Source organism: Ruegeria sp. YTSA108, from assembly GCF_059610185.1.
Genome location: NZ_JBXWND010000005.1, coordinates 56,819 through 111,495, shown reverse-complemented (window position 1 = coordinate 111,495; position 54,677 = coordinate 56,819). Strand labels below are relative to the sequence as shown.

65 protein-coding genes (2 of these 65 running past the window's edge) are annotated in these 54,677 nt (G+C 56.1%); 58 read left to right on the top strand and 7 right to left on the bottom strand.

What is annotated here, in order from left to right:
* On the bottom strand, positions 1–615 hold the start of the coding sequence (gene hemN / locus AC2FHW_RS09290) for an oxygen-independent coproporphyrinogen III oxidase (RefSeq protein ID WP_271949799.1). 741 nt of this gene lie to the left of the window's left edge; 615 of the gene's 1,356 nt are visible here — the first part of the coding sequence; the start codon lies at positions 613–615; its stop codon lies beyond the left edge, outside the window.
* Positions 616–676: 61 nt separating this feature from the next.
* Here hemN and fnrL point away from each other — a divergent pair, with 61 nt between their 5' ends.
* Both fnrL and AC2FHW_RS09280 read left to right on the top strand, forming a co-directional pair.
* On the top strand, positions 677–1,420 hold the full coding sequence (fnrL, locus tag AC2FHW_RS09285; RefSeq protein WP_271949801.1) for a transcriptional regulator FnrL: 744 nt from the start codon (positions 677–679) through the stop codon (positions 1,418–1,420).
* A gap of 72 nt (positions 1,421–1,492) precedes the next feature.
* Positions 1,493–1,747, top strand: a complete 255-nt coding sequence (locus AC2FHW_RS09280; protein ID WP_271949803.1) for a GlsB/YeaQ/YmgE family stress response membrane protein — start codon at positions 1,493–1,495, stop codon at positions 1,745–1,747.
* 28 nt (positions 1,748–1,775) lie between these two features.
* Here AC2FHW_RS09280 and AC2FHW_RS09275 read toward each other — a convergent pair whose 3' ends face one another.
* Entirely contained in the window at positions 1,776–2,615 is an 840-nt protein-coding gene (locus tag AC2FHW_RS09275; RefSeq protein WP_271949806.1) for a universal stress protein, read from the bottom strand.
* A gap of 195 nt (positions 2,616–2,810) precedes the next feature.
* On the opposite strand from AC2FHW_RS09275, the gene ccoN reads away from it, so the two are divergent.
* From ccoN to ccoP, 4 genes are read left to right on the top strand one after another with little or no spacing between them, the layout of a single operon-like run.
* Complete coding sequence (gene ccoN, locus AC2FHW_RS09270; RefSeq protein WP_142636945.1) at positions 2,811–4,418, top strand: cytochrome-c oxidase, cbb3-type subunit I; 1,608 nt, start codon at positions 2,811–2,813, stop codon at positions 4,416–4,418.
* A 14-nt stretch (positions 4,419–4,432) separates the two neighbouring features.
* Complete coding sequence (gene ccoO / locus AC2FHW_RS09265; protein ID WP_142636943.1) at positions 4,433–5,161, top strand: cytochrome-c oxidase, cbb3-type subunit II; 729 nt, start codon at positions 4,433–4,435, stop codon at positions 5,159–5,161.
* A gap of 11 nt (positions 5,162–5,172) precedes the next feature.
* A complete protein-coding gene (locus AC2FHW_RS09260; RefSeq protein WP_142636941.1) occupies positions 5,173–5,385 on the top strand; it encodes a cbb3-type cytochrome oxidase subunit 3 in 213 nt (70 codons plus the stop codon).
* Entirely contained in the window at positions 5,382–6,245 is an 864-nt protein-coding gene (gene ccoP / locus AC2FHW_RS09255) for a cytochrome-c oxidase, cbb3-type subunit III (protein WP_142636939.1), read from the top strand. Before AC2FHW_RS09260 ends, ccoP begins: the two co-directional genes overlap by 4 nt.
* Before the next feature lie 103 nt (positions 6,246–6,348).
* On the opposite strand, the gene AC2FHW_RS09250 is transcribed toward ccoP, so the two are convergent.
* Positions 6,349–6,531 (bottom strand): hypothetical protein, encoded by a 183-nt coding sequence (locus tag AC2FHW_RS09250; protein ID WP_142636937.1) that lies wholly within the window; start codon positions 6,529–6,531, stop codon positions 6,349–6,351.
* Between the two features lie 100 nt (positions 6,532–6,631).
* Here AC2FHW_RS09250 and AC2FHW_RS09245 point away from each other — a divergent pair, with 100 nt between their 5' ends.
* The 11 genes from AC2FHW_RS09245 (at position 6,632) to rplA (ending at position 17,041) form a co-directional block, all read left to right on the top strand.
* Positions 6,632–7,507 (top strand): LysR family transcriptional regulator, encoded by an 876-nt coding sequence (locus AC2FHW_RS09245; RefSeq protein WP_271949812.1) that lies wholly within the window; start codon positions 6,632–6,634, stop codon positions 7,505–7,507.
* Between the two features lie 100 nt (positions 7,508–7,607).
* Positions 7,608–9,035: a cytochrome c oxidase accessory protein CcoG gene (gene ccoG / locus AC2FHW_RS09240; RefSeq protein WP_271949814.1), complete on the top strand. Its 1,428-nt coding sequence runs from the start codon at positions 7,608–7,610 to the stop codon at positions 9,033–9,035.
* A 2-nt stretch (positions 9,036–9,037) separates the two neighbouring features.
* The gene (locus tag AC2FHW_RS09235; protein ID WP_271949816.1) at positions 9,038–9,496 is read left to right on the top strand and encodes a FixH family protein; all 459 of its coding nucleotides are present in this window, start codon (positions 9,038–9,040) and stop codon (positions 9,494–9,496) included.
* 3 nt (positions 9,497–9,499) lie between these two features.
* Complete coding sequence (locus tag AC2FHW_RS09230; protein ID WP_496702625.1) at positions 9,500–11,677, top strand: heavy metal translocating P-type ATPase; 2,178 nt, start codon at positions 9,500–9,502, stop codon at positions 11,675–11,677.
* A gap of 5 nt (positions 11,678–11,682) precedes the next feature.
* A complete protein-coding gene (ccoS, locus tag AC2FHW_RS09225; protein ID WP_142636927.1) occupies positions 11,683–11,841 on the top strand; it encodes a cbb3-type cytochrome oxidase assembly protein CcoS in 159 nt (52 codons plus the stop codon).
* Positions 11,842–11,911: 70 nt separating this feature from the next.
* A complete protein-coding gene (secE, locus tag AC2FHW_RS09220) occupies positions 11,912–12,109 on the top strand; it encodes a preprotein translocase subunit SecE (RefSeq protein ID WP_142636925.1) in 198 nt (65 codons plus the stop codon).
* A 201-nt stretch (positions 12,110–12,310) separates the two neighbouring features.
* Positions 12,311–12,844: a transcription termination/antitermination protein NusG gene (gene nusG, locus AC2FHW_RS09215; RefSeq protein ID WP_142637254.1), complete on the top strand. Its 534-nt coding sequence runs from the start codon at positions 12,311–12,313 to the stop codon at positions 12,842–12,844.
* 207 nt (positions 12,845–13,051) lie between these two features.
* Complete coding sequence (locus AC2FHW_RS09210) at positions 13,052–13,837, top strand: phosphodiesterase (protein WP_496821818.1); 786 nt, start codon at positions 13,052–13,054, stop codon at positions 13,835–13,837.
* Between the two features lie 3 nt (positions 13,838–13,840).
* Positions 13,841–14,704 (top strand): EamA family transporter, encoded by an 864-nt coding sequence (locus AC2FHW_RS09205; RefSeq protein WP_496677807.1) that lies wholly within the window; start codon positions 13,841–13,843, stop codon positions 14,702–14,704.
* Positions 14,705–15,891: 1,187 nt separating this feature from the next.
* Positions 15,892–16,341 (top strand): 50S ribosomal protein L11, encoded by a 450-nt coding sequence (gene rplK, locus AC2FHW_RS09200; RefSeq protein ID WP_085823307.1) that lies wholly within the window; start codon positions 15,892–15,894, stop codon positions 16,339–16,341.
* A gap of 1 nt (position 16,342) precedes the next feature.
* Positions 16,343–17,041 (top strand): 50S ribosomal protein L1, encoded by a 699-nt coding sequence (gene rplA, locus AC2FHW_RS09195; protein WP_142636917.1) that lies wholly within the window; start codon positions 16,343–16,345, stop codon positions 17,039–17,041.
* 70 nt (positions 17,042–17,111) lie between these two features.
* On the opposite strand, the gene AC2FHW_RS09190 is transcribed toward rplA, so the two are convergent.
* The gene (locus tag AC2FHW_RS09190; protein ID WP_271949828.1) at positions 17,112–18,071 is read right to left on the bottom strand and encodes a phosphotransferase; all 960 of its coding nucleotides are present in this window, start codon (positions 18,069–18,071) and stop codon (positions 17,112–17,114) included.
* A gap of 401 nt (positions 18,072–18,472) precedes the next feature.
* Between AC2FHW_RS09190 and rplJ the strand changes: the two genes are divergently transcribed.
* From rplJ to AC2FHW_RS09165, 5 genes are all read left to right on the top strand, one after another.
* Entirely contained in the window at positions 18,473–18,991 is a 519-nt protein-coding gene (gene rplJ, locus AC2FHW_RS09185) for a 50S ribosomal protein L10 (protein WP_142636913.1), read from the top strand.
* 79 nt (positions 18,992–19,070) lie between these two features.
* Complete coding sequence (gene rplL, locus AC2FHW_RS09180) at positions 19,071–19,445, top strand: 50S ribosomal protein L7/L12 (protein ID WP_142636911.1); 375 nt, start codon at positions 19,071–19,073, stop codon at positions 19,443–19,445.
* Positions 19,446–19,695: 250 nt separating this feature from the next.
* A complete protein-coding gene (gene rpoB / locus AC2FHW_RS09175) occupies positions 19,696–23,829 on the top strand; it encodes a DNA-directed RNA polymerase subunit beta (RefSeq protein WP_271949830.1) in 4,134 nt (1,377 codons plus the stop codon).
* Between the two features lie 49 nt (positions 23,830–23,878).
* Positions 23,879–28,120 (top strand): DNA-directed RNA polymerase subunit beta', encoded by a 4,242-nt coding sequence (gene rpoC, locus AC2FHW_RS09170; protein WP_142636908.1) that lies wholly within the window; start codon positions 23,879–23,881, stop codon positions 28,118–28,120.
* Positions 28,121–28,294: 174 nt separating this feature from the next.
* Positions 28,295–29,182 carry a DMT family transporter gene (locus tag AC2FHW_RS09165; protein ID WP_496728991.1) on the top strand — a complete coding sequence of 296 codons (888 nt, stop codon included), beginning with the start codon at positions 28,295–28,297 and terminating at the stop codon, positions 29,180–29,182.
* On the opposite strand, the gene AC2FHW_RS09160 is transcribed toward AC2FHW_RS09165, so the two are convergent.
* A complete protein-coding gene (locus tag AC2FHW_RS09160) occupies positions 29,167–29,973 on the bottom strand; it encodes a putative rhamnosyl transferase (protein ID WP_271949836.1) in 807 nt (268 codons plus the stop codon). The genes AC2FHW_RS09165 and AC2FHW_RS09160 overlap by 16 nt on opposite strands.
* 386 nt (positions 29,974–30,359) lie before the next feature.
* Here AC2FHW_RS09160 and rpsL point away from each other — a divergent pair, with 386 nt between their 5' ends.
* The 4 genes from rpsL to tuf are packed head-to-tail and all read left to right on the top strand — an operon-like array spanning position 30,360 to position 34,589.
* Positions 30,360–30,731 (top strand): 30S ribosomal protein S12, encoded by a 372-nt coding sequence (rpsL, locus tag AC2FHW_RS09155; protein WP_005621086.1) that lies wholly within the window; start codon positions 30,360–30,362, stop codon positions 30,729–30,731.
* 15 nt (positions 30,732–30,746) lie between these two features.
* On the top strand, positions 30,747–31,217 hold the full coding sequence (gene rpsG / locus AC2FHW_RS09150; protein WP_008756926.1) for a 30S ribosomal protein S7: 471 nt from the start codon (positions 30,747–30,749) through the stop codon (positions 31,215–31,217).
* Positions 31,218–31,235: 18 nt separating this feature from the next.
* Positions 31,236–33,353 (top strand): elongation factor G, encoded by a 2,118-nt coding sequence (fusA, locus tag AC2FHW_RS09145; protein WP_142636902.1) that lies wholly within the window; start codon positions 31,236–31,238, stop codon positions 33,351–33,353.
* Between the two features lie 60 nt (positions 33,354–33,413).
* Positions 33,414–34,589, top strand: coding sequence for an elongation factor Tu (tuf, locus tag AC2FHW_RS09140; RefSeq protein ID WP_142640426.1), 1,176 nt, complete (start codon positions 33,414–33,416; stop codon positions 34,587–34,589).
* Positions 34,590–34,841: 252 nt separating this feature from the next.
* Here tuf and AC2FHW_RS09135 read toward each other — a convergent pair whose 3' ends face one another.
* Positions 34,842–35,183, bottom strand: a complete 342-nt coding sequence (locus AC2FHW_RS09135) for a RidA family protein (protein ID WP_142639802.1) — start codon at positions 35,181–35,183, stop codon at positions 34,842–34,844.
* A gap of 256 nt (positions 35,184–35,439) precedes the next feature.
* Here AC2FHW_RS09135 and AC2FHW_RS09130 point away from each other — a divergent pair, with 256 nt between their 5' ends.
* The 28 genes from AC2FHW_RS09130 (at position 35,440) to rpmD (ending at position 50,885) form a co-directional block, all read left to right on the top strand.
* The gene (locus tag AC2FHW_RS09130) at positions 35,440–36,192 is read left to right on the top strand and encodes an FkbM family methyltransferase (RefSeq protein ID WP_271951961.1); all 753 of its coding nucleotides are present in this window, start codon (positions 35,440–35,442) and stop codon (positions 36,190–36,192) included.
* 280 nt (positions 36,193–36,472) lie between these two features.
* A complete protein-coding gene (locus AC2FHW_RS09125) occupies positions 36,473–36,667 on the top strand; it encodes a hypothetical protein (RefSeq protein WP_282022291.1) in 195 nt (64 codons plus the stop codon).
* Positions 36,668–36,943: 276 nt separating this feature from the next.
* Positions 36,944–37,258 (top strand): 30S ribosomal protein S10, encoded by a 315-nt coding sequence (gene rpsJ / locus AC2FHW_RS09120; protein ID WP_008756422.1) that lies wholly within the window; start codon positions 36,944–36,946, stop codon positions 37,256–37,258.
* Between the two features lie 18 nt (positions 37,259–37,276).
* The gene (gene rplC, locus AC2FHW_RS09115; protein WP_271951966.1) at positions 37,277–38,002 is read left to right on the top strand and encodes a 50S ribosomal protein L3; all 726 of its coding nucleotides are present in this window, start codon (positions 37,277–37,279) and stop codon (positions 38,000–38,002) included.
* Positions 37,999–38,616, top strand: coding sequence for a 50S ribosomal protein L4 (rplD, locus tag AC2FHW_RS09110; RefSeq protein WP_050605826.1), 618 nt, complete (start codon positions 37,999–38,001; stop codon positions 38,614–38,616). The genes rplC and rplD overlap by 4 nt, the downstream gene beginning before the upstream one ends.
* Positions 38,613–38,909: a 50S ribosomal protein L23 gene (locus AC2FHW_RS09105; RefSeq protein WP_142639794.1), complete on the top strand. Its 297-nt coding sequence runs from the start codon at positions 38,613–38,615 to the stop codon at positions 38,907–38,909. The genes rplD and AC2FHW_RS09105 overlap by 4 nt, the downstream gene beginning before the upstream one ends.
* 170 nt (positions 38,910–39,079) lie before the next feature.
* Positions 39,080–40,114: a fatty acid desaturase gene (locus AC2FHW_RS09100; RefSeq protein ID WP_496691897.1), complete on the top strand. Its 1,035-nt coding sequence runs from the start codon at positions 39,080–39,082 to the stop codon at positions 40,112–40,114.
* Between the two features lie 80 nt (positions 40,115–40,194).
* A complete protein-coding gene (locus tag AC2FHW_RS09095) occupies positions 40,195–40,371 on the top strand; it encodes a hypothetical protein (protein WP_176797675.1) in 177 nt (58 codons plus the stop codon).
* Between the two features lie 264 nt (positions 40,372–40,635).
* Positions 40,636–41,646: a formylglycine-generating enzyme family protein gene (locus AC2FHW_RS09090; RefSeq protein ID WP_496709000.1), complete on the top strand. Its 1,011-nt coding sequence runs from the start codon at positions 40,636–40,638 to the stop codon at positions 41,644–41,646.
* 308 nt (positions 41,647–41,954) lie between these two features.
* A complete protein-coding gene (gene rplB / locus AC2FHW_RS09085) occupies positions 41,955–42,797 on the top strand; it encodes a 50S ribosomal protein L2 (protein WP_271951974.1) in 843 nt (280 codons plus the stop codon).
* 3 nt (positions 42,798–42,800) lie between these two features.
* Complete coding sequence (gene rpsS / locus AC2FHW_RS09080) at positions 42,801–43,079, top strand: 30S ribosomal protein S19 (protein WP_005980699.1); 279 nt, start codon at positions 42,801–42,803, stop codon at positions 43,077–43,079.
* A 3-nt stretch (positions 43,080–43,082) separates the two neighbouring features.
* Positions 43,083–43,463, top strand: coding sequence for a 50S ribosomal protein L22 (gene rplV / locus AC2FHW_RS09075; protein WP_039538267.1), 381 nt, complete (start codon positions 43,083–43,085; stop codon positions 43,461–43,463).
* On the top strand, positions 43,463–44,173 hold the full coding sequence (gene rpsC / locus AC2FHW_RS09070) for a 30S ribosomal protein S3 (protein ID WP_037311761.1): 711 nt from the start codon (positions 43,463–43,465) through the stop codon (positions 44,171–44,173). The genes rplV and rpsC overlap by 1 nt, the downstream gene beginning before the upstream one ends.
* A 12-nt stretch (positions 44,174–44,185) precedes the next feature.
* Positions 44,186–44,599, top strand: coding sequence for a 50S ribosomal protein L16 (gene rplP / locus AC2FHW_RS09065; RefSeq protein WP_085823145.1), 414 nt, complete (start codon positions 44,186–44,188; stop codon positions 44,597–44,599).
* 143 nt (positions 44,600–44,742) lie between these two features.
* Positions 44,743–45,363 (top strand): 2OG-Fe(II) oxygenase family protein, encoded by a 621-nt coding sequence (locus tag AC2FHW_RS09060; protein ID WP_496690421.1) that lies wholly within the window; start codon positions 44,743–44,745, stop codon positions 45,361–45,363.
* Between the two features lie 203 nt (positions 45,364–45,566).
* A complete protein-coding gene (locus AC2FHW_RS09055) occupies positions 45,567–45,773 on the top strand; it encodes a cold-shock protein (RefSeq protein WP_010437077.1) in 207 nt (68 codons plus the stop codon).
* Between the two features lie 200 nt (positions 45,774–45,973).
* Complete coding sequence (locus tag AC2FHW_RS09050; protein WP_496821815.1) at positions 45,974–46,399, top strand: ester cyclase; 426 nt, start codon at positions 45,974–45,976, stop codon at positions 46,397–46,399.
* Positions 46,400–46,596: 197 nt separating this feature from the next.
* A complete protein-coding gene (gene rpmC / locus AC2FHW_RS09045; RefSeq protein ID WP_074736205.1) occupies positions 46,597–46,803 on the top strand; it encodes a 50S ribosomal protein L29 in 207 nt (68 codons plus the stop codon).
* 4 nt (positions 46,804–46,807) lie between these two features.
* Complete coding sequence (gene rpsQ / locus AC2FHW_RS09040; protein WP_037311742.1) at positions 46,808–47,038, top strand: 30S ribosomal protein S17; 231 nt, start codon at positions 46,808–46,810, stop codon at positions 47,036–47,038.
* A 76-nt stretch (positions 47,039–47,114) separates the two neighbouring features.
* Positions 47,115–47,483 (top strand): 50S ribosomal protein L14, encoded by a 369-nt coding sequence (gene rplN, locus AC2FHW_RS09035; RefSeq protein WP_005621870.1) that lies wholly within the window; start codon positions 47,115–47,117, stop codon positions 47,481–47,483.
* Between the two features lie 2 nt (positions 47,484–47,485).
* The gene (gene rplX, locus AC2FHW_RS09030) at positions 47,486–47,797 is read left to right on the top strand and encodes a 50S ribosomal protein L24 (RefSeq protein WP_142639787.1); all 312 of its coding nucleotides are present in this window, start codon (positions 47,486–47,488) and stop codon (positions 47,795–47,797) included.
* Entirely contained in the window at positions 47,790–48,350 is a 561-nt protein-coding gene (gene rplE, locus AC2FHW_RS09025; RefSeq protein WP_142639786.1) for a 50S ribosomal protein L5, read from the top strand. The genes rplX and rplE overlap by 8 nt, the downstream gene beginning before the upstream one ends.
* Positions 48,351–48,369: 19 nt before the next feature.
* Complete coding sequence (gene rpsN / locus AC2FHW_RS09020) at positions 48,370–48,675, top strand: 30S ribosomal protein S14 (RefSeq protein WP_142639784.1); 306 nt, start codon at positions 48,370–48,372, stop codon at positions 48,673–48,675.
* A gap of 13 nt (positions 48,676–48,688) precedes the next feature.
* Entirely contained in the window at positions 48,689–49,081 is a 393-nt protein-coding gene (gene rpsH, locus AC2FHW_RS09015; protein WP_142639782.1) for a 30S ribosomal protein S8, read from the top strand.
* Positions 49,082–49,093: 12 nt separating this feature from the next.
* Entirely contained in the window at positions 49,094–49,627 is a 534-nt protein-coding gene (gene rplF, locus AC2FHW_RS09010; RefSeq protein ID WP_271951980.1) for a 50S ribosomal protein L6, read from the top strand.
* 11 nt (positions 49,628–49,638) lie between these two features.
* Positions 49,639–49,998 carry a 50S ribosomal protein L18 gene (rplR, locus tag AC2FHW_RS09005; RefSeq protein WP_142639780.1) on the top strand — a complete coding sequence of 120 codons (360 nt, stop codon included), beginning with the start codon at positions 49,639–49,641 and terminating at the stop codon, positions 49,996–49,998.
* Positions 49,999–50,114: 116 nt separating this feature from the next.
* Positions 50,115–50,684 (top strand): 30S ribosomal protein S5, encoded by a 570-nt coding sequence (gene rpsE, locus AC2FHW_RS09000; protein ID WP_142639778.1) that lies wholly within the window; start codon positions 50,115–50,117, stop codon positions 50,682–50,684.
* Between the two features lie 12 nt (positions 50,685–50,696).
* On the top strand, positions 50,697–50,885 hold the full coding sequence (rpmD, locus tag AC2FHW_RS08995; protein ID WP_008757946.1) for a 50S ribosomal protein L30: 189 nt from the start codon (positions 50,697–50,699) through the stop codon (positions 50,883–50,885).
* A gap of 121 nt (positions 50,886–51,006) precedes the next feature.
* Here rpmD and AC2FHW_RS08990 read toward each other — a convergent pair whose 3' ends face one another.
* Complete coding sequence (locus tag AC2FHW_RS08990; protein WP_271951983.1) at positions 51,007–52,020, bottom strand: radical SAM/SPASM domain-containing protein; 1,014 nt, start codon at positions 52,018–52,020, stop codon at positions 51,007–51,009.
* A 512-nt stretch (positions 52,021–52,532) separates the two neighbouring features.
* Here AC2FHW_RS08990 and AC2FHW_RS08985 point away from each other — a divergent pair.
* From AC2FHW_RS08985 to secY, 4 genes are all read left to right on the top strand, one after another.
* On the top strand, positions 52,533–52,745 hold the full coding sequence (locus tag AC2FHW_RS08985; RefSeq protein WP_496821813.1) for a DUF1127 domain-containing protein: 213 nt from the start codon (positions 52,533–52,535) through the stop codon (positions 52,743–52,745).
* A 177-nt stretch (positions 52,746–52,922) separates the two neighbouring features.
* Positions 52,923–53,750, top strand: coding sequence for a hypothetical protein (locus AC2FHW_RS08980; RefSeq protein ID WP_496814440.1), 828 nt, complete (start codon positions 52,923–52,925; stop codon positions 53,748–53,750).
* A gap of 153 nt (positions 53,751–53,903) precedes the next feature.
* Positions 53,904–54,377, top strand: a complete 474-nt coding sequence (gene rplO, locus AC2FHW_RS08975; RefSeq protein WP_496678990.1) for a 50S ribosomal protein L15 — start codon at positions 53,904–53,906, stop codon at positions 54,375–54,377.
* A gap of 109 nt (positions 54,378–54,486) precedes the next feature.
* A protein-coding gene (gene secY, locus AC2FHW_RS08970) for a preprotein translocase subunit SecY (protein WP_271951986.1) crosses the window boundary here: on the top strand, positions 54,487–54,677 show its 5' portion. The gene runs 1,174 nt beyond the window's last position; only the first 191 of its 1,365 coding nucleotides appear in the window; its start codon is at positions 54,487–54,489; its stop codon lies beyond the right edge, outside the window.

The window sequence follows — 54,677 nt, the reverse complement described above, 5'->3', positions numbered from 1 at the left end:
CAGACTGGTAATGCCGCGGGCACGGATCATGTCCACAGCTGCGCGCGTGGTGTCATAGCTTTGGACGCGACCGATAGTTTTCTGAATCTCATCGTCGAAATCCTGCACGCCGATCGAGGCGCGGTTCATGCCCGCTTCGGCCAGCGCGTCCAGTCGGGCTTGGTCAATCTCGTTCGGGTCGATTTCGACCGAGAATTCAGCACCCGGGCCCAGCGGGATAACATCCAGAATGCGTGTGGCCAGATCTCGCATCAGATCGGGATTCAACAGCGTTGGTGTGCCGCCGCCCCAGTGCAGACGCGAGAGGGTGACGCCTTGAGGCAGGCGCGCGGCCAGCAGATCAAGCTCGGCCTTGAGGACATCGACATAGGCGATGACCGGGTTGTCAGTTTGCGTCCCCTGTGTTCGGCAGGCACAAAACCAACACAGCCTGCGGCAGAAGGGCACGTGTATGTACAACGAGACGGAGCTGCCGGGTTTAATGCCGGTAATCCAGTCTTCGTAAAGGTTTACCCCCACATCATTGTTGAAGTGAGGGGCTGTTGGATAGCTTGTGTAGCGCGGTACTTTCGCGTCAAATAGTCCAAGCTTTGCAAGTTGTGGTTTAACTATCATGGCGATACCGTTAGAGGACGGCACGCCTAGCAACCTTGATAGAGATCAAGTGGGAACGCGCATGACACAGATTTTCAAAATCGATCATACAAACTGTGAAGATTGTCCAATCCGCCACAGAGCAGTCTGTGCGCATTGCGATGTTCATGAGCTGGAGCTTCTTGAAGGTATTAAATATTATCGCAGCTTCGAGGCTGGGCAGACAATCATCTGGTCCGGTGATCAGATGAATTTCGTGGGCTCGGTCGTGTCGGGGATCGCTTCTTTGACTCAGACCATGGAAGATGGGCGCACGCAGATGGTTGGCCTTTTGCTGCCCAGCGATTTCGTCGGTCGTCCCGGTCGAGATTCAGCGCCTTACGACATCGTGGCAACGACTGACATTGTCATGTGCTGTTTCCGTAAGAAGCCGTTCGAAGAACTGATGGGTGCTACTCCGCATATCGCGCATCGTTTGCTTCAGATGACATTGGATGAGCTGGACGCTGCCCGTGAATGGATGCTGGTGCTGGGGCGCAAGACTGCGCGCGAAAAAATCGCAAGCCTGTTGTCCATCATCGCGCGCCGGGATGCGTCGATTGGGCAGAACGGGAGTTCCAGCCCAATCGTTTTTGATCTTCCGCTGACGCGCGAGGCGATGGCAGACTACCTTGGCCTTACACTGGAAACCGTCAGCCGTCAGATATCCGCCCTGAAGAAAGACGAGATCATCTTGCTAGAAGGCAAGCGCCGTGTATCTGTTCCGGATATGGGCCGGTTGATGGAAGAGGCAGGCGACGATTCCGATGGCGGATATCTGGTGTGATTCACATACGGCGTGACCCGTTGTCTTAACCGTGGTTTAGTGGGACCAGTGAAACTGCGTCAGGAGTAAGTCATGGGATTCAGCAGCCTTTTGGCCATGCTGCTTATTGGTGCCATCGCGGGATGGTTGTCCGGAAAGATCATGGAAGGTCGGGGATTCGGCCTGATTGGCAACATCATCGTCGGCGTAGTTGGCGCATTTCTGGCGGGGGTGATTTTCCCGGCCCTTGGCTTTGCCGTTGGCGGCGGTCTGGTCTCGTCCATTATTTTCGCCACCATCGGGGCGATCATTCTGCTTTTCCTGATCGGCCTTGTGAAACGCGGGTAAAAGCCGCCCGCTGGGCGGCTCTGCCGTTTCAATGTGCCATGAACACCGGAACAGTCGATTGTTCCAGCATATTGCGTGTCGCGCCGCCCAGGATGGCTTCTCGGAATCGGGAATGCCCATAGGCGCCCATGACGATCATATCTGTTTCGGTATCCGTCGCATGGCGGTTCAGGATGTCCGATACACGCGACATTGTTTTGCTGAGCACGTCGATTTCGCACTTAACTCCGTGGCGTGACAGCATCTGGGACAACAACCCACCGGGGTCCGAGCGATCCGGCCCATGCGTTGGTGGGTCGATCACCACGATCCGCACCTGATCGGCCTCGATCAGGAAGGGTAGGGCGCAGCGAATGGCGCGCATGGCCTCGACGCTTTCGTTCCAGCCGACCAAGACAGTACCGGGCTTGTCAAAAGGCGTCGTGTTTTCGGGTATGACCAGAACCGGAGCGTGACCTTCGAACATGGCTGCCTCGACGATAGGCTCTGCTTCGACGCTGCGGTCTTTTCCGTAAGGTTGCGGCAGAATAACAAGGTCCGAGAACCGCGCCCGATGGGCAACGTGGCGACCAATATCGGCAATCTGGGCCACGCCGCTTTCTGCAGACCAGCGTACGCCGGAACTGTTCAGATAGGTCTCTGCATAGTGCAGGGTGTCCTCCGCCTCTGCTTTGGCGCGGGACAGGGTCTCCTGCAGAATCAGCGCGTTGGCGCCAGCATAGTAATAACCGGTCTGACTGCGATCGACCCCCAGGCACAGGGCTTCGGCATGCGCATCCTGGGCTGTGGCCAGGGCTGCCATCTGTGCCAGCGCCGGGGCCGATTGTTCCGTTTCCGTTAGAACTGTGAGAAGGGATTTATACGCCATCTTGACCTCTTGCCTCCAGGGCCGTTCCGTCCGCGACATTCCGGCCAAATCATTTCTGTAGCCTTGTCACAATATTCGCTATTCTGTCTTGATACAGATCAAAGCAGTTTGGGCTGTCCTCGGACAAAACAACGACCAGTCAAATGGGTTCCGCGACAAAAAAGAATCGCGCGGAGCATGGCAAAGGGACGCAATATGTCAAATTACATCAAGCTGATCGTGCTTGGTCTGATCGTGCTGTTTGCAGCGATCGGGACCAATTATGCACGCGATTTGGCGTATCAGGTGCATGCAATTCTGGTGATGTTGATCGCCGCGGGATTGTTCATCTGGACGCTTAGAAACACGGATGAGCCAGATATCCTCATAGATCGTTCAGGCGAATACATGGACGATGTGGTCCGTTACGGCGTAATCGCGACGGCCTTTTGGGGCGTGGTTGGTTTTCTTGCCGGGACATTCATCGCCTTTCAGCTGGCCTATCCGGTGCTGAACTTTGAATGGGCACAAGGATATCTGAATTTTGGCCGATTGCGTCCGCTGCATACATCGGCGGTTATCTTTGCCTTTGGCGGCAACGCACTAATCGCTACGTCCTTCTACGTCGTCCAGCGGACCAGCGCCGCGCGCCTGTGGGGCGGCAATCTGGCATGGTTCGTTTTCTGGGGCTATCAGCTGTTCATTGTGCTGGCTGCGACCGGGTATGTGCTGGGCGGAACCCAGTCCAAGGAATACGCCGAGCCGGAGTGGTATGTCGATCTGTGGCTGACCATCGTCTGGGTGGCCTATCTTGCCGTGTTCCTGGGAACAATCGTCAGGCGGAAAGAGCCGCACATTTATGTGGCGAACTGGTTCTACCTGGCCTTTATCGTTACCGTCGCCATGCTGCATCTGGTCAACAACATGACTATCCCTGTCAGCATCTGGGGTTCGAAATCTGTCATCGTCTGGTCAGGCGTTCAGGACGCAATGATCCAGTGGTGGTACGGCCACAACGCTGTGGGCTTTTTCCTGACAGCCGGTTTCCTGGGTATGATGTACTACTTCATCCCGAAACAGGCCGAGCGACCGGTGTTCAGTTACAAGCTGTCGATCATCCACTTCTGGGCGCTGATCTTCCTGTATATCTGGGCTGGTCCGCACCATTTGCACTATACCGCGCTGCCTGACTGGGCCTCGACACTGGGCATGGTGTTCTCGATCGTGCTGTGGATGCCGTCCTGGGGTGGCATGATCAACGGCCTGATGACCCTATCGGGTGCGTGGGACAAGCTGCGTACGGACCCGGTGATCCGGATGATGGTGATCTCGGTCGGCTTCTATGGCATGTCCACTTTCGAGGGCCCGATGATGTCGATCCGAGCGGTTAACTCTTTGAGCCACTATACCGACTGGACCATTGGTCACGTGCATTCGGGTGCGCTGGGTTGGAACGGCATGATCACCTTTGGTGCGCTGTACTTCCTGGTGCCCGTCTTGTGGAAGCGTGAGCGTCTGTATTCGCTGCAGATGGTCAGCTGGCACTTCTGGCTCGCCACTATCGGCATCGTGCTCTACGCCGCGTCGATGTGGGTGACAGGTATCATGGAAGGCCTGATGTGGCGCGAAGTGGATGCCAACGGTTTCCTTGTGAACTCGTTCGCCGACACCGTGGCTGCCAAGTTCCCGATGTATGTGGTGCGAGCTCTGGGTGGGGTCATGTTCCTCGCTGGGGCGCTGATCATGTGCTACAACCTGTGGATGACTGTGCGGAAAGCGCCGGCCAAAGAGGCCAGCCTGACCGTCGCGGTCCCGGCTGAATAAGGAGGGCCGGAGCAATGGCAATTCTCGACAAACATAAGATCCTCGAGACCAACGCGACCCTCCTGCTGATCTTCAGCTTCCTGGTCGTGACCATCGGTGGCATCGTGCAGATCACCCCGCTGTTCTATCTTGAGAACACCATCGAAAAGGTGGAGGGCATGCGCCCTTACACCCCCTTGGAAATGGCGGGCCGTGACATCTATATCCGCGAAGGTTGCTATGTCTGCCACAGTCAGATGATCCGCCCGATGCGGGATGAGGTCGAGCGCTATGGCCACTACTCGCTGGCGGCTGAATCAATGTATGATCATCCGTTCCAGTGGGGGTCCAAACGCACCGGCCCTGATCTGGCCCGTGTCGGTGGTCGTTATTCTGACCAGTGGCATGTGGATCACCTGCGCAACCCGCAGTCGGTGGTGCCTGAATCTGTAATGCCGAAATACGGCTTCCTCGAGCATCGCAAGATTGACGGTAAGTATATCGGTGATGTCATGAAGGCGAATGCGCTGGTAGGCACGCCCTATACCGAAGAGATGCTGGAGAACGCCGTGGCGGATTTCCGGGCGCAGGCCGATCCCGACAGTGACTATGACGGCCTGCTGGAACGCTATGGTGACAAGGTCAGCGTGCGGAACTTCGATGGTCAGCCCGAGCTGACTGAAGCGGATGCGATGGTCGCTTATCTGCAGATGCTGGGAACGCTGGTCGATTTCTCGACCTTCACCCCAGACGCGAACCGGTAAAGGAGGGTGTGATGGAAGAATATACACTCTTACGGCAATTCGCGGATAGCTGGATGTTGCTGCTGCTCTTTGTTTTCTTTGTTGGGATCATAATCTGGGTTTTTCGCCCGGGTTCCAGCAAGGAATACAAGGACACCGCGAATATCCCGTTTCGGCATGATGATGCACCAGCGCCCCTGCGGGGCGACGACAATCCCGCCACATCCAAGGAGGCGCGGCAATGAGCAAGACACCTGAAAAACAGCCGGGTGATCCGAGTACAACCGGCCACAGCTGGGATGGTATCGAAGAATTCGAAAACCCGATGCCGCGCTGGTGGTTGTGGACATTCTACGCCACCATCTTCTGGGCGGTGATCTATACGATCATGTATCCCGCATGGCCCTTGGTTCAATCCGCCACTGCTGGCGTTTTGGGCTGGTCCTCTCGCGCTCTGGTACAAGAAGAGATGATTGCGTTTGAAGAGGCGAATGCCCCTTGGAACGCCAAGCTTGTGGAAACATCGCTTGAAGATATCTCGGCAGATCCCGAACTGCAGCAATACGCGGCGAATGCCGGGGGCGCGGTGTTCCGTACCTGGTGTGCGCAATGCCACGGCTCAGGCGCGCAGGGTGCACCAGGATTCCCGAACCTGCTGGATGACGCCTGGCTGTGGGGCGGTTCGCTTGAGGATATCGAGACCACAATCGCCTATGGCATTCGCAACGAGGAAAGCGACGATGCGCGCTATTCCGAAATGCCTGCATTTGGCGAAATCCTGGAACATGACGAGATCACCCAAGTGGTTCAATACGTGATGTCCCTGACCAATGCGCAGACTGATGACGTAGCTGCGCAGGCAGGCAAGGTCGTCTTCGAAGATAACTGTTCGTCCTGTCATGGCGAGGATGGCACTGGTGACGTCTTTCAGGGCGCACCCAACCTGACCGATGCGATCTGGCTCTATGGTGGCGACGCAGAGGCATTGACTGAGACCGTGACCAATAGCCGTTTCGGTGTAATGCCTGCTTGGGAAAACCGCCTTACCGACGCGCAGATCCGCGCTGTGACGGCCTATGTCCACCAGTTGGGTGGCGGTCAGTAAGGCCAAAAGAATACCTTCGGACGGTTCGCCGCCCGAAGGTTAAGGCACCGGCTGTTCTCTCTGTTCGCGCGTTTCCTGAACAGCCGGTGCTACTATTTTCAGACTACAGGCCCCCATTGGTGCAGTCCAGATGCGCCTTTTCGCGCGGGCCAGACTTTTCAATCCACCAGTGATGGTCCGGCAGCCAACTGCCGCGCGCAAGGTCACGGCTATCTGTGCCAGTGCCTTTGCCGTTAGCCTCTGTTTTGGTGGCTACCATGAAACTTCGTGCCAGTATCGCAAGCATCTGATCCCTCCTGGATTGTGTTGCCGCTGTTATCAGGATTGATCTTTAGCCTGATAAATGCGACTCAATTACCATTCCAATATGTAAGTAGGACTTACAGATGAACTGGATGGATATGCCGCCGCTTGCGGCTTTGCGCGCCTTTTCTGCCTTTGCTGAGACTGGAAATGTTGTTCAGGCAGGGGCGTCGCTGAATGTCAGTCACGCAGCGATCAGCCAACAACTGCGTGCGCTTGAAAAACACCTGGATCTGGCCCTTCTGGACCGATCCGGTAAATCCATGACCCTGACGGCCGAGGGCAAGGTTCTGGCGCGTGCCCTGCATTTGGGATTTGGGGCCATAGGTGCGGCGGTCACTGACCTGAAGCGTGCAACCGAGGATCGCCCGGTCCACGTATCGCTGACGGCCTCTTTCGCAGCTTCATGGCTTATGCCGCGCTTGCCCGCATTTCAGGCCGAGCATCCAGGCATTCACCTTGCGCTGGATCCCTCGCCCCGGTTGGTCGATCTGCGCCCGGGCGGCGTGGATCTGGCGATCAGATATGGGGCAGGGGACTGGCCCGATGTGACGGCCGAACTGCTGTTGCAAAGTCCGATCGTGATTGTCGCCGCGCCATCCCTGTTGACTGGGCGGGCACCTGTGACACCTAAAGCACTCAGCCGTCTGCCCTGGCTTGAGGAGTTCGGCACAACGGAGGCAACGCAATGGCTGGCCCGTCACGGCGTGGGCCATAGCCCCGGCGCTGGCCGCATCGCCTTGCCGGGAAACCTGCTGCTTGAGGGAGTGCGCGCCGGGCAGGGTGTGACGGCCACCGTGCGGCATTTTGTCGAAGCGGATATCATTGCGGGTCGATTGGTCGAACTGTTCCGCGAACCCGACGGGCGCGGATACCATATTGTCACCGGAAATATGCCGCTTCGTCCTGGGGTGAAGATATTTATCAGGTGGCTCAGGCGGCAAGCTGGTAAGATGTGACAAAAGGTGTCTTTACGATGCGCTTTTGACCCATGTCAAAGTGGCTGCCCGTATGATCTGGAAGAAGACGCCGTAGAACAGCTACATCTGGAGCCAGCCCGTGAGCGATTCCGACCCCGCCCCCAGCCTATACGCAGCGCGCGAACCGATCTTTCCCCGCCGCGTGTCCGGCCCGTTTCGCAACCTGAAATGGTTCATCATGGCGGTCACGCTGGGGATCTATTACGTCACACCCTGGATCAGATGGGATCGCGGTCCCAGCCTCCCGGACCAGGCGGTGCTGCTGGATCTGGCCAACCGGCGCTTTTACTTTTTCTGGATCGAGATATGGCCGCACGAGTTCTATTTCGTGGCCGGGTTGCTGATCATGGCCGGTCTGGGCCTGTTTCTGTTCACATCGGCGCTGGGGCGCGTGTGGTGCGGCTATGCCTGCCCGCAGACCGTCTGGACTGATTTGTATATCTTGGTCGAGCGCTGGATCGAAGGTGATCGAAACGCCCGTCTGCGCCTGCATCGTCAGAAAAAGATGGATTTCCACAAAGCAAGGCTGCGTGTCACCAAATGGGTCGCTTGGCTGTTTATTGGTCTGGCAACGGGTGGTGCCTGGGTGTTCTATTTCGCGGATGCGCCAACGCTGGTCCGTGACCTAGTGACCGGAGATGCACATCCGGTCGCCTATACAACCATATTGATCCTGACGGGGACGACCTTTTTGTTTGGTGGGTTCGCACGCGAGCAGATCTGTATTTACGCCTGTCCCTGGCCGCGCATTCAGGCCGCGATGATGGACGAGGATACTCTGGTGGTTGGGTATCGCGAATGGCGCGGTGAACCGCGCGGCAAAGGCAAGCGGACCGCGGATTCCGATCTTGGGGACTGCATTGATTGCATGGCCTGTGTGAATGTCTGCCCTGTCGGTATCGACATCCGCGACGGTCAGCAGCTTGAATGTATCACCTGTGCGCTGTGCATCGACGCCTGCGATGACATGATGGCCAAAATTGGCAAGCCGCGTGGCTTGATCGACTACATGGCGTTGAGCGACGAATCGAGTGAACGCGCCGGTCATCCGCCCAAGAATGTCTGGAAACACATCCTGCGGCCTCGGACCATCATGTATACGGGTATGTGGTCTGCGGTTGGCTTCGCGCTTTTGTTCGCCCTGTTCATCCGGTCTGACATTGATCTGACCGTAGCGCCGGTGCGAAACCCGACATTTGTAACCCTTTCTGACGGCACTATTCGTAACACTTATGATGTACGACTGCGGAACAAACATGGCGAGGACCGCCCATTCCAACTGACCCTGTCCGGTGATCCGGCCCTGAAGATACAGATCGAGGGGGTTGAAGGTGAGACTGTCAATGTGACGGCGGATACGGCACAGTTGACCCGTGTTTACATCGTCGCATCGGGCGACACCGGGCCAGCAACTTTGGATACGACGCCGGTCCGCATCTGGGTCGAAGACCTGCAGAGCGGTGAGCGCGCCTATAAGGACACCACGTTTAACGGACGAGGGAACTGAACATGGCTGAACGTAAATTCACCGGCAAACATGCGCTTGCTGTGTTCGTTGCATCCTTTGGCGTGATCATCACGGTGAACCTGGTTCTGGCCTATAGCGCGGTGAAGACCTTTCCGGGGCTCGAGGTCAAGAATTCCTATGTCGCCAGCCAGGAATTCAACGAACGCCTGAAGGAACATCAGGCGCTGGGCTGGTTTATCCGCGCCGAGATTTCGGGCGGATTGCTGATCCTGCATATAACCGATCAGACGGGCGCACCGGTCAAGGTGGCTGACCTGCAGGCCGTTGTGGGCCGCGCGACCCATGTCAAAGATGATTTTGCTCCTGATTTCATATTCGACGGGACTGCATATGCGACTCCGGCATCGCTGGGTCCGGGCAACTGGAACATTCGGCTGGTTGCCAAAGATCACAGCGGGGCCGAGTTTGCACAGCGCGTGCCGCTTTATGTGAAAGGCTAGGGGATGTCTGCGCAGATGTCCTCTGGCACCGCAGCTTGCCCCGGCTGTATCGCCGCCCCGGCAGAGCCCGCAAGGCCGATCCCGCAGGATGTGCAGATCGCGCTGTCATTGCCGGGAATTCACTGCTCGGCCTGTATTGCCACGGTCGAGCGTGAATTGAATGCCCAGCCCGGGGTCGAGGACGCGCGCGTGAACCTGACCTTGAAACGTGCGATGGTCAAAGCCGCGCCCGATCTGCGCGCCGCCGATCTGATCCCGGTGCTTGAACGCGTAGGCTTTGAGGCGCACGAGCTGGACCCTGGATCCCTGTCTGCCACGCAGTCCGACAAAGCTGGTCGCGACCTGTTGATGCGGTTGGCGGTGGCTGGTTTTGCCTCGATGAATGTAATGTTGCTGTCTGTCTCTGTCTGGTCAGGGGCAACCGATGCAACGCGCGACATGTTCCACTGGATTTCGGCAGCGATTGCTTTGCCTGCGATCGCGTTTTCGGCGCAGCCCTTCTTTGCCAATGCCTGGAGCGCCTTGCGCGTCGGTCGCCTGAATATGGATGTGCCGATCGTGTTGGCAATCCTGTTGGCATTGGCCACATCGCTGTGGGAAACCGCGCTGAGTGGTGAGCACGCCTATTTTGACGCCGCCCTGACCCTGACGTTCTTTCTGCTGGCCGGACGCTATCTGGACTACCGTACCCGCGCCGCCGCCCGATCCGCAGCCGAGGAGTTGACCGCGTTGGAAGTTCCGCGCGCGATCAGGCTGGCCGATGGTCAAGAAGTTGAGGTGCCCGTCGCAACGCTGAGCGTGGGTGATCTGATCCTGGTACGTCCCGGAGGCCGAATGCCGGTGGATGGCGAAATCGTTTCCGGGCAATCCGAGCTCGACCGATCGCTGCTGACGGGTGAAACCTTGCCGGTATTTGCGGAAACCGGTCTGACGGTCAGTGCTGGCGAGGTAAATTTAACGGGTCCATTGACCGTACGGGCGACAGCCGTGGGTGAGGATACCTCGCTGCACCGCATGGCCGATCTTGTGGCCATCGCGGAATCTGGGCGGTCGCGTTATACTTCGCTGGCGGATAAGGCAGCCAAGCTTTATGCACCGGGCGTGCATATCCTGTCGGCGCTGAGCTTTCTGGGCTGGTATATCTATTCCGGCGATATCCGCACCGCGCTGAATATCGCAGCAGCGGTGCTGATCATCACCTGCCCCTGTGCGCTGGGTCTGGCCGTACCGGCGGTGACGACGGCGGCCTCGGGCCGGTTGTTCCGCAAGGGGATGCTGATCAAACACGCCACAGCGCTGGAACGCCTGGCCGAGGTGGATACGGTTGTGTTCGACAAGACGGGAACACTGACCTCGGGAACGCCGGAGCTGACCAATCTTGCGGATCATGCGCCCGGCGATCTGGAAATTGCACTGGCACTGGCCGAGGCCTCGTCGCACCCGCTCTCTGTTGCGCTGGCGCAGGCTGCCCGTCAAGCGGGGGTCACGCCTGCAAATGTAGAGGGGATCTCTGAAGTTCCGGGGTACGGCACCGAAGGCATCTTTCAGGACCATCCCGTGCGTCTGGGACGCGCCGAATGGACCGGTGGGCAAGAGGCTGAACAAACTGCGGCCTGGCTGTCGTTAGCAGGGCGGGCGCCTTCAGTGTTCTTGTTCTCGGACACATTGCGCGCCGGTGCGGCTGAGGCGGTTCAGGCGTTTCGCGATGAGGGGAAAAAGGTCATTTTGATCTCGGGCGATACGCAAGGCGCGGTTGAGATGCTGGCCGGTAAGCTGGGGATTGAGACATGGATTGCGCAGGCCCTGCCGCAGGACAAGGCAACCCATGTGCAAAGCCTGCGGGATCAAGGCTGCCACGTCCTGATGGTTGGTGACGGGCTGAACGACACGGCGGCGCTGGCCGCGGCGCATGTGTCGATTTCACCGGCCTCGGCGCTAGATGCTGCGCGCGTGGCATCCGATATCGTGCTGTTGGGTAACGACCTGTCGCCGATTGCGGGTGCCTGCGATACCGCGGTTAAGGCAACGAAACGGATTCGCGAGAACTTCCGTATTGCAACCATCTATAATATCATTGCAGTGCCACTGGCGGTTGCGGGCCTAGCCACGCCGCTGATCGCGGCATTGGCAATGTCGACCTCGTCCATTACCGTTTCTCTGAACGCGCTGCGGCTAAGGTGATCTGAATGGAAGTTCTGGCCTATCTCATACCGATTTCCCTGCTTTTGGGAGGGGTTGGCCTGTTTGCGTTCATCTATACCGTTCGGTCGAACCAGTATGACGACCCTGAAGGCGATGCGCGCCGCATTCTAAGCGACGAATGGGACGATAAGCCCAAGCCCTGACGGCCCCCTTGAAATTGCCTCAATGCCCGGTTATGTCCGGCCCATCCGCTAGCAGAGAGAACAAAGCCAAATGGCAACTATGAATCCGATCCAGTTTATTCAGCAGGTCCGTGCCGAGGTTTCAAAGGTCGTCTGGCCAACCCGCCGCGAGGTGTTGCTGACCACGGTCATGGTGTTCATCATGGCAGCACTGACGGCTGTGTTCTTTGCGCTGGTCGATCTTGGTATTCGTGGTGGCCTGCAGCTGATTCTGGGCATGTTCGGTTAAACCGGGCCGGGCAGGTCGGAAACGTCGCTGCCCCCTTGCACAGCTTGCGATGTCAGAGTAGGTGACGCGGTACTATTCGGAATGGGCGTGCGGCGATTCGGGCTGTGCGCCGCTTTTTATTCCGGGTGACGCGACAGATTTTCAATAACGGCTTTTCCGGTAGATGGAATACAGCCGAAGGCAAACAAGGACGACAGGTTCATGGCGAAACGGTGGTACTCGGTCAGCGTTCTTTCGAATTTCGAAAAGAAGATCGCAGAGCAGATCCGCACGTCGGTGGCCGAGCAGGGCCTTGAGGATGACATTGACGAAGTTCTGGTGCCCACCGAAGAGGTGATCGAAGTGCGCCGGGGCAAGAAAGTCACAACCGAACGTCGCTTTATGCCGGGTTACGTGCTGGTGCATATGGAAATGTCGGATCAAGGGTATCACCTGGTCAACTCGATCAACCGGGTCACTGGTTTTCTGGGTCCGCAAGGCCGCCCGATGCCGATGCGCGATGCCGAGGTGAACCAGATCCTCAACCGTGTCCAGGAGGGTGAAGAAGCGCCCAAGCTGATGATCTCGTTCGAAATTGGCGAGAAGGTCAAGGTGAATGACGGTCCGTTCGAAGATTTCGACGGCATGGTCGAAGGTGTGGATGACGATAACCAGAAGCTGAAGGTCTCGGTCTCGATCTTTGGCCGGGAAACCCCGGTCGAGCTGGACTTCACTCAGGTCACCAAGCAAAGCTAATTTCCAATTAGCGAAATTTGACAACGCCGCGTTGCCCTGGGCACTGCGGCGTTTCTTGTTTTGGAGCCTTCAGCCCGTTATCAGACCTGGGCAAATCAGGGCGGAACTGATCTGTCGAAATCGGGATAATCTTTGTCGTAACCAATCGGGATGGAACCCGGCCGCCTGGCATATTTGGACAACCATGCAAGGCAAGTGGGCAGGTAGATGAAATTCATACATATCACAGATATCCACCTTGTTGACCAAGACGGGCACCTGAATGGTGGCGTTCCTTCGACCCAATTTGCCCGTTGCCTTGGGGATATCGCCAAATGGCATTCGGATGCAGCGTTTTGCGTGATATCCGGCGACCTGGCCGAGTTTGGAAGGGCTGAAGCCTATCAGGTGCTCAAGTCACATCTGGACGGTTTCCAGCTTCCTTGCCACCTGATGATCGGCAACCATGATGATCGTAAGGTTTTCAGAACGGTCTTTACGGATGACCCTGTGGATTCAAATGGCTTTGTTCAGCACAGCATCGAGATCGACGCGGGAAAGTTTATCTTTCTGGATACGACAAAAGACGGTGCGGATATGCATGAAGGCCAGCTGTGCACCTTGCGCTTGAATTGGCTGAAAGAACAGCTGATCTCGGCGGGGGATAAGCCCTGCTATTTGTTCATGCACCACCCGCCTTTTGACATCGGCATTCCCTATGTGGACGACATCCGCCTGGTCGAAGCCGAAGTGTTTTTTGAAACACTCGGTCACGGGCGTAACATTCGCCACGTCTTCTATGGGCATGTCCATCGCATGACCTATGTGAACTGGCGTGGCATCCCGTTCACCAGCCTGCCCAGCCTCAATCACCAAATCCCTCTGACTGCCGACAGTGTTGACGGGGAATTCTGTGATGAACCGCCAGCCTATGGAGTTGTGCAGATTGCGGACGACCAGATGACTGTGCACTATAACACCTTTCTGCAGCGCAATCCGCTTCATCAGACCTGAGATATGGAACTTGGCCTGATTGTTCTGGTTCTGATTTCGGCGGCGACACATCCGCTGCGGGATCTGTTGTTGAAAGACACGGCGCATCCGGTGTCCTGTTATGTCGGTGTGGCGCTGACCTGGGTCATTCTTGCGGCACTTCACGCCCGACTGGTTGGCCAGCCCCTGACCCTCAGCCGCGAGGTCTGGCCTCTGGTGCTGGTTTCTTCCCTGGGGTTGAGCTTTTATTACTATGGCACGCTTTCAGCCCTGCGCCGGGGCAACCTTTCGGTGTATTATCCGATCATCCGTTCCTCGCCGATTGCCATCGTTGCCTTTAGCTGGCTTGCGCTGGATCAGCAGTATTCGTGGCTCATCCTTGTAGGGATTTCGCTGGTCCTGATGGGCAGCCTGATGATCCAGAAATCTCCGGGCGGATTGCTGCATGATCACAAGGCTTTTGCGCTGGCTGTCATGGCGATGCTTGGCTCGGCCGCTTATTCGCTGAGCGATGCAGGCGCTATGCAAAAAACAACCCCCGCGCCTTTCCTGTTCTACTGTTATATCCTGGTGACATTGACCCTTGCCGGCATCCGGGCCTGGGAAGATCGCCATATGTCGACCCCATTTCTAGGCGTGGTACGAGGCTGGACACTCGCCCCGTGGCGGATCGTATTCGCAGGGATTGCGTCCTATCTATCCTACCTTTTTATCCTGAAAGCTTTCCAGTTAGGCGCCGAGGCCGCACCTGTCAGCGCGGTCCGGCAGGCCTCGATTCCGGTATCCGTAGTCCTTGCCGCGCTCGTCCTGAAAGAGCCGCGCTTTCTTCACCGCATCGGCTGGGCCTGCCTGATCGCGCTTGGGATATTGGCAATCACACAGTCCTGATTAGCCTTTGCGCGACAACTGGCAAGCAAGGCAGAGGTGCACCAGGTTTTCTACATCACTCGGCGAGGTGGCGAAGCGCCCAAGCTGATGATCTCGTTTGAAATCGGCGAGTAGATCACGGCCTACTCTGGTCCATTCGTGGATTTCGACGGGATGGTCGAGGGCGTGGATGACCAGAGGCAGGAGGCAAAATTTATTCGGTGGATTTTGAGGCGTCGCATTGCCCTAGCCAGTGCAGCATCTTGGCTGGCTGAACGTTTACATTGATGATCTGGGTTGGTACAAAACTGCCCTATTGATTTGACCGAATGTTTTTTTCGAAAAGTGACCACAAGGCGTTTTTCATGCGTGCGTTCATCTATTTTGTTTTCTTGATTTTGGCTGCGTGTACCGCTGATGTTTTGTCACCCGAAGTGTTGTCCTCGAAAGTAGCGCGCGCATCGTCCGCAGAGCTGTGTTCCGCATACCGGCTCCCAAGTACGACATTGCGGGGGAAACTGATGATCGAAGCAGAGCTGGCTGCTCGAAAAGTGAACCAATGTGGTTATAGCAATTATGGTCAGTACAGCCTGTCTACAGCTGGGACCAAATCCTACGAGCGACCGTTTTCATCCGAGGCAGCAGGGGGTGACTATGATTGTGATGACTTTCCGAATGGCGCAGCAGCGCAAAGGTTCTTCTTAGCCTCTGGTGGACCTGTATCTGATCCACATAATATGGATCTTGATGGCGATGGTCTCGCGTGTGAGTGGGGTGCTCAGATCAGGAGAGTATCTTCGTACCGCCGACCGGTTGCCAGCGTTAGGCGCGTGACCTCACGATGCTACACGGGTCCAAGAGGCGGAACCTACACAATCACGGCGAGTGGAAACAAGAACTATGGCGGCTGCTAAGTTGCTCTGATAGCGCGCAAGGTTGTGCATGTAGCGGGTGCAATCTCATTGGGCGATGACAGATGCTGGTTTGCTGTTGCTTAGCTTTTGTGCGAGGGTCGGTTTGGGTTCGATGTGGCTGCTTCAGGCCGTGATTCAAACCCTTGCCAACACTTCCGTTCCCCTGTAAATGCCGCCTCTATCGTCTTTGGGCGAGATTCTCTCGTGGGAGATTACCGGGATCGCGATCCCGGATCGGACCACGCAACATAATCTGGGTGAAACGCGTTTCACTTTAGTTGAAAGGAAAACCAAATGGCCAAGAAGCTTGCTGGTACAATGAAACTGCAGGTTCCTGCAGGTCAGGCGAACCCGTCGCCGCCAGTTGGTCCGGCGCTGGGTCAGCGCGGCATCAACATCATGGAATTCTGCAAGGCGTTCAACGCCAAGACCGCAGACATGGAGCAAGGCGCGCCTTGCCCGACCGTGATCACCTATTATCAGGACAAGTCCTTCACCATGGACATCAAGACGCCACCAGCGTCTTATTACCTGAAGAAAGCAGCTGGCCTGAAGCCGGTTGGCAAGCGTAATCGCCCCCGTGGTGCGGAAAACCCAGGTCGTGAGACCGTGGCATCCGTGACCTCGAAGCAGGTTCGCGAAATCGCCGAAGCCAAAATGAAAGATCTGAACGCCAACGACGTCGAAGGCGCAATGCAGATCATCCTGGGCTCGGCCCGCTCTATGGGCATCGAGGTGAAGTAAGATGGCAAAACTCGGTAAACGTACCCGCGCTGCGCGCGAAGCTGTCGCTGGCAAGGAAAACCTGTCGGTCGAAGAAGCAGTTGCCCTGGTCAAAGCCAACGCAACTTCGAAATTCGATGAGACCATCGAAATCGCTCTGAACCTGGGCGTTGACACCCGTCACGCGGACCAGATGGTTCGTGGCGTTGTTGGCCTGCCGAATGGCACCGGTAAAACAATGCGCGTTGCTGTATTCGCTCGTGGCCCCAAGGCTGACGAAGCGAAAGAAGCAGGCGCGGACATCATCGGCGCAGAAGACCTGATGGAAACCATTCAGGGCGGCACCATTGAATTCGATCGTTGCATAGCAACCCCGGACATGATGCCCATCGTTGGTCGTCTTGGTAAAGTTCTGGGCCCCCGCAACCTGATGCCGAACCCCAAGGTTGGCACTGTGACCATGGACGTGAAAGCGGCCGTAGAAGCAGCTAAAGGCGGCGAAGTTCAGTTCAAAGCTGAAAAAGGCGGCGTTGTGCACGCTGGCGTTGGCAAAGCGTCCTTCGACGAAGCCAAGCTGGCAGAAAACGTTCGTGCATTTGTGACCGCTGTTGCCAAAGCCAAGCCAACAGGCGCCAAAGGCACCTACATGAAGAAAATCGCGCTGAGCTCGACCATGGGCCCAGGCGTGACTCTGGATGTGGCTGCTGCTGCGGGCGAATAAGCCCCTAGCCTATAGCTAAAATGACTAGACCCGAACGGTGAAGGCTGTTCGGGTCTTTCTTTTTCAGCCCTCACTCATACACGGCTTGCAGGCGCAGGTTCAGGCGGTCTCTGCGAAAGCTCTCGTATTCGCTGCAGGATCTGTCCAATCGCCATAAGTCCAGCCAATCCATCACCAGACGTGCGCGCATGCACATATCCAGAACGTCCATCTGAATTGGATGGCGATATTTGCGAAAGAACATGTCTTTGTTCGTTTTCAGGATGCCGCTTTGATCAACCTGATCATCAGTGCCATCGCGAAAGATATCGGACTTTAGAAAGTCGACAATATCATATACAGCCAGCTTTTCCCGCGTTTCGGTAAAATCCAGGCCGATCATTTCGCCTTGCCCGACGATCAGATTTTGACTGTGAAAATCTCCGTGCGCATGGATCAGCAAGTCAGGTATGCCCTTTAGCTGTGCGGCCTCAAGGGTCAGGTGCTGAACCATCTTCTTCCCCCAAGGATGCACTGTATCCGGGACAAGGCCTAGCAAAGCCTGAAGCCTGTCGACCATCCAACTGGGCCGGAAGTTATAGGGTTTGCCGGGCTGAAAACTGTGCAGATCGTTCAGCCACGATCCGGCCCGGCGATAGATGCGGCCGATCTGGTCGTCATCCGGGCTGTTGTGGATCAGATCCGCAGCGGTGGGGCGGTCAATAAACTGCGTCACAAAAAACGCCTCACCCGGTGACATATAGACCGGATCGACAACCCCCGCGGTTTCGTGCTGCACAAAGTGGGTGGTCAGCTTTCCGAGCATATCAAACTCATCGCGCAAACGTCCCGTTCCGGGCGATTCCGTATCGACCTTTAGGGCATAGTCCCGGCGCGCACCCCGGACCCTGAGCACTATACGCGAGCCAGCAAAATCATGAGAACGATAGACGCATTCGAAACCCGCCGGGCCATCCTCGGGCGATTGATCCAGGAACTCCTGAACAAAGCCGCGCGCGCATTCGTATTCGTCTGAGGTGAGGGTCAGCATTCAGGGATGGATACCTAAGAAGAAAGGGGCTTAGCCAGACTGGACCTCAGCGCATGGAACATGTCAATCTAGGACACTGTTCCGATGTTGGCTGCGCTGCTCGATCATTTCCGGTTTCGGCCCAATTTACCCCTTGGAAACCCGGCGTAACTGCCATAAAGAGAGCTGCGAAGTAAAGCGTGCGATTCGTCGTGCGCTTTATTTTGTTTCGTCCAAGACGGTGGGTGGTGTCATCTGGCCCCTTAATTCCCTGCCTGAGACGGGTAAGACCAAAGAATTCTGAGGGCTTCGATCCTCGGGCGAATTTTGGCTAATCCCGTAACAACGGACCTGAACGCCGGAGCGTAAGCTGCGGCAAATATGAGCCGGGGTGAGATATCACCCCTAACTTGGAGAAAACTGTGGATAGAGCCCAGAAAGAGAAAGTGGTCGACGAGCTCGGCCAAATCTTCGAAAGCTCTGGCGTCGTAGTGGTTGCACACTACGCCGGTCTGACAGTTGCCGAGATGCAGGACCTTCGCGCACGTGCTCGTGACGCGGGTGGTGCCGTGCGTGTTGCCAAGAACAGGCTCGCCAAAATCGCCCTCGACGGAAAGCCATGTGAAAGCATTGCCGACCTGCTGACGGGGATGACCGTTCTGACCTATTCTGAGGACCCTGTGGCAGCAGCCAAAGTGGCCCAGGACTACGCCAAAGAGAACCAAAAGTTCGAAATTCTTGGCGGTGCAATGGGTGAGAACGCTCTGGATCGTGCCGGCGTTGAAGCCGTGTCCAAAATGCCTTCGCGCGAGGAGCTTATTGCTACTATCGCGGGCATGCTGGGCGCACCTGCTTCGAACATCGCTGGCGCAATTGGCGCACCTGCAAGCAACATCGCAAGCATCCTTTCCACCATCGAAGAGAAGGCGGAAGCTGCGTAAGCGGTTGGCACTGAATGATCTGCGTAGGGTAGTCACCCTGACGTTGGAACACACACTGTAAACGGAAAGAGCTGATAAAATGGCTGATCTGAAAGCACTCGCAGAAAGCATCGTGGGTCTGACCCTGCTGGAAGCACAAGAACTGAAAACCATCCTCAAAGACGAATATGGCATCGAGCCCGCAGCAGGCGGCGCAGTTGTCATGGCAGCCGGTGGCGACGCCGGTGGCGCAGCTGAGGAAGAAAAAACCGAATTCGACGTCGTTCTGAAGAACGCCGGCGCTTCGAAAATCAACGTGATCAAAGAAGTTCGCGGCATCACCGGTCTGGGCCTGAAAGAAGCCAAAGAGCTGGTCGAAGCTGGCGGCAAGATCAAAGAAGCTGTGTCGAAAGACGAAGCCGAAGACATCAAAGGCAAGCTGGAAGCAGCTGGCGCCGAGGTCGAACTGGCCTAAGTCAGTCTTTTGGTGCATCGCAGATGCACCGGAAATTTGGCTGGTCCCGGAGAAATCCGGGTCCAGCCGAACCTGTCTTAGAAAGGACCTCATGGATTGGGGTGTTTTCTAAGACGCGGTTCATGGATCGGGAGGCTGCCATTCGGGACGGTGGCCACGAATTGATCCGGACGTGTTGTCTCTAATGTGCAAGGCACCGGGGCCCGACGGTGTCTTTGTCCGCTGAGAACATCGAAAGGTGACATCTGACATGGCTCAATCGTTCCTTGGCCAGAAACGTCTTCGGAAATATTACGGCAAAATCCGCGAAGTGCTGGAGATGCCGAACCTCATTGAGGTGCAAAAATCTTCTTATGATCTATTCCTGCGCTCCGGCGATGCAGATGTGCCGACAGACGGCGAAGGCATCAAAGGCGTGTTCCAGTCGGTTTTCCCGATCAAGGATTTCAACGAAACCTCCGTTCTGGAGTTCGTGAAATACGATTTGGAAAAACCCAAATACGACGTCGAAGAGTGCATGCAGCGCGACATGACCTACAGCGCGCCGCTGAAAGTCACTCTGCGTCTGATCGTGTTTGATGTCGACGAGGACACTGGCGCCAAGTCGGTCAAAGACATCAAGGAACAGGACGTGTTCATGGGGGATATGCCCCTGATGACACCAAACGGGACGTTCATTGTGAACGGTACCGAGCGTGTGATCGTGTCCCAGATGCACCGTTCGCCCGGTGTGTTCTTTGACCACGACAAGGGCAAGACCCATTCCTCGGGCAAGCTGTTGTTTGCCTGCCGCATCATCCCGTATCGCGGCAGCTGGCTGGACTTTGAGTTCGACGCCAAGGACATCGTGTTCGCCCGTATCGACCGTCGCCGCAAACTGCCTGTGACAACCCTGCTGTATGCGCTGGGTCTGGATCAAGAAGCGATCATGGACGCCTATTACAACACGGTGTCGTACAAGCTGGACAAGAAGAAGGGCTGGATTGCACCGTTCTTCCCCGAGCGTGCACGCGGTACGCGTCCGACCTATGACCTGATCGACGCCAAATCCGGTGAAGTGATTGCCGAAGCGGGCAAGAAAGTCACCCCGCGCGCGGTCAAGAAGCTGATCGATGAAGGCAACGTCACCGAGCTGTTGGTTCCGTTCGATCACATCGTCGGGAAGTTTGTCGCCAAGGACATCATCAACGAAGAAACCGGCGCGATCTATGTCGAAGCTGGTGATGAGCTGACGCTGGAATACGACAAAGACGGCGAGCTGATCGGAGGCACCGCGAAAGAGCTGATCGACGCGGGCGTCACCGATATTCCGGTTCTGGATATCGACAACATCAATGTCGGCCCCTACATGCGTAACACCATGGCGGCAGACAAGAACATGGGCCGCGACACAGCGCTGATGGACATCTATCGCGTCATGCGCCCGGGTGAGCCGCCCACCGTCGAAGCGGCCTCGGCGCTGTTCGAAACGCTGTTCTTTGACAGCGAGCGCTATGACCTGTCCGCCGTTGGCCGTGTAAAGATGAACATGCGTCTGGCTCTGGATGCGCCCGATACGCTGCGCACCCTGCGCCGCGAAGACATCGTGGCCTGCATCAAGGCTCTGGTTGAACTGCGTGACGGCAAAGGGGACATCGACGATATCGACCACCTCGGCAACCGTCGTGTGCGTTCGGTCGGCGAACTGATGGAAAACCAGTACCGCGTTGGCCTGCTGCGCATGGAGCGCGCGATCAAAGAGCGTATGTCGTCGGTCGAGATCGACACCGTCATGCCGCAGGACCTGATCAATGCGAAACCGGCTGCTGCTGCTGTCCGCGAATTCTTCGGCTCGTCGCAGCTGTCGCAGTTCATGGACCAGACCAACCCGCTGTCGGAAGTCACCCACAAACGCCGTCTCTCGGCGCTTGGCCCCGGTGGTCTGACACGCGAGCGTGCGGGCTTTGAGGTGCGCGACGTTCATCCTACACACTATGGTCGGATGTGCCCGATTGAAACGCCGGAAGGCCCGAACATCGGTCTGATCAACTCGCTGGCGACCTTTGCCCGTGTGAACAAGTATGGCTTCATCGAAACACCGTACCGTGTCGTCAAAGACGCCGAAGTGACCGATGAGGTTCACTACATGTCCGCGACCGAGGAAATGCGTCACACAGTGGCACAGGCGAACGCGACACTGGATACGGATGGCAAGTTCATCAACGATCTGGTTTCGACCCGCCAGTCAGGTGACTACACTCTGGCCCCGCGCGAGAATGTGGACCTGATCGACGTCAGCCCAAAACAGCTGGTATCGGTTGCTGCATCGCTGATCCCGTTCCTTGAAAATGACGATGCTAACCGCGCTCTAATGGGCTCGAACATGCAACGTCAGGCGGTTCCGCTGCTGCGGGCCGAGGCACCGCTGATTGGTACCGGAATCGAGGAAAAGGTTGCGATTGACTCAGGTGCTGCGATTCAGGCGAAACGCGCCGGTATCATCGACCAGGTCGATGCCCAGCGTATCGTTATCCGCGCGACTGAGGATCTGGAACTGGGCGACGCTGGCGTTGACATCTATCGTCTGCGCAAATTCCAGCGTTCGAACCAGAACACCTGCATCAACCAGCGTCCGCTGATCAAAGTGGGTGACACCGTCCAGAAGGGCGAAGTCATTGCTGATGGTCCGTCGACCGATATGGGTGAACTGGCCTTGGGTAAGAACGTGGTCGTCGCGTTCATGCCCTGGAACGGTTACAACTACGAAGACTCAATCCTGATCTCGGAACGTATTGCGCGTGACGACGTCTTTACCTCGGTCCATATCGAGGAATTTGAAGTCGCCGCCCGTGACACCAAGCTGGGTCCGGAAGAGATCACCCGCGATATTCCGAATGTCGGTGAAGAAGCGCTGCGTAACCTCGACGAGGCGGGCATCGTTTACATCGGCGCGGATGTTGAACCGGGCGATATCCTGGTCGGCAAGATCACTCCGAAGGGCGAAAGCCCGATGACCCCGGAAGAAAAGCTGCTGCGCGCCATCTTTGGCGAAAAAGCATCTGACGTGCGCGACACTTCGCTGCGCGTGAAGCCGGGCGATTACGGTACGGTCGTTGAGGTTCGCGTCTTCAACCGTCACGGCGTCGAGAAAGACGAGCGTGCGCTGCAGATCGAGCGGGAAGAAGTCGAACGTCTGGCCCGTGACCGGGACGACGAGTTGGCGATCCTGGACCGCAACATCTATGCGCGCCTGCAAGGCCTGATCATGGGTAAAACCGCGGTCAAAGGCCCGAAAGGCGTCAAGCCAGGGTCGGTGATCACCGAGGACCTGTTGGAAACCCTGACCCGTGGTCAGTGGTGGCAGCTGGCGCTGGAAGATGAGCAGGACGCACAGATCGTTGAGGCTCTGAATGAGCAGTACGAAGTGCAAAAGCGTGCTCTGGACGCCCGTTTCGAGGACAAGGTCGAGAAAGTCCGCCGTGGCGACGATCTGCCGCCGGGTGTGATGAAGATGGTCAAAGTCTTTATCGCCGTGAAGCGTAAGCTGCAGCCGGGCGATAAGATGGCCGGTCGTCACGGGAACAAAGGTGTGATCTCCAAGGTTGTTCCGATGGAAGACATGCCGTTCCTGGCCGATGGTACGCCGGTTGACTTCTGTCTGAACCCGCTGGGTGTTCCTTCGCGTATGAACGTTGGTCAGATCCTTGAAACCCACATGGGTTGGGCGGCGCGCGGTCTGGGTCTGAACATCGACGACGCGCTGGGTGAATATCGCCGCTCTGGCGACCTGACCCCGGTTCGCGAAGCAATGAAGCTGGCCTATGGCGACGATGTCTATGAAGAAGGCATCACTGGCATGGACGAGGGTCACCTGATCGAGGCTGCGGGCAACGTGACCCGTGGTGTTCCGATCGCGACTCCGGTCTTTGATGGCGCCAAAGAGGCAGACGTCAATGACGCTCTGGTGCGCGCTGGCTTCTCGCAAAGCGGTCAGTCGGTTCTGTTTGACGGTCGTACGGGTGAGCAGTTTGCACGTCCGGTGACCGTGGGCATCAAGTACCTGCTGAAACTGCACCACCTTGTGGATGACAAAATCCACGCGCGTTCGACCGGGCCGTACAGCCTGGTTACCCAGCAGCCGCTGGGTGGTAAGGCGCAGTTCGGTGGTCAGCGCTTTGGTGAGATGGAAGTCTGGGCTCTGGAAGCTTACGGCGCCGCCTACACCCTGCAGGAAATGCTCACCGTGAAATCGGATGACGTCGCCGGCCGGACCAAAGTGTACGAGTCGATCGTCAAGGGCGAGGATAACTTTGAAGCGGGCGTACCGGAATCGTTTAACGTTCTGGTGAAAGAAGTCCGTGGCCTCGGCCTGAATATGGAACTCCTGGATGCGGAGGAAGAGTAGGGGCGGCAACGCCCCAAACTCATCCCATCCCAATTTGTAAGGACGCAAAATGAACCAGGAAATTACCAATAACCCGTTCAACCCGCTGACGCCGCCTAAGGTCTTTGACGAGATCAAGGTCTCATTGGCCAGCCCGGAACGGATTCTCTCTTGGTCTTATGGCGAGATCAAGAAACCCGAAACCATCAACTACCGGACGTTCAAACCCGAACGTGACGGTCTGTTCTGCGCGCGTATCTTTGGCCCGATCAAAGATTACGAATGTCTGTGCGGTAAATATAAGCGGATGAAATATCGCGGCGTTGTCTGCGAGAAATGCGGTGTGGAAGTCACCCTGCAGAAAGTCCGCCGCGAGCGTATGGGTCATATCGAGCTGGCCGCGCCCGTCGCACACATTTGGTTCCTGAAATCGCTGCCGTCCCGCATCGGTCTGATGCTGGACATGACGCTGCGCGATCTGGAACGCGTTCTGTACTTTGAAAACTATGTCGTCATCGAGCCCGGTCTGACCGACCTCTCCTATGGTCAGATGCTGACCGAAGAAGAGTTCATGGACGCGCAGGATGCCTATGGCATGGACGCGTTCACCGCGAACATCGGTGCCGAAGCTATCCGTGAGATGCTGGCCCAGATCGATCTGGAAGCCGAAGCCGAACAGCTGCGTGCTGATCTGGCCGAAGCAACTGGTGAACTGAAGCCCAAGAAGATCATCAAGCGTCTGAAGGTTGTTGAATCCTTCCTTGAGTCGGGCAACCGGCCTGAGTGGATGGTGATGACCGTGATCCCGGTGATTCCGCCGGAACTGCGTCCGCTGGTTCCACTGGATGGTGGTCGTTTTGCGACTTCGGATCTGAACGATCTGTATCGCCGCGTCATCAACCGGAACAACCGCCTGAAGCGTCTGATCGAACTGCGCGCACCTGACATCATCGTCCGCAACGAAAAGCGGATGCTGCAGGAATCCGTCGATGCTCTGTTCGACAATGGCCGTCGTGGCCGCGTGATCACCGGCGCCAATAAGCGTCCGCTGAAATCGCTTTCGGACATGCTGAAGGGTAAGCAGGGTCGCTTCCGTCAAAACCTTCTGGGTAAGCGCGTCGACTTCTCGGGCCGTTCGGTCATCGTGACCGGTCCGGAACTCAAGCTGCACCAGTGTGGTCTGCCCAAAAAGATGGCGCTGGAACTGTTCAAGCCGTTCATCTACTCGCGCCTTGAAGCCAAGGGTCTGTCTTCGACCGTGAAACAGGCGAAGAAACTGGTCGAGAAAGAGCGTCCCGAAGTGTGGGATATCCTCGACGAGGTGATCCGCGAACACCCTGTCATGCTGAACCGTGCGCCAACACTGCACCGTCTTGGCATTCAGGCGTTTGAACCGGTTCTGATCGAAGGTAAAGCCATCCAGCTGCACCCGTTGGTCTGTTCGGCCTTTAACGCCGACTTCGACGGGGACCAGATGGCCGTTCACGTCCCGCTGAGCCTTGAGGCCCAGCTGGAAGCCCGCGTTCTGATGATGTCGACAAACAACGTTCTGTCGCCAGCAAACGGCGCGCCGATCATCGTTCCCTCGCAGGATATGATCCTGGGTCTGTACTATGTGACCCTGGAACGCGAAGGTATGCCAGGCGAAGGCAAGGTCTTTGGCTCGATCGACGAAGTTCAGCACGCGCTGGACGCAGGTGAAGTGCATCTGCACACCAAGATCACTGCGCGGATTACTCAGATCGACAGCGAAGGCAACGAAGTTCAACAGCGGTTTGAAACCACTCCGGGCCGTGTGCGTCTGGGGGCCCTGCTGCCGATGAACAACAAGGCCCCGTTCGAACTGGTCAACCGCCTGCTGCGGAAGAAAGAAGTGCAGCAAGTGATCGACACCGTCTACCGTTACTGCGGTCAGAAAGAGTCGGTCATCTTCTGTGACCAGATCATGTCGATGGGCTTCAAGGAAGCGTTCCGCGCCGGTATCTCGTTCGGTAAGGACGACATGGTGATCCCTGATGACAAATGGGGCATCGTCGATGAAACCCGTGGTCAGGTGAAGGATTTTGAACAGCAGTACATGGACGGCCTGATCACTCAGGGTGAAAAGTACAACAAAGTTGTTGATGCCTGGTCGAAGTGTAACGATCGTGTAACCGAAGCGATGATGAGCACGATCTCATCTTCGGATCGGGCAGAGGACGGGTCTGAAAAGGAACCGAACTCGGTCTACATGATGGCCCACTCGGGCGCGCGTGGTTCGGTCACTCAGATGAAACAGCTGGGCGGTATGCGCGGCCTGATGGCCAAACCAAACGGTGACATCATCGAGACGCCGATCATCTCGAACTTCAAGGAAGGTCTGACCGTTCTTGAATACTTCAACTCGACCCACGGCGCCCGTAAGGGTCTGTCGGATACCGCTCTGAAAACGGCGAACTCGGGTTACCTGACCCGTCGTCTGGTGGACGTGGCACAGGACTGCATCGTGCGTGAGCTCGATTGTGGAACCGAGCGCGCGATCACTGCGGAAGCCGCGGTAAACGACGGTGAAGTTGTTGCTTCGCTAGCCGAACGTGTGCTGGGCCGTGTCTCTGCCGATGACGTTCTGCGTCCCGGTACCGATGAGGTTCTGGTCGCTGCGGGTCAGCTGATCGACGAACGTATGGCTGATATCATTGATGAGGCCGCTGTTGCGTCGATGCGCATCCGTTCGCCTCTGACCTGTGAGTCCGAGGAAGGCGTCTGTGCAACCTGCTACGGTCGTGACCTTGCACGCGGTACTATGGTCAACACGGGTGAGGCTGTCGGCATCATCGCCGCCCAGTCCATCGGTGAACCCGGTACGCAGCTGACAATGCGGACCTTCCACATCGGTGGTGTTGCGCAAGGTGGTCAGCAGTCGTTCCAGGAAGCCAGCCACGACGGTGTCGTTTCGTTCGAGAACCCGCAGATCCTGGTCAATTCCGCGGGCGAAAGCCTGGTCATGGGCCGGAACATGAAGATGGTGATCAAAGACGAACATGGCGAAGAGCGTGCCAACCACAAGTTGGGTTATGGCTCGAAGCTGTTCGTCAAGGATGGCACCAAGGTGAACCGTGGCGACAAGCTGTTCGAATGGGATCCTTACACCCTGCCGATCATCGCCGAAAAGTCCGGTACCGCGAAATATGTTGATCTGGTTTCGGGCATTGCTGTCCGCGACGTGACCGACGATGCAACCGGTATGACCCAGAAGATCGTGATCGACTGGCGCGCGGCCCCCAAAGGCAGCGACCTCAAGCCTGAGATCATTCTGGTTGGCGAAGATGGCGAACCGGTTCGTAACGATGCGGGCAACCCGGTTCACTATCCGATGTCGGTGGATGCGATCCTGTCGATCGAAGACGGTCAGCAGATCGAAGCTGGTGAAGTTGTCGCGCGTATCCCGCGTGAAGGTGCCAAGACCAAGGACATCACCGGTGGTCTGCCGCGTGTCGCCGAACTGTTCGAAGCCCGTCGCCCGAAAGATCACGCGATCATCGCAGAAGCCGATGGTTACGTGCGCTTTGGCCGCGACTACAAGAACAAGCGCCGTATCAGCATCGAGCCGGCGGACGAGTCGATGGAAACGATCGAGTATATGGTGCCCAAGGGCAAGCATATCCCGGTTGCGGAAGGCGACTTCATCCAGAAGGGTGAATACCTGATGGACGGTAACCCGGCTCCGCATGACATCCTGTCCATCATGGGTGTCGAAGCGCTGGCGGATTACATGATCGACGAGGTGCAGGATGTTTACCGTCTGCAAGGCGTGAAGATCAACGACAAGCACATCGAAGTCATCGTGCGTCAGATGCTGCAGAAGTGGGAGATCCTGGATTCAGGTGACACCACCCTGCTGAAAGGCGAGCATGTCGACAAGCAGGAGTTTGACGCGGCCAACGAGAAGACCCTCGCCCGCGGTGGACGTCCGGCTCAGGGCGAGCCGATCCTCTTGGGGATCACCAAAGCCTCGCTGCAGACGCGTTCGTTCATCTCGGCGGCGTCGTTCCAGGAAACCACACGGGTTCTGACCGAGGCTTCGGTTCAGGGCAAGAAAGACAAGCTGGTTGGCCTGAAAGAGAACGTGATCGTCGGTCGTCTAATCCCTGCCGGTACCGGTGGCGCAACGCAAAGCGTACAGCGTGTCGCGCAGTCGCGTGACAACGTTGTCATCGAAGCCCGCCGGGAAGAGGCCGAAGCCGCCGCTGCTCTGGCTGCGCCGATGATGGATGACGATATGGTCGGGGATGAGCTGGATGTTCTGGTGGAAACACCGGAAAGTCGCGAATAAGCGATCCTAAATTCCAAAGATCAGGCCCCGCGATTTCGCGGGGCCTTTTCATTTCAGGCTCGGGTGTGGCTCTGCATGAAGCGCCATTGGAAATGTCATGCTAGCAGAGCATTGGCGGGCGGAGCCATATTGACATCTCCTTCTTGAACGCCGCCAAATGCACTTCGTGGCCAAATGCGGAGTTCAAAAAGAGTGACGCCGAATTTCAGGGGTGCTTTGCTGATGATGGGCAGCATGGCTGCCTTCACCATCAATGACACTTTGATCAAGGCCGCCGGAGCCCAGTTACCGCTGTTTCAGATGGTTGCCATCCGCGGGGTTTTGGCGACCATTCTGGTGTATCTTCTGGCACGGTACTATGGGGCGTTGCATCTGAACTTTCCGCGTCATGACAAGTGGTTGGTCGCGGCACGTTGTCTCGCCGAATTGTTGGCGACAATTTTCTTTTTGGTCGCGCTGCTTCATATGCCGTTGGCAAACGTGACTGCCATTCTGCTGGCCTTGCCATTAACCGTAACACTTGGAGCCGCGTTGTTTTTTCAAGAGCATATCGGTTGGCGTCGGATTCTTGCCATCGTTTTCGGGTTCGCCGGTATGTTGCTGATCGTTCGCCCGGGCACGGACGGTTTCAGCATCTACGCGATATATGCTTTGATCGCAGTTGCTTCGGTAACTGCCCGGGATTTGATTACGCGACGCATGTCAGTGCATGTGCCATCACTTGCAGTAACGCTGGCAACAACCGCGACGATTACATTGACGGCGGTTCTTGTCACCTCTGTCTCGGGCTGGGTTCCGGTTCCGGCAGCCGCCGGTTCGATGGTAGCGTGTGCTGCAGTCTTTGTTCTGACGGGATATTTGTTCAGCGTTATTGTCATGCGCACTGGTGAGATCGGCTTTATCGCGCCGTTTCGTTATTCCAGTCTGATCTGGGCGTTGGGTTTGGGCTGGGCCGTATTTGGGGACTGGCCCGACAGGATTACGATGGCGGGCGCGGCCTTAGTGGTTGGGGCAGGAATGTTCATGCTGTTCCGTGAAAGGACTCGTCAATCTGCCGAATGAATGCGGCGAACGGCGTCTTGGTCGATGGCGAACCGTGCGATGAATTCGCCTTCCTGTTCAGAGGTTAGGGGGGACAGCTCGGTCTTACTGTTTCGCGCATGCGGAGAATCGTTGAACTGGTTAAGCGTGCGGACCCACATAGGTGCATCCGGATAGCTGATAACGGGCATGAAATTTCCGATCCGGTGATGTGCGAAATTCATGATCGTCAAGTCACTTCCCCCGGCGGAGTACATTGCAAAGCCCACCCCCAGCAAAGGTTGATACACCTGTGCCGCCTTGATGCCATCTGCACCGAAACGGGCCAGGAACCCGTGATTGTAGTCAATCGCAACGGTTCTGTGGTTCCGCATTAAGCCCTGACCCTCATCTGCGGCGATGCGCAAGCGCTCAACGAAATCGACCGAAACCGCATCGTCATCATCGTGGCGGAACTGGATGCAGGGGGCGTCCGGTTTGGTGCGTGCTGAATTCAGGATTTCTTTCATGACCCTGCGATGACGCTTTGGTTCGCGCGCGATGATCTGTACCTGAGGCATGCCCGCTGTTAAGTCGTAAAGACGTTCGCGTGCCGGGTTTGGCAGGCATTCACCGATCACGATGAGAAACTGAAAATCCTCGTCGGTTTGCTCTTTTATGCAGGGCAGGCTAGTAGTTTCAAACAGGCGAAACCGCTCTTCCAGCCGGTCAGGTTGATACAGATAGGAGCGCCGGTCCTCGATCGTTTCGTGTTCGATCTGAAAGCCGCCATGGGCGGGATAGGAAAAACGACACAGGCCAAGTATTTGCATGATTCATCCGTGGTCCAGACCAATGGGCTGACTATGCCTGCACGGACCTGTTCCTGCAACGGGCGGTAAGACTGGATGAGCTTTGGTTCCAGCGCGAAACGGCCTGATGTGGAACGGATCAGCTGTACTGTTGACACTGGGTCCGACTCCCCCTATTACGCGCCACATCTCGGTACCGGGGGCCGCCCCAAAACCGATTTCAGTAATGAACTGGTCAAGGCCCGAACTCTTTTATCGTTCGCGCCCTCTGATAACAAACCGCGACGTTCACCTCGGAATGGGAACGCTCGCGGGTTTTGCGCTTGTGGACGCACGAGTGCAGCGAATTTAACCGCACGCATCACGCGTGCATGTCATGTGTGTTGCAAAACGGGGATATAACCGGAATGCCAACGATCCAACAGCTGATCCGCAAGCCGCGGCAGCCGAAAGTAAAACGCTCGAAGTCCATGCACCTGGAGCAGTGCCCGCAGAAACGCGGCGTCTGCACACGTGTTTACACAACCACACCGAAAAAGCCGAACTCGGCGATGCGTAAGGTTGCCAAAGTGCGCCTGACAAACGGGTTCGAGGTCATCTCGTACATCCCCGGTGAAAGCCACAACCTGCAGGAACACTCGGTTGTTCTGATCCGTGGCGGCCGTGTAAAAGACCTTCCCGGTGTCCGTTACCACATTCTGCGTGGTGTTTTGGATACCCAAGGCGTCAAAGACCGTAAGCAACGTCGTTCGAAATACGGCGCGAAGCGTCCCAAATAAGAAGGAGAGGCTGATATGTCACGTCGTCACGCCGCCGAAAAACGCGAAGTCCTGCCTGACGCCAAATTTGGCGACAAGGTACTGACAAAATTCATGAACAACCTGATGATCGACGGTAAAAAGTCGGTTGCAGAGCGCATCGTCTACAACGCATTTGACCGCGTTGAAGGCAAGATCAAGCGCGCGCCTGTCGAAGTGTTCCACGAAGCACTCGACAACATCAAACCGTCGGTCGAGGTTCGCTCGCGCCGGGTTGGTGGTGCAACTTATCAGGTTCCGGTCGAAGTGCGCCCTGAGCGCCGCGAAGCACTGGCCATCCGCTGGCTGATCACTGCTGCGCGTGGCCGTAACGAAAACACCATGGAAGAACGCCTCGCCGGCGAACTGCTGGACGCCGTACAGTCCCGCGGTACCGCCGTTAAGAAGCGTGAAGACACCCACAAGATGGCCGAGGCGAACAAAGCCTTCAGCCACTACCGTTGGTAATTCCAGAGGCTTATTGAAATGGCACGCGAATATACACTCAACCATTACCGTAACTTCGGTATCATGGCGCATATTGATGCGGGTAAAACGACCTGCTCGGAACGCATCCTGTACTACACCGGCAAATCCCACAACATCGGTGAGGTGCACGACGGTGCAGCCACCATGGACTGGATGGAGCAGGAGCAGGAACGTGGCATCACCATCACCTCGGCTGCGACGACCACTTTCTGGGAACGCACCGAAGACGGCGTAACTGCTGACTCGCCCAAGCACCGCCTGAACATCATCGACACCCCCGGCCACGTTGACTTCACCATCGAAGTTGAACGCTCGCTGGCGGTTCTCGACGGTGCCGTCTGCGTTCTTGACGCAAACGCCGGTGTTGAACCTCAGACCGAAACCGTGTGGCGTCAGGCTGACCGCTACAAGGTTCCGCGGATGGTGTTCGTCAACAAGATGGACAAGATCGGCGCGGACTTCTTCAACTGCGTTGCAATGATCGAAGACCGTACCGGCGCACGCGCTGTTCCGGTTGGTATTCCGATCGGCGCAGAGACCGAGTTGGAAGGCCTGATCGACCTGGTCACCATGGAAGAATGGCTGTGGCAGGGCGAAGACCTGGGCGCAAGCTGGGTCAAAGCACCGATCCGCGACAGCCTGAAGGACATGGCTGACGAATGGCGCGGTAAAATGGTCGAAGCGGCCGTCGAAATGGACGACGACGCGATGATGGAATACCTGGAAGGCAATGAGCCCGACGTTCCAACCCTGCGCGCCCTGCTGCGCAAAGGTACTCTGGAAATCGCGTTTGTTCCGGTTCTGGGTGGTTCGGCGTTCAAAAACAAAGGTGTTCAGCCGCTGCTGAACGCTGTGATCGACTATCTGCCCAGCCCGCTGGACGTTGTCGATTACATGGGCTTCAAACCTGGTGACGAAGAAGAAACCCGTAACATCGCCCGCCGTGCGGATGATGATATGGCGTTCTCGGGTCTGGCGTTCAAAATCATGAACGACCCCTTTGTTGGCTCGCTGACCTTTACCCGCATCTACTCGGGCACTCTGTCCAAGGGCGACACGCTTCTGAACTCGACCAAGGGTAAGAAAGAGCGTATCGGCCGGATGATGATGATGCACTCGAACGAACGTGAGGAAATCACCGAAGCGTTCGCGGGCGACATCATTGCGCTGGCAGGTCTGAAAGACACCACCACGGGCGACACTCTGTGTTCGACCGGCGATCCGGTGGTTCTGGAAACCATGACCTTCCCCGATCCGGTGATCGAGATCGCGGTTGAGCCGAAAACCAAGGCTGACCAGGAAAAAATGAGCCAGGGTCTGGGCCGTTTGGCCGCCGAAGACCCGTCCTTCCGTGTGGAAACTGATCTGGAATCGGGTCAGACCATCATGAAGGGCATGGGCGAACTTCACCTGGACATCCTGATTGACCGTCTCAAGCGTGAATTCAAGGTTGAAGCGAATATTGGTGCGCCGCAGGTGGCCTATCGCGAAACCATCGGTCACGAAGCCGAGATCGTTTACACCCACAAGAAACAGTCGGGTGGTTCGGGTCAGTTCGCCGAGGTGAAGATGATCATCACCCCAACAGAGCCGGGCGAAGGTTATTCGTTCGAATCTCGTGTTGTTGGTGGTTCGGTGCCCAAGGAATACATCCCGGGCGTTGAAAAAGGCATCAGATCCGTCATGGATAGCGGCCCGCTGGCTGGCTTCCCTGTGATCGACTTCAAGGTTGCCCTGATCGAAGGTAAATTCCACGATGTGGACTCTTCGGTTCTGGCCTTTGAAATCGCCGCTCGTATGGGTATGCGCGAAGGCATGCGCAAAGCGGGTGCGAAACTGCTTGAACCGATCATGAAGGTCGAAGTGATCACACCGGAAGAATATACCGGTGGCATCATTGGTGACCTGACATCGCGTCGGGGACAGGTTTCCGGGCAGGAAAACCGTGGCAACGCCATCGCGATTGACGCGTTTGTGCCGCTGGCCAACATGTTCGGCTACATCAACACCTTGCGTTCGATGTCGTCTGGCCGTGCCCAGTTCACCATGCAGTTCGACCACTACGATCCGGTTCCGCAGAACATCTCGGACGAGATCCAGGCGAAATACGCATAAGCGAAAATTTGAGGGAGCTCGATTAGCGGGCTCCCTTCATTACCGATAAAGGAGGCCATCATGGCAAAGGAAAAGTTTGAGCGTAATAAGCCGCACGTCAACATTGGCACGATTGGGCACGTTGACCACGGCAAGACGACGCTGACCGCAGCGATCACCAAGTATTTTGGTGACTTCAAAGCGTATGACCAGATTGACGGCGCGCCGGAAGAGAAGGCCCGCGGCATCACCATCTCGACGGCCCACGTGGAATACGAGACCGACGCGCGTCACTACGCCCACGTTGACTGCCCCGGCCACGCCGACTACGTCAAGAACATGATCACTGGTGCGGCGCAAATGGACGGCGCGATCCTGGTTGTGAACGCGGCTGACGGCCCGATGCCTCAGACCCGCGAGCACATTCTGCTGGGCCGCCAGGTTGGCATCCCGACCATGGTCGTGTTCATGAACAAAGTTGACCAGGTTGACGACGAAGAGCTGCTGGAGCTGGTTGAAATGGAAATCCGCGAGCTGCTGAGCTCGTATGATTACCCTGGCGACGACATTCCGATCATTGCCGGTTCGGCACTGGCCGCGATGGAAGGCAACAACCCGGAAATCGGCGAAGAATCGATCCGCAAGCTGATGGCTGCCGTGGACGAGTACATCCCGACGCCTGAGCGCGCTGTTGACCAGCCGTTCCTGATGCCGGTCGAAGACGTGTTCTCGATCTCGGGCCGTGGTACAGTTGTGACCGGTCGTGTTGAGCGTGGCGTGATCAATGTTGGCGACGAGATCGAAATCGTCGGCATCCGCGACACCAAGAAAACCACCTGTACTGGTGTTGAAATGTTCCGCAAGCTGCTGGATCGTGGAGAAGCGGGCGACAACATCGGCGCGCTGCTGCGTGGTATCGACCGTGAAGGCGTTGAGCGTGGCCAGGTTCTGTGTAAGCCGGGTTCGGTTACACCGCACACCAAGTTCGAAGCCGAAGCCTATATCCTGACCAAGGAAGAGGGTGGCCGTCACACGCCGTTCTTCGCGAACTACCGTCCGCAGTTCTACTTCCGTACAACTGACGTGACCGGCACCGTGACCCTGGCAGCTGGCACCGAGATGGTTATGCCCGGCGACAACGTGTCGTTCGAGGTTGAGCTGATCGCACCGATCGCGATGGAAAACGGCCTGCGTTTCGCCATCCGCGAAGGCGGCCGCACCGTCGGCGCCGGCGTTGTGTCGAAAATCGTCGAGTAATTCGCGCAAGCGAATGATCAAATGGAAAGGGCGCCCATCCGGCGCCCTTTCTCGTTTGATCTCGACAAGCCCGCGACGCGCCCATGTCGTACACCAAAGAGTGTTGAGTGATCGGAGGCGGTGATGGGATCGTTCGCCGAATAGTCTCAGACCTAACCGTCGAAACAAAAAAGCCCGCCCCAAACCGAGGCGGGCTTTTTCTGTTTGAATTTGGTAATTCAAGACGGGGAATTCCTAAAGAAGCAGCATGCTTTAGTCGTATGCGGCGTCCACTATGAATTCCACCTTCAGTTCGGGCCGCGCCAGTTTTGCTTCGCCACACGCCCTCGCAGGTGCGTATCCTGCAGGAACCCAAGCATTCCAGACCTCGTTCAAACCAGCAAAGTCCTTCATATCGGCCAGCCAGATGGTCACACGCAGCATCTTTTCCCGTGATGAACCTGCGCGCTCTAGAAGGTCGTCAATTTTCCCAAGGCAAATACGCACCTGTTCCTGAATGGTATCACCTTCGGCGACTTGCCCGGTCAAATAGGCCACACCATTATGTTTAACGATTTTGGACGATCTCTCGCCGGTTTCGATGCGTTCTATCATTGGAGTGATCTCGCTGTTTCCTGTTTGATGCACGCGTTCATGGTCATAAGATGCCCCGCATGGCAAACGGAAACCGCTTGAGTAACTTTCAGAAAAGTTGAACTGGTCGGGGACGGCCCGGGTCGATAGCATTTCGCCGCGCCTAGGCTAGCTTGCCAGCGACACAGTATACCAGATTGCGCTTTTGCCGTTGAAGTGCTCTCTAGTTGGTTTCAGTGGATTGCATCGGGCGAAACCGCAAGAAGGATACTTCGACATGGACGAAACCGTAGAACGACTGTCCAAACGCCTGAAGCGGCGAGGATATCAGGTTTCGCCAATGAAGGAGACGGGTGCCTATATCGGTAATCTGGGTTTTGAGGTCGAGACAGTATTCGATGTCGGGGTGGCCTCGGGAACCGAGCATTTGTACGAAGCTTTCCCTGCAGCCAAGTTTGTGTTGGTTGAGCCCATTTCGGATTACGAAACCAAGGTACGGAAAAACTGGGGCGACAAGATCGATTTTGATTTCCATGCTTGCGGAGTTGGTGCCGAAAGCGGACAGACGACTCTTCGAATTCCAACAGTTGGCGATCGTTGGCTCGGCACACGGGCAACGATGCAGGAGTTTGACGAAGCGGCAATCCAGCACACCTCGCAAGTTGAAGAGCGACAAGTCCCGGTAAAAACACTGGATGAGATTGCGTCTTCCTACAAGGAACCTTTCGGATTGAAAATCGACACGGAAGGTTTTGAAATCGAGGTTATTAAAGGTGCATCGGAGATGCTGAAAAAATGCACCTTTGTATTGGCTGAAGTCTCTGTACGGCGCCGGTATCACGGCGGTTATAGGTTCAGCGATTTTGTCGCCGCGATGGCAGATCACGGGTTTGAGCTACACGAATTCGTCAGGCCACCGTCTGCAGAAGCGACCGATTGCGATGCCATTTTTGCCCCATTCGAAAGCTCAGTGTTCGACTATCAGGATACCAGACTGTCTCGTATGGCGGCACGGGTAGCCAAGACATAGTCTAAGGGCATCTTTCCGCATGCAACGCGAGTTGTGTTGTCCGCGAAGGCGTTGAGTCTATCGCGCTGGGAGACGCCCCGCTTTTCGCTATCCGTGAAAGTGGCCGCTCCTCAAAGGACGGCCTTTCCAGAGGTTCGGATCGAGATGAGGTTACTCTGCGCCCACAAATCTGAAAGAGGTCGTGCAAGCCTCAAACAATTTGAAGTTAGAAACATGTATCGCCTCAGTTGCACTGATGACATATCGAACGTTACGAACAAGGGCAGAGTGAAGACACACGATGGAAGCAATATTCATCCTCTTGTTTTTGGCCTTTTTGCTCTGGGCGATCTGGCAACTGTTTGCGCTAGTGGGGGATATGGCAGAGCGGCGCGGACAAAATCGATTACTTTGGCAAGTGGCAGCACTGTTTATCAACCCGTTTGGGGCAATTATCTTGCTTTGGCTTTTTGTGTCTGTCCAAGAAAATCCCTAAGCATTCAGTACAGGAATCTGGTGGACCATTTTAGATTGAGTTGATCTTGTCACGACACCCAAATTCAGAAAATCTACGCATAGGGTATGAGCTAGGTGAGCGCATTCGACTTGTTTGAACTTCCCCCCTTGCCAAACCCCTCACACCCCTGTAGATCGCGCGAGTTCTCTATAAGAACATCAAGGCGGGGTGATTCCCGCCTTTTGGGTTCGATGAGGGTTGGCGATGCGCGCTTGTCCTCCTCTCAACCTCAACGCCTGATAAAAGGCTGTTATTATGCAAAGCCAAAATATCCGTATTCGGCTGAAGGCATTTGACTATCGCGTTCTGGATGCCAGCACGCAAGAGATCGTCAACACTGCCAAGCGGACCGGCGCGAATGTGCGCGGCCCGATCCCGCTGCCGAACAAGATCGAGAAGTTCACGGTTCTCCGTGGTCCTCACGTTGACAAGAAATCCCGCGACCAATTCGAGATCCGTACGCACAAGCGTCTGCTCGACATCGTTGATCCGACCCCCCAGACCGTTGACGCGCTGATGAAGCTCGACCTCGCTGCTGGTGTGGACGTCGAGATCAAGCTGCAGTCGTAAGATCGGAGGGTATAGATTATGCGCTCTGGTATTATCGCAAAAAAAGTCGGCATGACCCGCCTGTTCATGGAAGACGGCAAGCAGATCCCTGTGACCGTTCTTCACCTGGACAACCTGCAGGTTGTTGCACAGCGCACGGACGAGAAGGACGGCTATACTGCTGTTCAGCTGGGTGCCGGTGCTGCCAAGGCAAAACGCACCTCGAAAGCCATGCGCGGTCACTATGCCGCTGCCAAGGTTGAACCCAAGCGTAAGCTGGTCGAGTTCCGCGTCTCCGAAGATGGCCTGATCGAAGTAGGTGCCGAGATTTCGGCAGAGCATTTCCTGGAAGGTCAGAAAGTTGACGTTTCGGGTACTTCGATTGGTAAAGGCTTTGCCGGTGCAATGAAGCGCTGGAACTTCGGTGGTCTTCGCGCCTCGCACGGTGTTTCTATCAGCCACCGTTCGCACGGTTCAACTGGCCAGTGTCAGGATCCGGGCAAGGTTTTCAAAGGCAAAAAGATGGCCGGTCACATGGGAGCTGCCCGTGTAACCACCCAGAACCTGGAAGTCGTCAAAACCGACGCCGACCGTGGTCTGGTCTTCATCAAAGGCGCCGTTCCCGGACCGAAATCCGGTTGGGTTACCGTCAAGGACGCCGTCAAGAAGAAAGCACCGGAAGGCCTGCCTTTCCCGGCTGCTGTGAAATCGGCTGCAACCGAAGCACCTGCGGAAGAAGTTCCCGCGGAAGGTGGTGAAGCATGAAACTTGATGTAATCAAACTGGACGGCGGCAAAGCCGGCAACATCGAGCTGGATGCAGACCTGTTCGGCCTGGAGCCGCGCGCGGACATCCTGCACCGTGTGGTCCGTTGGCAGCGTAACAACGCGCAGGCTGGCACCCACAAGGTCAAGACTCGCTCGGAAGTGTCCTACTCGACCAAGAAGATCTATCGCCAAAAAGGCACCGGTGGCGCACGCCACGGCGCCCGTTCGGCACCGATCTTCCGGGGTGGTGGCGTTTACAAAGGTCCGGTCGTGCGTTCGCATGGTCATGACCTGCCGAAAAAGTTCCGTAAACTTGGTCTGCGCCACGCGCTGTCTGCCAAAATGGCAGCTGGTGAACTGGTCGTGATCGAGAACGCCGAAGCCGAAGGCAAGACCGCCGCTCTGGCCAAGCAGGTTGCAAACCTGGGTTGGAAACGCGCTCTGGTCATCGACGGGGCGACCGTGAACGAAGGGTTCCTGAAGGCGTCGCGCAACATCGAAGGTCTGGATATCCTGCCGTCGATGGGTGCAAACGTTTATGACATCCTCAAGCGTGACACTCTGGTGCTCACCAAAGCGGCTGTCGAAGCACTGGAGGCTCGACTGAAATGAGCGCGAAGGCAGAACACTACGACGTGATCCGCAAGCCGATCATCACCGAAAAGTCGACCATGGCGTCCGAAAATGGCGCGGTTGTCTTTGAGGTTGCGATTGACAGCAACAAGCCACAGATCAAAGAGGCCGTTGAGGCACTGTTTGGTGTGAAGGTCAAAGCGGTGAACACCTCTGTGACCAAAGGTAAGGTCAAGCGGTTCCGCGGCCAGTTGGGCAAGCGGAAAGACGTCAAAAAAGCATATGTGACCCTTGAAGAGGGTAACACCATCGACATTTCCACCGGTCTTTGATCGGGCCTGTCTTTGGACAAACCATTAAGACCCCCGCGAAAGCGGGGGTTTTTCTTTAGGTAGTGACACCAAAAGTTGAGCGCCATTCCCAGCGTCTCGAACAGAAAATGATTGCTATGCCGGTGGGGTCGTCTATCCGGTATGGAACAAACAAACGATATGGCAGGCGCATGACCCAATCCACTCTCTCGACCCGGGACAACCCGGATGTGACTGTCGCGCGGGACTGGGTGTCGACGCTGGCCAAATATCGGGAGCCAAGCCAACCGCGTAGCTGGTTCGAGCTGGGGGTTACCTGTGTTCCCTTCATAGCGCTTTGGGCCTTGGCTTGGATGTCTTTGTCGGTGAGCTATTGGCTAGCGCTTGCGATCTCGGTTCTGAACGCGGCCTTTCTGCTGCGCCTGTTTGCCATTCAGCATGATTGCGGTCACGGGGCATTTTTTACGAACCGGACGGTCAGTGACTGGGTCGGTCGGGGGCTCGGGGTGCTGACGTTGACGCCTTACGATGTTTGGCGGCGCACACATTCCTCGCATCACAACTCATCTGGCAATCTGGATAAGCGCGGGATGGGAGACATCCATACGCTGACGGTGGCCGAATACCGGGCGCTGACGCCCTTGAACCGGTTATTTTACCGGCTCTATCGCCACCCGATCACCCTGTTTGGCTTTGGGCCCGGCTATCTGTTCCTGTTTCAAAACCGCCTCCCGCTTGGCTTGACCGGTATTCCGAAATTCTGGGTCAGCGCGATGGCGACGAACCTGGCCATTCTGGCCGCACTGGGGGCCATCTACTATTTTGGTGGCCTGATGCCGGTGCTGCTGATTTTCCTGCCTTCGACCCTGATCGCTGCAACGGCTGGCGTCTGGTTGTTCTATGTCCAACACCAATTCGAAGAGACGCAATGGGACCCTGATCAGGACTGGCAACTGCACGAGGCCGCCCTGCACGGAAGTTCGCATTACATCCTGCCATCCGTATTGCAGTGGTTCACGGCCAATATCGGCATCCACCACGTACACCATCTGTACAGTCGCATCCCGTTCTATCGCCTGACCGAAGTGCTGCGGGATCATGACGAATTGGCCAACAGCAACCGGATGACCATCCGCGAGAGCCTCGCCAACGCGCGGCTGCACCTGTGGGATGAGAAGAACCGTCGCCTGCTGTCCTTTGCCGAAGCGCGCGCGCTGTATGGGTGACGGGCTTGTTCAGAGGGTGTGAACGTTAGCCGGAAATCCGGTCGTTGCCCCCGGCGTGTGATGCGGATACGGTCGCTCTTATGAAACATGTCCCCAAAGAAACTACAGATGAGGCCCTTATTCAGGAGTTCCTGGATAAAGGAGGCAAAGTCAGCATTGGCAAAACCAAACCCGCGCCCGCTGAGCTGGGTTTGAGCAAGAATGTCTGGAACGCCAAGCTGACCAAAGAAGAGAAGGCCGCGCGCGACAAGAAGTGATCTTGCGAGGCCGGTTGTGTGGGCGGAAAGACGTTAAGAAAGCATAAGTGACCCTAGAAGAGGGTAACGCCATCGACGTGTCCAGTGGTCTCGTATCGAACCGTCATTGAAAAGAGAAAAAGGCTCCAGTGAAAGCGGATTATTGGGGAGGGGATACGGTCCAATCTCGGCTTATTCGGGTGCAACGGCTATTCGATCAAACCATAAGGCCGCTTAAACTCTCGAGCTGAGCGTCCTTAGAAGAATTGATAGGGGTTGGGCAGTATGTGCCTCTTCAGACTTTTCCTTTTGCAGGTGGGTTTCATCGCGCTCTTTCATGTTTCGCCGACTTTCGCGGATGAGAGCTATTTCATCTCCAAAAGCCAAGTGGTTTCAGATTTTGATGCGTTTCAGGAGTGCGAAGCATGTCCATCAATGGTTGTTTTGCCTAAGGGGTATTTTTCGTTCGGATCAACTGAAAAAGAGGCGAGGGAAGCGCATCGTCGTTTCAAGATTGGTCTAAACATTGATCCCGATGAAGTCCCAGACCCCTATGACACATTCGTCAGCGAGACCCCAAAACACGACGTTACAATTGATGTTCCGATTGCAATGGGTCTTACCGAAGTTACTCGAGAGGAGTGGTCCGCTTGCGTCGCCGAGAGAAGGTGCGTAGATGAGGCCGACGCACGTATACGCTTTCGACTTAGAAACGGCCCCTACCAAGACCATCCACGCAGCCCGATCACCGCTGTCACCTACACCGAAATGCAAGACTACTTAGCATGGCTAAATGACAAGGTAGGTGCCAAGGTCTACCGACTCCCTACCGAAGTAGAATGGGAATACGCTGCCCGGGCAGGAGCAAAAACAATCTTTGCACAAGGTGATTCACTGACACGGGAACAAGCCAACTTTTCTGTCTATTGGCGAGAAATCGAAGATGGCAGGAAGGTGTGGAGAAGAGACCCCGGGAACGAAAAACGGCCTGTTGCAGTGGATGAGTTGGATGCTGCAAATTCTTGGGGGCTGCGTCATATGTCTGGAAACGTATCTGAAACGACAAGATCGTGTTGGAGCGAAGGGCATCTCGTTTTTGCCACTTCGGGTCGATACCTCGCTGCTTCGATTCGACCGCTTGGCTGTAAGCGCGTTGGTAAGGGGGGCTCGTACGGAGGATCTGTAGAATTGGCTCGCCCAGCTCGGCGTGTAGGCCAACCAGAAGACTATTGGGGACCGTGGGTCGGATTCCGCATTGTGCGAGAGTTGAAAGCGCAGGGTCACCAGGAGAATTGAGTTGGAGTTGGGTAAAGCAGTTATTTTGGCATTATCCGAAAGTATCCCACCCAAAACTTGTAGTGGAGTGTTTTAATGCTTCGCACACCCCAACAAGCGAACCTTGGTGGGACGCGAAAATCCAGCGCCCCCCACTAGACACCCACCCCCAACACGGCTATATGCACCCAATCTTGCGGCCTCGGATTCGTTCCGGGGCTTCTGATATTTGTAACCGGGGACCTTCGGGGCCCTATACCCTTGGCACCTACGGGGGCCTATCACATAGCGGGGAAATCCCTGCACTTGCTAAACGGAAGACAGAAAGCATGGCACTCAAGTCGTACAAGCCGACGACGCCGGGCCAGCGCGGGCTGGTGCTGATCGACCGTTCGGAGCTTTGGAAAGGACGTCCGGTCAAGTCTCTCACTGAGGGTTTGACCAAATCGGGCGGCCGGAACAATACCGGACGGATCACTTCACGCCGCCGCGGCGGTGGCGCAAAGCGTCTCTACCGGATCGTTGACTTCAAACGGAATAAATTTGATGTCGCGGCAACCGTCGAGCGGATCGAATATGACCCGAACCGGACCGCGTTTATCGCACTGGTAAAATACGAAGACGGCGAGCAGGCATATATCCTGGCTCCGCAGCGTCTGGCTATTGGTGACAAGGTTGTGGCTTCGGCCAAGGCCGACATCAAGCCGGGCAACGCAATGCCGTTCTCGGGTATGCCTATTGGTACCATCGTCCACAACATCGAGATGAAGCCCGGCAAGGGTGGTCAGATCGCACGTGCGGCCGGTACTTACGCGCAATTCGTAGGCCGCGATGGCGGTTATGCTCAGATCCGTCTGAGCTCGGGCGAGCTGCGCATGGTTCGTCAGGAATGCATGGCCACCGTTGGTGCCGTGTCCAACCCCGACAACAGCAACCAGAACCTCGGTAAAGCCGGTCGTATGCGCCACAAAGGCGTGCGTCCGTCGGTTCGTGGTGTCGCAATGAACCCGATCGATCACCCGCACGGTGGTGGTGAAGGTCGTACCTCGGGTGGCCGTACACCGGTTACGCCTTGGGGTAAGGACACCAAGGGTAAGCGTACTCGCAACAAAAACAAAGCGTCCCAGAAGCTGATCATCCGCTCGCGGCACGCCAAGAAGAAGGGACGTTAATCCATGTCTCGCTCTGTTTGGAAGGGTCCTTTCGTCGATGCTTACGTGCTGAAAAAAGCCGAAGCAGCGCGCGAGTCGGGCCGCAACGAAGTTATCAAAATCTGGTCGCGTCGTTCCACCATTCTGCCCCAGTTCGTGGGTCTGACCTTTGGTGTGTACAACGGCCAGAAGCATATCCCCGTCAACGTCTCGGAAGACATGATCGGTCAGAAGTTCGGTGAGTATTCGCCGACTCGCACCTATTACGGTCACGCCGCTGACAAAAAAGCGAAGCGGAAGTAAGTCATGGGCAAGGAAAAGAACCCCCGCCGCGTGGCTGAAAACGAAGCAATGGCAAAAACGCGCATGCTCCGTACCAGCCCGCAGAAACTGAACCTGGTTGCGCAGATGATCCGCGGCAAGAAAGTTGAGAAGGCTCTGACCGACCTGACTTTCTCGAACAAGCGTGTCGCGCAGGACGTCAAAAAGTGCCTGCAGTCCGCAATCGCCAACGCTGAGAACAACCACAACCTGGACGTCGACGAGCTGATCGTTGCCGAAGCATGGGTTGGCAAGAACCTGGTCATGAAACGCGGTCGCCCTCGGGCCCGTGGCCGTTTCGGCAAGATCATGAAGCCGTTCTCGGAGATCACCATCAAGGTGCGTCAAGTTGAGGAGCAAGCCTAATGGGTCATAAAGTAAATCCGATCGGCATGCGCCTGCAGGTGAACCGCACCTGGGACAGCCGCTGGTACGCCGACACCAAGGACTACGGTGATCTTCTGCTGGAAGATCTGAAGATCCGTGAGTTCATCAACAAAGAGTGCAAGCAAGCCGGCATCGCCCGTGTGATCATCGAACGTCCGCACAAGAAGTGCCGCGTTACGATCCACACTGCACGTCCGGGTGTCATCATCGGCAAGAAAGGCGCGGACATTGAAGTTCTGCGCAAGAAAATCGCCCTGATGACAGACAGCGAATTGCACCTGAACATTGTCGAAGTGCGCAAGCCCGAGCTTGACGCACAGCTGGTTGCCGAGTCTATCGCTCAGCAGCTGGAGCGCCGGGTTTCGTTCCGTCGCGCGATGAAGCGGTCTGTTCAGAACGCCATGCGTATGGGCTCTCTGGGTATCCGGGTGAACGTCGCTGGCCGTCTGGGTGGCGCCGAAATCGCACGGACCGAGTGGTACCGCGAAGGCCGTGTGCCTCTGCACACGCTGCGCGCCGACATCGATTACGCACAAGCCGAAGCGATGACTCCTTATGGGATCATCGGGATCAAGGTCTGGATCTTCAAAGGTGAGATCATGGAGCACGATCCGCAGGCACGTGACCGTAAAGCACAGGAACTCCAGGACGGCCCTGCACCTCGTGGTGCTGGTGGCGGTCGTCGCTAAGGAGGGAAAGATATGCTTCAACCAAAGCGTACTAAATTCCGCAAGATGCACAAAGGCCGGATCAAGGGTGAAGCCAAGGGCGGCTCTGATCTGAACTTTGGCACCTATGGACTGAAAGCTCTTGAGCCTGAGCGTGTAACTGCACGCCAGATCGAAGCTGCACGTCGTGCCATGACGCGTCACATGAAGCGTCAGGGTCGTGTCTGGATCCGCATCTTCCCCGACACTCCGGTTACGGCTAAGCCGATCGAAGTTCGTATGGGTAAAGGTAAAGGTTCGGTCGACCGCTGGGCATGCAAAGTCAAGCCTGGCCGCGTGATGTTCGAAATCGACGGCGTCAATGACGACATCGCCCGCGAGGCCCTGCGCCTGGCTGCGATGAAGCTGCCGATCAAGACTCGCGTCGTGGTTCGCGAAGACTGGTAAGCGACCCGGGGGCGACCCCGCTCGCGACAAGATTGACCCCCGTCGGGAAACCGGCGGGGGTTTTTGGTTTGATGGCGCTGCCCCCGCGACAGCCTCGCAAAACACCCATCGCCTTCATCGAGAGGCTGGTTTAAGACAGGCCCATGGCACAGATTGAATCACTTTTTGTCACCCGCCTCTATCGCGCAGCTTTGTCCGAGTTTGATCCCAAGATCGACCCGGAGGAACTGGAAAGCTCCTGTCTTGTCATTGCCGAGGATGATGAGGCCGGGCAGGAATGGTGCGAAGAAAACGGCTATCCCGGCTACACCAGCTATGCCTCGCTGACCGATCTGCCCTGGCGGTTCCCGATCTTTGCCGATCTGGTTAAGTTGCTGGACCAGCACGTTGCAGCTTTTGCTAAGGATCTGGAGTTTGATCTGGGTGAGGGTGAACTAAAGCTTGAAGACCTTTGGATCAACATTTTGCCCGAGGGCGGAATGCACTCCAGCCACCTGCACCCACATAGCGTGATCTCGGGCACGACATATGTTTCGATGCCCGAAGGTGCTAGCGCGCTGAAGCTTGAAGACCCGCGCTCGGGCCGCATGATGGCAGCGCCCACGCGTATGAAAGGGGGCCGTCGAGACCTGCAGCCTTTCATCTATGTGAAGCCTCAGGTTGGCGATGTTTTGCTATGGGAGAGCTGGTTGCGCCACGAGGTGCCGATGAACATGGCCGAGGATGAGCGGATTTCCGTCAGCTTTAACTATAAATGGGACTAGCACGGTTGTTTAAGGGACTCTGATTCAAAGGAATGTGTGAAAAGTTCTTGCATTGTGTCGTCAGATAAACGATGTGGAGGGCGCTTACGTTTTTCTTTTTCGACCACTGTCTCCCGAATATCGGCGTTCAGTCTTTCGATCCAGACCGACAACGCCGCGCTGTCGCAATTCCGCGGACAGCAATTTAATAGGAGACTACGGATATGGCCAATGGCACCGTAAAATGGTTCAACACAACTAAAGGATTTGGCTTCATCGCACCGGAGACCGGTGGCAAAGACGTGTTTGTGCACATCTCTGCTGTCGAGCGCTCGGGTCTGACCGGCCTGGCCGACGACCAGAAAGTAACGTTCGACATCGAACCCGGCCGTGACGGTCGTGAGTCGGCTGTGAACATCGCTCTGGCGTAAGTCACTTAGACTTAGACAGTTGAAGACGCGGTCTCGTGCAAACGAGGCCGCGTTTTTTCGTTTCAATTTAGACCTAGCTAGATTTTTGACTGAGTTGCCACACACCTTCGATTGGAATGGTCAGTAACACAATCTGAGAAAATCTGGAGCCAGCTCATATAGAATCTTGTATGCTCTTTGGATCATGGGGGGTGTTTGCTGTGAAAGAAGCTGAACGAGTGGTTCGCCAATTCCACGAGAGTTGGGGTATGCGCGATCCTGATCGCGGAGCCGAGGTAATTGCCGAAGATTGCCAGTTTGAGGATGTTGCTCGTGAAGAAAAACAACTTGGCAAGTTAGCATACAAAGAGGACTACGAGCGCTGGCGACTGGCATTCCCAGATGGAGAATGCATCGTTGACAATGTGATCGTCAGCGATTGCGGTGAATGGGCTATCGTCGAGTTCCACAACACCGGCACTCATACAGGTGTGCTGCATTCAAGCCTTGGTGAATTCGAACCGACCGGAAAGCGATACGAAGTGCGTTATTGCTCGGTGATGCGGGTGAAAGGTGGCATGGTTGTTGAGGGAAGAGACTATTACGACGGCGCCACCATCGCACGACATTTGGGCTTAGTTAAGTAAGCAAGGAATAGCGTGCTTAGAGTAGCTGCTTGTGTCTTCCCAAAGTTTCCCTTGCCACCCACCCCTGAACCCCCTATAGAGCGGCATCTTGCGTTCCCCCGGCCGAGTCGGGGGATTCGTATGTCTATCATTCATCCACCAGGTCAAAGGTGACCCTGCTTAGGGGCCTTCTGGTGTTTTGAGCAAAGGAAAAGGCGATGAACGCCCAAGAACTGCGTGACAAGACCCCTGACCAGCTCCGCGAGGAACTGGCCAACCTGAAGAAAGAAAGCTTTAACCTGCGCTTTCAACAGGCAACCGGTCAGATGGAAAGCACCGCTGGCATCAAAGCGGCCCGCCGCAACGCCGCCCGCGTTAAAACCATCCTGAACGAAAAGGCCGCTGCTGCGGCATCGGAGGAGTAATCCTATGCCTAAGCGTATCCTGTCCGGCACCGTAACCAGCGATGCCAACGCACAGACTGTAACCGTATCCGTCGAGCGCCGCTTTACGCATCCGGTTCTGAAGAAAACCATCCGTAAGTCCAAGAAATACCGGGCTCACGATGAAAAGAACGCCTTCAAGGTCGGCGATACAGTTCGCATCATCGAATGCGCGCCGAAATCGAAGACGAAACGTTGGGAAGTTCTGGAAGCGTAAGCCTCCGGGATTTTCCCATTTGTCGAAACCCTGGGGGATCTAACAAGACCAGCCCCCACAGGTCGGGAGAAACCACATGATCCAGATGCAGACCAATCTGGATGTCGCTGACAACTCCGGCGCACGCCGAGTTCAGTGCATCAAGGTCCTGGGTGGTTCCAAGCGTAAATACGCCTCTGTAGGCGACATCATTGTCGTCTCGGTGAAGGAAGCCATCCCACGCGGCCGCGTAAAGAAAGGTGACGTCCGTAAGGCCGTCGTCGTACGCACCGCCAAAGAAGTCCGTCGCGAAGACGGCACCGCGATCCGTTTCGATCGCAACGCCGCCGTCATTCTGAACAACAACAACGAGCCCGTAGGTACCCGTATCTTTGGCCCTGTTGTTCGTGAACTGCGCGCGAAAAACTTCATGAAAATCATCTCGCTTGCTCCGGAGGTGCTGTAATCATGGCTGCTAAACTCCGCAAAGGCGACAAGGTCGTCGTGCTGGCTGGCAAGGACAAGGGCAAAGAGGGAACTATCACCTCGGTCGACCCGAAAGCCGGTAAAGCCGTTGTTGATGGCGTGAACATCGCCATTCGCCACACCCGCCAGTCACAGACCTCGCAAGGTGGTCGCCTGCCTCAGGCAAACCCGATTGAGCTGTCGAACCTGGCTCTGCTGGACAAAAACGGTAAAGCAACCCGCGTTGGCTTCCGCATGGAAGGTGACAAGAAAGTTCGTTTTGCCAAGACCACGGGGGACGTGATCGATGCTTGATACCGCAACCTACACCCCGCGTCTGAAAGCTCAGTACGCTGAAACCATCCGTGCCGCTCTGAAAGAAGAGTTCGGTTACAAGAGCGATATGCAGCTGCCCAAGCTGGAAAAGATCGTTCTGAACATCGGTTGTGGTGCAGAGGCCGTCAGAGACTCGAAGAAGGCGAAAGCCGCTGTTGAAGATCTGACCGCGATTGCAGGCCAAAAGGCTGTTGCAACACTGGCGAAGAAGTCGATCGCGGGTTTCCGCGTCCGTGAAGACATGCCGCTGGGTGCGAAAGTTACCCTGCGCGGTGACCGGATGTATGAATTCCTGGATCGTCTGATCACCATCGCGCTGCCGCGCGTTCGTGACTTCCGCGGTGTTAAGCCTTCTTTCGATGGTCGTGGCAACTTTGCCATGGGCATGAAAGAGCACATCGTGTTCCCGGAAATCGACTTCGACAAGGTCGACGAGGTCTGGGGCCTGGATATCGTAATTGCCACCACAGCGAAAACCGACGCTGAAGCGAAAAGCCTGTTGAAAGCGTTCAACATGCCGTTCAACGCTTAAGCGCCGGGAGGATTGAGACATGGCTAAAAAAGCAATGATCGAACGCGAGAAGAAGCGCGAACGCCTGGTGGCCAAATATGCCGCAAAGCGTGCCGAGCTGAAAGAAATCGCGAATGACGAGAGCAAGCCGATGGAAGAGCGTTTCAAAGCGCGTCTGAAACTGGCGAAACTGCCGCGCAACAGCTCGGCAACTCGTCTTCACAACCGCTGTCAGCTGACAGGTCGTCCTCATGCTTACTATCGTAAGCTGAAGGTCAGCCGTATCATGCTGCGCGAGCTGGGTTCTGCAGGTCAGATCCCCGGCATGGTGAAATCGAGCTGGTAAGGGAGACATAGATATGAACGATCCTATCGGCGATATGCTCACCCGTATCCGCAACGCGCAAATGCGCGGCAAGTCCACTGTAAACACTCCGGCGTCGAAACTGCGCGCCTGGGTTCTGGACGTGCTGGCGGACGAAGGTTACATCCGTGGCTACGAAAAGATGACCGGTGAAAACGGTCATCCGGCCATCGAAATCAGCCTGAAATACTACGAAGGCACCCCTGTCATTCGCGAGTTGAAGCGGGTCTCCAAGCCCGGTCGTCGCGTATACATGGGCGTCAATGACATCCCGCAGGTCCGTCAGGGTCTGGGTGTGTCGATTGTCAGCACTCCGAAAGGTGTGATGTCGGACCAGAATGCACGCTCCAACAATGTTGGCGGCGAAGTGCTCTGCACCGTCTTCTAAGGAGGTCTGTCAATGTCTCGTATTGGTAAACGTCCGGTCGAACTGCCCAGCGGTGTAACCGCCTCGGTTTCCGGCCAGACCATCGAAGTCAAAGGCCCGAAAGGTGCCCGTAGCTTCACTGCGACTGATGACGTTACGCTGTCGGTCGAAGACAATGTGGTTCAAATCAACCCGCGTGGCATGTCCAAACGTGCCCGCCAGCAATGGGGCATGAGCCGCACCATGGTTGCCAATCTGGTAACCGGTGTGACCGAAGGCTTCAAAAAAGAGCTGGAGATCCAGGGTGTTGGTTACCGGGCTCAGATGCAGGGGAACACCCTGAAACTGAACCTGGGCTACAGCCACGACGTTGATTTCGTTGCTCCGGATGGTGTCACCATCACCGCACCGAAGCAGACCGTGATCATTGTGGAAGGTAACGACCAGCAGCAGGTGGGCGAAGTCGCGGCGAAAATCCGCGAATGGCGCCGTCCCGAGCCGTATAAAGGCAAGGGTATCCGCTATAAGGGCGAATTCATCTTCCGCAAAGAAGGCAAGAAGAAGTAAGGACGCAAACAATGGCAAACAGCAAAAGAACCCTGTTTCTGAAGCGCCGCCTGCGCGTTCGGAACAAACTTCGCAAGGTCAATGCAGGTCGTGTGCGCCTGTCGGTTCACCGTTCGAACAAGAACATCAGCGCTCAGCTGATCGACGACGTTCGTGGTGTGACCCTGGCCTCGGCCTCGACCCTGGAAAAAGATCTGGGTGTAGTTGGCACAAACAACGTCGAAGCGGCTACGAAAGTGGGCGCAGCCATCGCCGAGCGTGCCAAGAAGGCAGGCGTCGAAGAGGCTTATTTCGATCGTGGCGGCTTCCTGTTCCACGGCAAAGTGAAGGCTGTCGCCGACGCTGCGCGTGAAGGTGGTCTGAAGATCTAAGACTTGCGGGCAGCGCCTCAGCTGCCCCGATGATCCGGGGGCCTCGGCAATAGTCGAGGCTCACTTGGATTGAAACAACGGCGCCGTAATGCGCCACATGAGAAAAGGGATGCCAAATGGCAGAACGTGAAAACCGTCGGGGCCGTGGCCGCGACCGCGACGAAACTCCGGAATTCGCAGACCGTCTGGTCGCGATCAACCGCGTGTCGAAAACCGTAAAAGGTGGTAAGCGCTTTGGCTTCGCCGCTCTGGTGGTTGTCGGCGATCAGAAGGGCCGCGTCGGCTTTGGCAAGGGTAAAGCAAAAGAAGTACCCGAGGCCATCCGTAAGGCGACTGAACAAGCCAAGCGTCAGATGATCCGCGTGCAGCTGCGCGAAGGTCGGACCCTGCACCACGATATCGAAGGCCGTCACGGCGCCGGTAAAGTGGTTATGCGCTCGGCACCTGAAGGTACTGGTATCATCGCCGGTGGTCCGATGCGTGCTGTGTTCGAAATGCTGGGCGTCAAGGACGTTGTGTCCAAGTCGTTGGGCTCGCAGAACCCGTACAACATGATCCGCGCCACCATCAACGGCCTGCAAAAAGAGCAGAGCCCGCGTTCGGTTGCACAGCGTCGCGGCAAGAAAGTTGCTGACATCCTGCCCAAGCGGGACGAAGCGCCTGTTGCTGCTGAAGCAGAAGCATAAGGAGAGCGACCCATGGCAAAAACCATCGTCGTCAAGCAGATCGGTTCCCCGATCCGCCGCCCCGCCGAACAGCGCGCGACCCTGATCGGTCTGGGCTTGAACAAGATGCACAAAACCCGTGAGCTGGAGGATACTCCTTCGGTCCGCGGCATGGTCAACAAGATCCCGCATCTGGTAGAGATCATCGAAGAACGCGGCTAATCGCGAGTTCTTTGAAGACTTAAGAACGCCTCCGATCTGATCGGGGGCGTTTTCTTGTTTAGTCGGTCGTTTTTTTCCGGCTCGTCTTATGGTGCTGTTCAGTGCCTCGGCGCAAACTCGGCTATGACCCGAGCGCCTTTTTTTCTGCAAACTCAATGTCGACTTCATGGCGCAACGAAGGTTCTCTGCCTGGTTTTTCGTACAGCCTGGGGCATCCATCGCAAAAACTGGCTGCTGCTTCGCGTTTGGAATGAGCACGCGGGTTCCAGACCTGCCGGCGCAGAGCTTTGTATTTTTCGTTGTTCCAGATGGTTTCAAGTGGTTCGTCGAAAACATTTCCCAACACATGCGGATCACGGTTCTTGTCGGAAACATATTGGCGGCCGGATCGCCAGAGACAGCAGGGAATCACATCGCCATCAAAGCGAATGACCGTGCTGCTGTGGGGCCAATGGCACCTTGGGGTGAGGGATGATGACAGGGGCGGGCCATTTTCAATCCGATCGGGATCGTCGTCTACGACGTTGTACAGATCTCCATTTGCATCGAACCGTAGCCCTTCAAACGTGGTAAAGGCGTCGATACCAATCTCGTCTACGATGGCCTTCACCTGAACCAGTTCATCCTCGGCGTGATGGGGGAAAGAGATATGCTGTATTTCTATGAACGGAGATTTCAGACCCTTCCTCTTTTTATAGCCAGCCAGTAGTCGCAGGTTGTTCAGAACGAAATCCAGGCGTCCGCGAACTCGGGTAACCTGAAAGCTTTCCTGCGTCGCGCCATCAACTGAGATTGTGATATGGCTAAGCCCGGCATCGACCAGGTCATGAATCCGCTCGGCTTTTAGCCGATAGCTGAAATGGGTGGTAATATGGCTTTCCAAACCGGCTGCGGTCGTGGCCCGGATCATGTCGGTGAGGTCCGGGTGTGCCAGAGGATCGCCATAGTAGAACAGGCTTACACCAAGCGCGCGATCTTTGATCTGGTCAATGATATGCCGGTACTGCTGAATGCTGAGTTTGTCCTGTTTCCCGAACTTCTGATCGCTGAGCAAGGGTCGGTCACGACCTGCCGGATTCGCATGGACGCAATGTGGACAGGCTAGTGAGCACAGCGGCGAAATATCAATTTTCACCAAAGACGGCAGCGGGGCGGCTTGTTGAGAGTGAAGAAGATAGCCCCGAATGTTGCGCAACAGGTTTGCCGATTGCTTCAAGGAAGGACGGCGCTGAATCCAGCGCAACCTTCTAATAACGCTTGAAACCAAAGGCATGGAGTATCCTCATTCATGAAGTCGAGGACGCCCTAAACGTGCGAGGCGAAAATGGTAAAACAGGCCGAAATAGCCCGATAGTTCACGGATACGTGATAGAATAGTGAAAATATGGGTCCGTAAAAGAAAAAAGATATTAATATATATAAATTTGATAAATCTTATCTTTAGCCGAGAAATCCACGGGTCTATTTCAACGAAAGCCTGTAGTGGGATGTCTAAACAGTGTTTTCACTGCCATTCCCCCAATGCATACCGGCCAGACCGAATCTTCTGTTGTTAGCGTTATCTGGCGTTCTTATTTGAGCTTTGTCCCAAATAGGAACGCAAACGAAATCTGGAGAATACGCTCCGGTTTAGAAAGGAATATAGAAATGGCAAACACAGCAACTTTTTCCCGCGAAGGCTTTGGTCTGACCGTCCGCATCACAACTCTGATCGCACGCGTGAAAGAGGCCTATGCCCTGCGCGCCGAATTCGGCCGCACCTATTCAGAGCTTCAGAACCTGACTGATCGTGAACTGAACGACATTGGTATCCGCCGGTGCGATATAAGTGATATTGCGCATAAGCACGTCTACTGCTGAGAACCTGGCAGGATGAACAACACCGAGGCGCCATTTGGCGCCTCTTTTGATTCTGCGTGCTTGAAAGGCACAGGCACGGTGAAATTGCTCACTCTGCATTGTGGATCGTTTGGAAATTTTCCATGAGAATTATTAGAGGAGGCTATGTCCCAATAACGCGATGACGAGGCTGACACAGTGCGAGACTACCAGATCGGCATGTTGTGGGTGGATGGCCCGCTGTGCTTTCTCGAGCAGCTCTGCATCAAATCCTATCTGGATGCCGGTCAATCCGTTCGCCTCTACACCTATGGGAATGTCTCAGGGATACCTGAAGGTGTGGATACCCGCGATGCGCGCGATGTGATGCCCGGCACAGAATTCATTGCGCATAGCCGTACTGGTAGCCCGGCGCCGCATTCGGATAAGTTCCGATACCGCATGTTGGCGCAGGAGCCCGATTTGATATGGGCGGATACGGACGCCTATTGCATGCGTCCATTCACAACGGAGACCGGGCATTTTTACGGAATGCTCGAAGGAGAGGTTGCGATCGGCGTATTGGGCATTCCGTCAGACAGCCCGGCGCTGGCTCTGCTCATCGAATATACAACGGACCCATATCGGATTCCGCCATGGCTGCCCAAACGATATCAGGAACCCCTTCGTGCGGCACAGGATGCAGGTGATCCGATCAATGTGCCCGCGCAATATTGGGGCGCATGGGGTCCGTCAGCCTTTGCCTCGGCTTTACGGCAAACCGGCGAACACCAATTTGTTCTGCCTGAGCATGTGTTCTATCCGGTGAACTTTACCAGACGGCGCGCTTTGGCACGCCCAAACGCCGATTTATCCAGGTTCTTCCACGAGGACACAGTTTCCATTCACTTTTATGGTCGCCGGATGCGTTCGATCCTGAGGAACAGGTATAATGGCCTGCCAGATCCAGATAGCCTGGTGGGTAAGCTTCTGGCCAAACACCGGATTAATCCACTGGACGCGCCAATCCAAAATGCTGAAGGTTAGACAGTTTGGGTGTTGTTCACTTCAAAACTTGCATCCTCAGCCACAAAGCTGTATCGGGCTCCGGTGGCGTACTGCGCCGCAAGAATCAAAACCAAGAAATGCCGTGTTTGACCCATCACGCTTCGGGGTCATTTCCGGCGAAGGAGAAGCGAAATGAAACTGAATGAATTGCGCGACAACCCAGGCGCCACACCGAAACGGACCCGCGTCGGCCGTGGTCCCGGTTCCGGTAAAGGTAAAATGGGTGGCCGTGGTATCAAAGGTCAGAAATCCCGTTCGGGTGTGGCCATCAATGGCTACGAAGGTGGCCAGATGCCGCTGTACCAACGCCTGCCCAAGCGCGGCTTTAACAAGCCGAACCGCAAGGCGTTTGCCGTTATCAACCTGGGCCTGATCCAGAAATTCGTCGACGCCGGTAAGCTGGACGCCAAAGCCGCGATCACCGAGGAGGCACTGGTTGCATCCGGTCTGGTTCGCCGTAAACTGGACGGTATCCGCGTTCTGGCCAAAGGCGAAATCAGCGCCAAGGTGACCCTGGAAGTAACTGGTGCTTCGAAAGCTGCCGTTGAGGCAGTCGAAAAAGCGGGCGGTTCACTGACGGTCACAAAAGCCGCTGCGGCAGAGTAAGCGCTTGTGAGCGGGCCAAGACCCGCTTACATAGACCTCAGAGTTTTCCAAGACGCCGCCCGAGCCGGAAAACGGTTCCGGGCGGTGTTTTCATAAGAGAGACCGATTTATGGTATCAGCAGCAGAACAAATGGCAGCCAACACTAGCTGGGCTGCTTTGGGCAAAGCCACCGATCTGCGCAACCGCATCCTGTTCACACTGGGTTTGTTGATCGTCTATCGCCTGGGCACTTTTATACCGGTGCCGGGGATCGACGGACAGGCCCTGCGTGAGTTCATGGAGCAAGCGGGGCAGGGCAT

What these genes read in the sequence shown, in the direction of transcription:
- fnrL (WP_271949801.1), top strand. Translation starts at nt 677, where the DNA reads ATGACACAGATTTTCAAAATCGATCATACAAACTGTGAAGATTGTCCA.
- AC2FHW_RS09280 (WP_271949803.1), top strand. Translation starts at nt 1,493, where the DNA reads ATGGGATTCAGCAGCCTTTTGGCCATGCTGCTTATTGGTGCCATCGCG.
- AC2FHW_RS09275 (WP_271949806.1), bottom strand. Translation starts at nt 2,615, where the DNA reads ATGGCGTATAAATCCCTTCTCACAGTTCTAACGGAAACGGAACAATCG.
- ccoN (WP_142636945.1), top strand. Translation starts at nt 2,811, where the DNA reads ATGTCAAATTACATCAAGCTGATCGTGCTTGGTCTGATCGTGCTGTTT.
- ccoO (WP_142636943.1), top strand. Translation starts at nt 4,433, where the DNA reads ATGGCAATTCTCGACAAACATAAGATCCTCGAGACCAACGCGACCCTC.
- AC2FHW_RS09260 (WP_142636941.1), top strand. Translation starts at nt 5,173, where the DNA reads ATGGAAGAATATACACTCTTACGGCAATTCGCGGATAGCTGGATGTTG.
- ccoP (WP_142636939.1), top strand. Translation starts at nt 5,382, where the DNA reads ATGAGCAAGACACCTGAAAAACAGCCGGGTGATCCGAGTACAACCGGC.
- AC2FHW_RS09250 (WP_142636937.1), bottom strand. Translation starts at nt 6,531, where the DNA reads ATGCTTGCGATACTGGCACGAAGTTTCATGGTAGCCACCAAAACAGAG.
- AC2FHW_RS09245 (WP_271949812.1), top strand. Translation starts at nt 6,632, where the DNA reads ATGAACTGGATGGATATGCCGCCGCTTGCGGCTTTGCGCGCCTTTTCT.
- AC2FHW_RS09235 (WP_271949816.1), top strand. Translation starts at nt 9,038, where the DNA reads ATGGCTGAACGTAAATTCACCGGCAAACATGCGCTTGCTGTGTTCGTT.
- AC2FHW_RS09230 (WP_496702625.1), top strand. Translation starts at nt 9,500, where the DNA reads ATGTCTGCGCAGATGTCCTCTGGCACCGCAGCTTGCCCCGGCTGTATC.
- ccoS (WP_142636927.1), top strand. Translation starts at nt 11,683, where the DNA reads ATGGAAGTTCTGGCCTATCTCATACCGATTTCCCTGCTTTTGGGAGGG.
- secE (WP_142636925.1), top strand. Translation starts at nt 11,912, where the DNA reads ATGGCAACTATGAATCCGATCCAGTTTATTCAGCAGGTCCGTGCCGAG.
- nusG (WP_142637254.1), top strand. Translation starts at nt 12,311, where the DNA reads ATGGCGAAACGGTGGTACTCGGTCAGCGTTCTTTCGAATTTCGAAAAG.
- AC2FHW_RS09210 (WP_496821818.1), top strand. Translation starts at nt 13,052, where the DNA reads ATGAAATTCATACATATCACAGATATCCACCTTGTTGACCAAGACGGG.
- AC2FHW_RS09205 (WP_496677807.1), top strand. Translation starts at nt 13,841, where the DNA reads ATGGAACTTGGCCTGATTGTTCTGGTTCTGATTTCGGCGGCGACACAT.
- rplK (WP_085823307.1), top strand. Translation starts at nt 15,892, where the DNA reads ATGGCCAAGAAGCTTGCTGGTACAATGAAACTGCAGGTTCCTGCAGGT.
- rplA (WP_142636917.1), top strand. Translation starts at nt 16,343, where the DNA reads ATGGCAAAACTCGGTAAACGTACCCGCGCTGCGCGCGAAGCTGTCGCT.
- AC2FHW_RS09190 (WP_271949828.1), bottom strand. Translation starts at nt 18,071, where the DNA reads ATGCTGACCCTCACCTCAGACGAATACGAATGCGCGCGCGGCTTTGTT.
- rplL (WP_142636911.1), top strand. Translation starts at nt 19,071, where the DNA reads ATGGCTGATCTGAAAGCACTCGCAGAAAGCATCGTGGGTCTGACCCTG.
- rpoB (WP_271949830.1), top strand. Translation starts at nt 19,696, where the DNA reads ATGGCTCAATCGTTCCTTGGCCAGAAACGTCTTCGGAAATATTACGGC.
- rpoC (WP_142636908.1), top strand. Translation starts at nt 23,879, where the DNA reads ATGAACCAGGAAATTACCAATAACCCGTTCAACCCGCTGACGCCGCCT.
- AC2FHW_RS09165 (WP_496728991.1), top strand. Translation starts at nt 28,295, where the DNA reads ATGCGGAGTTCAAAAAGAGTGACGCCGAATTTCAGGGGTGCTTTGCTG.
- AC2FHW_RS09160 (WP_271949836.1), bottom strand. Translation starts at nt 29,973, where the DNA reads ATGCAAATACTTGGCCTGTGTCGTTTTTCCTATCCCGCCCATGGCGGC.
- rpsL (WP_005621086.1), top strand. Translation starts at nt 30,360, where the DNA reads ATGCCAACGATCCAACAGCTGATCCGCAAGCCGCGGCAGCCGAAAGTA.
- rpsG (WP_008756926.1), top strand. Translation starts at nt 30,747, where the DNA reads ATGTCACGTCGTCACGCCGCCGAAAAACGCGAAGTCCTGCCTGACGCC.
- fusA (WP_142636902.1), top strand. Translation starts at nt 31,236, where the DNA reads ATGGCACGCGAATATACACTCAACCATTACCGTAACTTCGGTATCATG.
- tuf (WP_142640426.1), top strand. Translation starts at nt 33,414, where the DNA reads ATGGCAAAGGAAAAGTTTGAGCGTAATAAGCCGCACGTCAACATTGGC.
- AC2FHW_RS09135 (WP_142639802.1), bottom strand. Translation starts at nt 35,183, where the DNA reads ATGATAGAACGCATCGAAACCGGCGAGAGATCGTCCAAAATCGTTAAA.
- AC2FHW_RS09130 (WP_271951961.1), top strand. Translation starts at nt 35,440, where the DNA reads ATGGACGAAACCGTAGAACGACTGTCCAAACGCCTGAAGCGGCGAGGA.
- AC2FHW_RS09125 (WP_282022291.1), top strand. Translation starts at nt 36,473, where the DNA reads ATGGAAGCAATATTCATCCTCTTGTTTTTGGCCTTTTTGCTCTGGGCG.
- rpsJ (WP_008756422.1), top strand. Translation starts at nt 36,944, where the DNA reads ATGCAAAGCCAAAATATCCGTATTCGGCTGAAGGCATTTGACTATCGC.
- rplC (WP_271951966.1), top strand. Translation starts at nt 37,277, where the DNA reads ATGCGCTCTGGTATTATCGCAAAAAAAGTCGGCATGACCCGCCTGTTC.
- rplD (WP_050605826.1), top strand. Translation starts at nt 37,999, where the DNA reads ATGAAACTTGATGTAATCAAACTGGACGGCGGCAAAGCCGGCAACATC.
- AC2FHW_RS09105 (WP_142639794.1), top strand. Translation starts at nt 38,613, where the DNA reads ATGAGCGCGAAGGCAGAACACTACGACGTGATCCGCAAGCCGATCATC.
- AC2FHW_RS09100 (WP_496691897.1), top strand. Translation starts at nt 39,080, where the DNA reads ATGACCCAATCCACTCTCTCGACCCGGGACAACCCGGATGTGACTGTC.
- AC2FHW_RS09095 (WP_176797675.1), top strand. Translation starts at nt 40,195, where the DNA reads ATGAAACATGTCCCCAAAGAAACTACAGATGAGGCCCTTATTCAGGAG.
- AC2FHW_RS09090 (WP_496709000.1), top strand. Translation starts at nt 40,636, where the DNA reads ATGTGCCTCTTCAGACTTTTCCTTTTGCAGGTGGGTTTCATCGCGCTC.
- rplB (WP_271951974.1), top strand. Translation starts at nt 41,955, where the DNA reads ATGGCACTCAAGTCGTACAAGCCGACGACGCCGGGCCAGCGCGGGCTG.
- rpsS (WP_005980699.1), top strand. Translation starts at nt 42,801, where the DNA reads ATGTCTCGCTCTGTTTGGAAGGGTCCTTTCGTCGATGCTTACGTGCTG.
- rplV (WP_039538267.1), top strand. Translation starts at nt 43,083, where the DNA reads ATGGGCAAGGAAAAGAACCCCCGCCGCGTGGCTGAAAACGAAGCAATG.
- rpsC (WP_037311761.1), top strand. Translation starts at nt 43,463, where the DNA reads ATGGGTCATAAAGTAAATCCGATCGGCATGCGCCTGCAGGTGAACCGC.
- rplP (WP_085823145.1), top strand. Translation starts at nt 44,186, where the DNA reads ATGCTTCAACCAAAGCGTACTAAATTCCGCAAGATGCACAAAGGCCGG.
- AC2FHW_RS09060 (WP_496690421.1), top strand. Translation starts at nt 44,743, where the DNA reads ATGGCACAGATTGAATCACTTTTTGTCACCCGCCTCTATCGCGCAGCT.
- AC2FHW_RS09055 (WP_010437077.1), top strand. Translation starts at nt 45,567, where the DNA reads ATGGCCAATGGCACCGTAAAATGGTTCAACACAACTAAAGGATTTGGC.
- rpmC (WP_074736205.1), top strand. Translation starts at nt 46,597, where the DNA reads ATGAACGCCCAAGAACTGCGTGACAAGACCCCTGACCAGCTCCGCGAG.
- rpsQ (WP_037311742.1), top strand. Translation starts at nt 46,808, where the DNA reads ATGCCTAAGCGTATCCTGTCCGGCACCGTAACCAGCGATGCCAACGCA.
- rplN (WP_005621870.1), top strand. Translation starts at nt 47,115, where the DNA reads ATGATCCAGATGCAGACCAATCTGGATGTCGCTGACAACTCCGGCGCA.
- rplX (WP_142639787.1), top strand. Translation starts at nt 47,486, where the DNA reads ATGGCTGCTAAACTCCGCAAAGGCGACAAGGTCGTCGTGCTGGCTGGC.
- rplE (WP_142639786.1), top strand. Translation starts at nt 47,790, where the DNA reads ATGCTTGATACCGCAACCTACACCCCGCGTCTGAAAGCTCAGTACGCT.
- rpsN (WP_142639784.1), top strand. Translation starts at nt 48,370, where the DNA reads ATGGCTAAAAAAGCAATGATCGAACGCGAGAAGAAGCGCGAACGCCTG.
- rpsH (WP_142639782.1), top strand. Translation starts at nt 48,689, where the DNA reads ATGAACGATCCTATCGGCGATATGCTCACCCGTATCCGCAACGCGCAA.
- rplF (WP_271951980.1), top strand. Translation starts at nt 49,094, where the DNA reads ATGTCTCGTATTGGTAAACGTCCGGTCGAACTGCCCAGCGGTGTAACC.
- rplR (WP_142639780.1), top strand. Translation starts at nt 49,639, where the DNA reads ATGGCAAACAGCAAAAGAACCCTGTTTCTGAAGCGCCGCCTGCGCGTT.
- rpsE (WP_142639778.1), top strand. Translation starts at nt 50,115, where the DNA reads ATGGCAGAACGTGAAAACCGTCGGGGCCGTGGCCGCGACCGCGACGAA.
- rpmD (WP_008757946.1), top strand. Translation starts at nt 50,697, where the DNA reads ATGGCAAAAACCATCGTCGTCAAGCAGATCGGTTCCCCGATCCGCCGC.
- AC2FHW_RS08985 (WP_496821813.1), top strand. Translation starts at nt 52,533, where the DNA reads ATGGCAAACACAGCAACTTTTTCCCGCGAAGGCTTTGGTCTGACCGTC.
- rplO (WP_496678990.1), top strand. Translation starts at nt 53,904, where the DNA reads ATGAAACTGAATGAATTGCGCGACAACCCAGGCGCCACACCGAAACGG.